The 54,839-nt window shown below is 62.3% G+C and carries 67 protein-coding genes (2 of these 67 running past the window's edge); 51 read left to right on the top strand and 16 right to left on the bottom strand.

Features of this window, described 5'->3' with window-relative positions:
- From ETR14_RS27625 to ETR14_RS27610, 4 genes are all read left to right on the top strand, one after another.
- Positions 1-735, top strand: the final stretch of a protein-coding gene (locus ETR14_RS27625; RefSeq protein ID WP_129393323.1) for an ATP-binding protein. It extends 1,098 nt beyond the left edge of the window; only the last 735 of its 1,833 coding nucleotides appear in the window; its start codon lies off the left edge, out of view; the stop codon is at positions 733-735.
- Positions 736-925: 190 nt separating this feature from the next.
- The gene (locus ETR14_RS27620; RefSeq protein WP_129393320.1) at positions 926-1,924 is read left to right on the top strand and encodes a sigma factor-like helix-turn-helix DNA-binding protein; all 999 of its coding nucleotides are present in this window, start codon (positions 926-928) and stop codon (positions 1,922-1,924) included.
- Positions 1,925-2,374: 450 nt separating this feature from the next.
- Complete coding sequence (locus ETR14_RS27615) at positions 2,375-3,397, top strand: hypothetical protein (protein ID WP_129393317.1); 1,023 nt, start codon at positions 2,375-2,377, stop codon at positions 3,395-3,397.
- Entirely contained in the window at positions 3,394-4,422 is a 1,029-nt protein-coding gene (locus tag ETR14_RS27610) for a hypothetical protein (RefSeq protein WP_129393315.1), read from the top strand. The genes ETR14_RS27615 and ETR14_RS27610 overlap by 4 nt, the downstream gene beginning before the upstream one ends.
- Positions 4,423-4,575: 153 nt before the next feature.
- On the opposite strand, the gene ETR14_RS27605 is transcribed toward ETR14_RS27610, so the two are convergent.
- Positions 4,576-5,337, bottom strand: coding sequence for a hypothetical protein (locus ETR14_RS27605; protein ID WP_129393312.1), 762 nt, complete (start codon positions 5,335-5,337; stop codon positions 4,576-4,578).
- A gap of 322 nt (positions 5,338-5,659) precedes the next feature.
- Between ETR14_RS27605 and ETR14_RS27600 the strand changes: the two genes are divergently transcribed.
- The gene (locus tag ETR14_RS27600; protein WP_129393309.1) at positions 5,660-6,163 is read left to right on the top strand and encodes a hypothetical protein; all 504 of its coding nucleotides are present in this window, start codon (positions 5,660-5,662) and stop codon (positions 6,161-6,163) included.
- 65 nt (positions 6,164-6,228) lie between these two features.
- Here ETR14_RS27600 and ETR14_RS27595 read toward each other — a convergent pair whose 3' ends face one another.
- Positions 6,229-7,113 (bottom strand): hypothetical protein, encoded by an 885-nt coding sequence (locus tag ETR14_RS27595; protein WP_165356683.1) that lies wholly within the window; start codon positions 7,111-7,113, stop codon positions 6,229-6,231.
- A 460-nt stretch (positions 7,114-7,573) separates the two neighbouring features.
- Here ETR14_RS27595 and ETR14_RS27590 point away from each other — a divergent pair, with 460 nt between their 5' ends.
- The 5 genes from ETR14_RS27590 (at position 7,574) to ETR14_RS27570 (ending at position 11,852) form a co-directional block, all read left to right on the top strand.
- Complete coding sequence (locus ETR14_RS27590; RefSeq protein WP_243455972.1) at positions 7,574-8,263, top strand: RNA ligase family protein; 690 nt, start codon at positions 7,574-7,576, stop codon at positions 8,261-8,263.
- Complete coding sequence (locus tag ETR14_RS27585; RefSeq protein WP_129393303.1) at positions 8,251-9,183, top strand: AAA family ATPase; 933 nt, start codon at positions 8,251-8,253, stop codon at positions 9,181-9,183. Before ETR14_RS27590 ends, ETR14_RS27585 begins: the two co-directional genes overlap by 13 nt.
- A 39-nt stretch (positions 9,184-9,222) precedes the next feature.
- Positions 9,223-9,981 carry a uracil-DNA glycosylase gene (gene ung, locus ETR14_RS27580; protein WP_129393300.1) on the top strand — a complete coding sequence of 253 codons (759 nt, stop codon included), beginning with the start codon at positions 9,223-9,225 and terminating at the stop codon, positions 9,979-9,981.
- Positions 9,982-10,214: 233 nt separating this feature from the next.
- The gene (locus ETR14_RS27575; RefSeq protein WP_129393297.1) at positions 10,215-10,790 is read left to right on the top strand and encodes a hypothetical protein; all 576 of its coding nucleotides are present in this window, start codon (positions 10,215-10,217) and stop codon (positions 10,788-10,790) included.
- Between the two features lie 408 nt (positions 10,791-11,198).
- Positions 11,199-11,852, top strand: a complete 654-nt coding sequence (locus ETR14_RS27570; RefSeq protein ID WP_129393294.1) for a DUF6036 family nucleotidyltransferase — start codon at positions 11,199-11,201, stop codon at positions 11,850-11,852.
- Positions 11,853-12,627: 775 nt separating this feature from the next.
- Here the strand turns inward: ETR14_RS27570 and ETR14_RS27565 are convergent.
- Both ETR14_RS27565 and ETR14_RS27560 read right to left on the bottom strand, forming a co-directional pair.
- Positions 12,628-12,867 (bottom strand): hypothetical protein, encoded by a 240-nt coding sequence (locus tag ETR14_RS27565; protein ID WP_129393291.1) that lies wholly within the window; start codon positions 12,865-12,867, stop codon positions 12,628-12,630.
- 773 nt (positions 12,868-13,640) lie between these two features.
- A complete protein-coding gene (locus tag ETR14_RS27560; RefSeq protein ID WP_129393288.1) occupies positions 13,641-14,606 on the bottom strand; it encodes a hypothetical protein in 966 nt (321 codons plus the stop codon).
- Between the two features lie 116 nt (positions 14,607-14,722).
- On the opposite strand from ETR14_RS27560, the gene dinB reads away from it, so the two are divergent.
- Positions 14,723-15,808 (top strand): DNA polymerase IV, encoded by a 1,086-nt coding sequence (gene dinB / locus ETR14_RS27555; RefSeq protein WP_129393286.1) that lies wholly within the window; start codon positions 14,723-14,725, stop codon positions 15,806-15,808.
- A 30-nt stretch (positions 15,809-15,838) separates the two neighbouring features.
- Here dinB and ETR14_RS27550 read toward each other — a convergent pair whose 3' ends face one another.
- Positions 15,839-16,126, bottom strand: a complete 288-nt coding sequence (locus ETR14_RS27550) for a hypothetical protein (RefSeq protein ID WP_129393283.1) — start codon at positions 16,124-16,126, stop codon at positions 15,839-15,841.
- A 92-nt stretch (positions 16,127-16,218) separates the two neighbouring features.
- On the bottom strand, positions 16,219-16,551 hold the full coding sequence (locus tag ETR14_RS28685) for a hypothetical protein (protein ID WP_165356682.1): 333 nt from the start codon (positions 16,549-16,551) through the stop codon (positions 16,219-16,221).
- A 548-nt stretch (positions 16,552-17,099) separates the two neighbouring features.
- On the opposite strand from ETR14_RS28685, the gene ETR14_RS27545 reads away from it, so the two are divergent.
- The 5 genes from ETR14_RS27545 (at position 17,100) to ETR14_RS27525 (ending at position 22,757) form a co-directional block, all read left to right on the top strand.
- Entirely contained in the window at positions 17,100-17,471 is a 372-nt protein-coding gene (locus tag ETR14_RS27545; RefSeq protein ID WP_165356681.1) for an SOS response-associated peptidase family protein, read from the top strand.
- Positions 17,472-17,825: 354 nt separating this feature from the next.
- On the top strand, positions 17,826-19,412 hold the full coding sequence (locus ETR14_RS27540; RefSeq protein ID WP_129393277.1) for a hypothetical protein: 1,587 nt from the start codon (positions 17,826-17,828) through the stop codon (positions 19,410-19,412).
- A 719-nt stretch (positions 19,413-20,131) separates the two neighbouring features.
- On the top strand, positions 20,132-20,596 hold the full coding sequence (locus ETR14_RS27535; RefSeq protein ID WP_165356680.1) for a hypothetical protein: 465 nt from the start codon (positions 20,132-20,134) through the stop codon (positions 20,594-20,596).
- A 318-nt stretch (positions 20,597-20,914) separates the two neighbouring features.
- Entirely contained in the window at positions 20,915-21,355 is a 441-nt protein-coding gene (locus ETR14_RS27530; RefSeq protein ID WP_129393271.1) for a hypothetical protein, read from the top strand.
- Between the two features lie 55 nt (positions 21,356-21,410).
- Positions 21,411-22,757, top strand: coding sequence for a hypothetical protein (locus ETR14_RS27525; protein ID WP_129393269.1), 1,347 nt, complete (start codon positions 21,411-21,413; stop codon positions 22,755-22,757).
- Positions 22,758-23,530: 773 nt separating this feature from the next.
- Here ETR14_RS27525 and ETR14_RS27520 read toward each other — a convergent pair.
- Positions 23,531-24,988, bottom strand: a complete 1,458-nt coding sequence (locus ETR14_RS27520; RefSeq protein WP_165356679.1) for an ATP-binding protein — start codon at positions 24,986-24,988, stop codon at positions 23,531-23,533.
- A gap of 67 nt (positions 24,989-25,055) precedes the next feature.
- Positions 25,056-26,543 (bottom strand): ATP-binding protein, encoded by a 1,488-nt coding sequence (locus ETR14_RS27515; RefSeq protein ID WP_129393263.1) that lies wholly within the window; start codon positions 26,541-26,543, stop codon positions 25,056-25,058.
- A gap of 795 nt (positions 26,544-27,338) precedes the next feature.
- On the opposite strand from ETR14_RS27515, the gene ETR14_RS27510 reads away from it, so the two are divergent.
- From ETR14_RS27510 to ETR14_RS27465, 10 genes are all read left to right on the top strand, one after another.
- Positions 27,339-28,238, top strand: a complete 900-nt coding sequence (locus ETR14_RS27510; RefSeq protein WP_129393260.1) for a hypothetical protein — start codon at positions 27,339-27,341, stop codon at positions 28,236-28,238.
- A gap of 69 nt (positions 28,239-28,307) precedes the next feature.
- Complete coding sequence (locus tag ETR14_RS27505; RefSeq protein WP_129393257.1) at positions 28,308-28,784, top strand: hypothetical protein; 477 nt, start codon at positions 28,308-28,310, stop codon at positions 28,782-28,784.
- A 605-nt stretch (positions 28,785-29,389) separates the two neighbouring features.
- Positions 29,390-29,677 carry a hypothetical protein gene (locus tag ETR14_RS27500; protein ID WP_129393254.1) on the top strand — a complete coding sequence of 96 codons (288 nt, stop codon included), beginning with the start codon at positions 29,390-29,392 and terminating at the stop codon, positions 29,675-29,677.
- A 32-nt stretch (positions 29,678-29,709) separates the two neighbouring features.
- Complete coding sequence (locus tag ETR14_RS27495; protein ID WP_129393252.1) at positions 29,710-30,552, top strand: hypothetical protein; 843 nt, start codon at positions 29,710-29,712, stop codon at positions 30,550-30,552.
- 106 nt (positions 30,553-30,658) lie between these two features.
- Positions 30,659-30,937, top strand: a complete 279-nt coding sequence (locus ETR14_RS27490) for a hypothetical protein (protein ID WP_129393249.1) — start codon at positions 30,659-30,661, stop codon at positions 30,935-30,937.
- A 27-nt stretch (positions 30,938-30,964) separates the two neighbouring features.
- Positions 30,965-31,372 (top strand): hypothetical protein, encoded by a 408-nt coding sequence (locus ETR14_RS27485; RefSeq protein ID WP_129393246.1) that lies wholly within the window; start codon positions 30,965-30,967, stop codon positions 31,370-31,372.
- A gap of 7 nt (positions 31,373-31,379) precedes the next feature.
- Positions 31,380-31,676, top strand: a complete 297-nt coding sequence (locus ETR14_RS27480) for a hypothetical protein (protein ID WP_129393243.1) — start codon at positions 31,380-31,382, stop codon at positions 31,674-31,676.
- Positions 31,677-31,773: 97 nt separating this feature from the next.
- The gene (locus tag ETR14_RS27475; protein WP_129393240.1) at positions 31,774-32,262 is read left to right on the top strand and encodes a hypothetical protein; all 489 of its coding nucleotides are present in this window, start codon (positions 31,774-31,776) and stop codon (positions 32,260-32,262) included.
- 77 nt (positions 32,263-32,339) lie between these two features.
- The gene (locus ETR14_RS27470) at positions 32,340-32,915 is read left to right on the top strand and encodes a hypothetical protein (RefSeq protein WP_129393237.1); all 576 of its coding nucleotides are present in this window, start codon (positions 32,340-32,342) and stop codon (positions 32,913-32,915) included.
- 133 nt (positions 32,916-33,048) lie between these two features.
- Positions 33,049-33,783, top strand: coding sequence for an NUDIX domain-containing protein (locus ETR14_RS27465; RefSeq protein WP_129393234.1), 735 nt, complete (start codon positions 33,049-33,051; stop codon positions 33,781-33,783).
- 80 nt (positions 33,784-33,863) lie between these two features.
- Here the strand turns inward: ETR14_RS27465 and ETR14_RS27460 are convergent, their stop codons facing one another.
- Both ETR14_RS27460 and ETR14_RS27455 read right to left on the bottom strand, forming a co-directional pair.
- Positions 33,864-34,169, bottom strand: coding sequence for a response regulator transcription factor (locus tag ETR14_RS27460; protein WP_243455982.1), 306 nt, complete (start codon positions 34,167-34,169; stop codon positions 33,864-33,866).
- Between the two features lie 324 nt (positions 34,170-34,493).
- Positions 34,494-34,820, bottom strand: coding sequence for an EF-hand domain-containing protein (locus ETR14_RS27455; protein ID WP_129393228.1), 327 nt, complete (start codon positions 34,818-34,820; stop codon positions 34,494-34,496).
- A 38-nt stretch (positions 34,821-34,858) separates the two neighbouring features.
- Here ETR14_RS27455 and ETR14_RS27450 point away from each other — a divergent pair, with 38 nt between their 5' ends.
- From ETR14_RS27450 to ETR14_RS27435, 4 genes are all read left to right on the top strand, one after another.
- Positions 34,859-36,409: a DNA cytosine methyltransferase gene (locus ETR14_RS27450; RefSeq protein WP_129393225.1), complete on the top strand. Its 1,551-nt coding sequence runs from the start codon at positions 34,859-34,861 to the stop codon at positions 36,407-36,409.
- An 89-nt stretch (positions 36,410-36,498) separates the two neighbouring features.
- On the top strand, positions 36,499-36,909 hold the full coding sequence (locus ETR14_RS27445; RefSeq protein WP_129393222.1) for a Rap1a/Tai family immunity protein: 411 nt from the start codon (positions 36,499-36,501) through the stop codon (positions 36,907-36,909).
- 47 nt (positions 36,910-36,956) lie between these two features.
- Positions 36,957-37,532, top strand: a complete 576-nt coding sequence (locus ETR14_RS27440) for an NADAR family protein (protein WP_165356677.1) — start codon at positions 36,957-36,959, stop codon at positions 37,530-37,532.
- Positions 37,533-37,589: 57 nt separating this feature from the next.
- Positions 37,590-37,844, top strand: a complete 255-nt coding sequence (locus ETR14_RS27435) for a hypothetical protein (protein ID WP_129393216.1) — start codon at positions 37,590-37,592, stop codon at positions 37,842-37,844.
- Between the two features lie 155 nt (positions 37,845-37,999).
- Here ETR14_RS27435 and ETR14_RS27430 read toward each other — a convergent pair whose 3' ends face one another.
- The 3 genes from ETR14_RS27430 to ETR14_RS27420 form a co-directional block, all read right to left on the bottom strand.
- Complete coding sequence (locus ETR14_RS27430) at positions 38,000-38,182, bottom strand: hypothetical protein (RefSeq protein ID WP_129393213.1); 183 nt, start codon at positions 38,180-38,182, stop codon at positions 38,000-38,002.
- A gap of 68 nt (positions 38,183-38,250) precedes the next feature.
- Positions 38,251-39,114 carry a hypothetical protein gene (locus ETR14_RS27425; protein WP_129393211.1) on the bottom strand — a complete coding sequence of 288 codons (864 nt, stop codon included), beginning with the start codon at positions 39,112-39,114 and terminating at the stop codon, positions 38,251-38,253.
- 256 nt (positions 39,115-39,370) lie between these two features.
- Positions 39,371-40,075: a response regulator transcription factor gene (locus ETR14_RS27420; protein ID WP_129393208.1), complete on the bottom strand. Its 705-nt coding sequence runs from the start codon at positions 40,073-40,075 to the stop codon at positions 39,371-39,373.
- A 251-nt stretch (positions 40,076-40,326) separates the two neighbouring features.
- Here ETR14_RS27420 and recA point away from each other — a divergent pair, with 251 nt between their 5' ends.
- The 3 genes from recA to ETR14_RS28985 all read left to right on the top strand — a co-directional run bounded on the left by recA (position 40,327) and on the right by ETR14_RS28985 (position 42,851).
- Positions 40,327-41,385 carry a recombinase RecA gene (gene recA / locus ETR14_RS27415; RefSeq protein WP_129393205.1) on the top strand — a complete coding sequence of 353 codons (1,059 nt, stop codon included), beginning with the start codon at positions 40,327-40,329 and terminating at the stop codon, positions 41,383-41,385.
- 269 nt (positions 41,386-41,654) lie between these two features.
- The gene (locus ETR14_RS27410) at positions 41,655-42,248 is read left to right on the top strand and encodes a hypothetical protein (protein WP_129393203.1); all 594 of its coding nucleotides are present in this window, start codon (positions 41,655-41,657) and stop codon (positions 42,246-42,248) included.
- A gap of 111 nt (positions 42,249-42,359) precedes the next feature.
- Positions 42,360-42,851: a hypothetical protein gene (locus tag ETR14_RS28985; protein WP_206186131.1), complete on the top strand. Its 492-nt coding sequence runs from the start codon at positions 42,360-42,362 to the stop codon at positions 42,849-42,851.
- A gap of 9 nt (positions 42,852-42,860) precedes the next feature.
- Here ETR14_RS28985 and ETR14_RS27400 read toward each other — a convergent pair whose 3' ends face one another.
- Entirely contained in the window at positions 42,861-43,046 is a 186-nt protein-coding gene (locus tag ETR14_RS27400; RefSeq protein ID WP_129393200.1) for a DUF3606 domain-containing protein, read from the bottom strand.
- A 193-nt stretch (positions 43,047-43,239) separates the two neighbouring features.
- Here ETR14_RS27400 and ETR14_RS28680 point away from each other — a divergent pair, with 193 nt between their 5' ends.
- From ETR14_RS28680 to ETR14_RS27355, 12 genes are all read left to right on the top strand, one after another.
- Positions 43,240-43,413, top strand: coding sequence for a hypothetical protein (locus tag ETR14_RS28680; RefSeq protein ID WP_165356676.1), 174 nt, complete (start codon positions 43,240-43,242; stop codon positions 43,411-43,413).
- A gap of 183 nt (positions 43,414-43,596) precedes the next feature.
- Positions 43,597-45,111 (top strand): DNA cytosine methyltransferase, encoded by a 1,515-nt coding sequence (locus tag ETR14_RS27395; RefSeq protein ID WP_129393197.1) that lies wholly within the window; start codon positions 43,597-43,599, stop codon positions 45,109-45,111.
- Positions 45,112-45,143: 32 nt separating this feature from the next.
- Positions 45,144-45,656, top strand: a complete 513-nt coding sequence (locus ETR14_RS27390) for a hypothetical protein (protein WP_129393194.1) — start codon at positions 45,144-45,146, stop codon at positions 45,654-45,656.
- A gap of 73 nt (positions 45,657-45,729) precedes the next feature.
- On the top strand, positions 45,730-46,095 hold the full coding sequence (locus tag ETR14_RS27385; protein WP_129393191.1) for a hypothetical protein: 366 nt from the start codon (positions 45,730-45,732) through the stop codon (positions 46,093-46,095).
- A 3-nt stretch (positions 46,096-46,098) separates the two neighbouring features.
- Positions 46,099-46,449, top strand: a complete 351-nt coding sequence (locus ETR14_RS27380) for a hypothetical protein (protein ID WP_129393188.1) — start codon at positions 46,099-46,101, stop codon at positions 46,447-46,449.
- A 61-nt stretch (positions 46,450-46,510) separates the two neighbouring features.
- Entirely contained in the window at positions 46,511-46,741 is a 231-nt protein-coding gene (locus ETR14_RS27375; protein ID WP_129393185.1) for a hypothetical protein, read from the top strand.
- A 19-nt stretch (positions 46,742-46,760) separates the two neighbouring features.
- Positions 46,761-46,937 carry a hypothetical protein gene (locus tag ETR14_RS28675; RefSeq protein ID WP_165356675.1) on the top strand — a complete coding sequence of 59 codons (177 nt, stop codon included), beginning with the start codon at positions 46,761-46,763 and terminating at the stop codon, positions 46,935-46,937.
- Positions 46,938-47,360: 423 nt separating this feature from the next.
- Entirely contained in the window at positions 47,361-47,696 is a 336-nt protein-coding gene (locus ETR14_RS27370; RefSeq protein WP_165356674.1) for a hypothetical protein, read from the top strand.
- Between the two features lie 160 nt (positions 47,697-47,856).
- Complete coding sequence (locus ETR14_RS29600) at positions 47,857-47,985, top strand: hypothetical protein (RefSeq protein ID WP_256370221.1); 129 nt, start codon at positions 47,857-47,859, stop codon at positions 47,983-47,985.
- Between the two features lie 22 nt (positions 47,986-48,007).
- Positions 48,008-49,138 carry a protein-disulfide reductase DsbD domain-containing protein gene (locus ETR14_RS27365; protein WP_129393179.1) on the top strand — a complete coding sequence of 377 codons (1,131 nt, stop codon included), beginning with the start codon at positions 48,008-48,010 and terminating at the stop codon, positions 49,136-49,138.
- Positions 49,139-49,165: 27 nt separating this feature from the next.
- Positions 49,166-49,441 (top strand): hypothetical protein, encoded by a 276-nt coding sequence (locus ETR14_RS27360; protein WP_129393176.1) that lies wholly within the window; start codon positions 49,166-49,168, stop codon positions 49,439-49,441.
- Between the two features lie 55 nt (positions 49,442-49,496).
- Positions 49,497-49,919 carry a hypothetical protein gene (locus ETR14_RS27355; protein WP_129393173.1) on the top strand — a complete coding sequence of 141 codons (423 nt, stop codon included), beginning with the start codon at positions 49,497-49,499 and terminating at the stop codon, positions 49,917-49,919.
- Here ETR14_RS27355 and ETR14_RS27350 read toward each other — a convergent pair.
- Positions 49,916-51,415, bottom strand: coding sequence for a hypothetical protein (locus tag ETR14_RS27350; RefSeq protein ID WP_129393170.1), 1,500 nt, complete (start codon positions 51,413-51,415; stop codon positions 49,916-49,918). The genes ETR14_RS27355 and ETR14_RS27350 overlap by 4 nt on opposite strands.
- Before the next feature lie 51 nt (positions 51,416-51,466).
- Here ETR14_RS27350 and ETR14_RS27345 point away from each other — a divergent pair, with 51 nt between their 5' ends.
- Positions 51,467-52,000 carry a DUF4031 domain-containing protein gene (locus tag ETR14_RS27345; protein WP_243455970.1) on the top strand — a complete coding sequence of 178 codons (534 nt, stop codon included), beginning with the start codon at positions 51,467-51,469 and terminating at the stop codon, positions 51,998-52,000.
- A gap of 8 nt (positions 52,001-52,008) precedes the next feature.
- On the opposite strand, the gene ETR14_RS27340 is transcribed toward ETR14_RS27345, so the two are convergent.
- Complete coding sequence (locus tag ETR14_RS27340) at positions 52,009-52,395, bottom strand: hypothetical protein (protein WP_129393167.1); 387 nt, start codon at positions 52,393-52,395, stop codon at positions 52,009-52,011.
- Positions 52,396-52,542: 147 nt separating this feature from the next.
- Between ETR14_RS27340 and ETR14_RS27335 the strand changes: the two genes are divergently transcribed.
- The 5 genes in view from ETR14_RS27335 to ETR14_RS27315 are tightly spaced (at most 49 nt apart) and all read left to right on the top strand, a layout consistent with a single transcriptional unit that may run on beyond the window.
- The gene (locus tag ETR14_RS27335) at positions 52,543-52,911 is read left to right on the top strand and encodes a hypothetical protein (protein ID WP_129393164.1); all 369 of its coding nucleotides are present in this window, start codon (positions 52,543-52,545) and stop codon (positions 52,909-52,911) included.
- A complete protein-coding gene (locus ETR14_RS27330) occupies positions 52,908-53,375 on the top strand; it encodes a hypothetical protein (protein WP_129393162.1) in 468 nt (155 codons plus the stop codon). The genes ETR14_RS27335 and ETR14_RS27330 overlap by 4 nt, the downstream gene beginning before the upstream one ends.
- Positions 53,376-53,424: 49 nt before the next feature.
- Positions 53,425-54,312: a hypothetical protein gene (locus ETR14_RS27325; protein ID WP_129393159.1), complete on the top strand. Its 888-nt coding sequence runs from the start codon at positions 53,425-53,427 to the stop codon at positions 54,310-54,312.
- Positions 54,312-54,779 (top strand): hypothetical protein, encoded by a 468-nt coding sequence (locus ETR14_RS27320; protein WP_129393156.1) that lies wholly within the window; start codon positions 54,312-54,314, stop codon positions 54,777-54,779. Before ETR14_RS27325 ends, ETR14_RS27320 begins: the two co-directional genes overlap by 1 nt.
- Positions 54,776-54,839, top strand: partial view of a hypothetical protein gene (locus ETR14_RS27315; RefSeq protein WP_129393153.1) — the 5' portion only. 173 nt of this gene lie beyond the right edge of the window; only the first 64 of its 237 coding nucleotides appear in the window; it begins with the start codon at positions 54,776-54,778; its stop codon lies beyond the right edge, outside the window. Before ETR14_RS27320 ends, ETR14_RS27315 begins: the two co-directional genes overlap by 4 nt.

Below are 54,839 nucleotides of genomic sequence, written 5' to 3'. Positions count from 1 at the left end.
GCTAAGACAGAGCCCCAGAGTGCGCAGCAGCTTGGGGACGCGATCCGCTCCCCGGAACACCGGCGCTACGACGTGGAGGAAGTCGCCAGCGTGCTTGAACAGCTTACCCGCGCCGGCGTCATCGTGTCATCTGCCCCGCACGATCAAACCCTCTACAGCCTCGTCCACGACTATGCGGTTGACCTGATCACCGCCGCCACGGCCGCGCAGTCCACCGAGGCGGAGCGCGCAACCCACCTCCTTCGTCTACATCTCAGCGAGTTCGCAGCGGACAGGAGATCATTCATTCCGCTTGGGCGATTGAACCTGATCTTGGCGAAGGCAGACCCGGAACTCGTCGCGAGCTCTGCCGCCAGCGTCCTAATTCGCCGGTCGCAGAACCGCCTCCGCCTCGCGAGTGCGGCCATGGTCGCTGCTGTCGTCGTCGGCTTATCAGGGGTCGCGCTTTCGTATTCCAAGCAACAGGAGCTCGCTCGGCTTAAGGAACTAGGAGACATCAGGAGGGCATCTGTCTGGCAAACCAAGGCCGATGAGTGGCGATTAAAATACAACGACTCCGTAAAGGCGGTCTCGTGGGCGTCCGGGACCCAAATGAGGCATGATAAGATCGTCCAAAACATTGAGCAGGCTGAGCGAGACGGCAAAATTTCGGCAAGTCTGCGAGATTATCTGATCCGGAACGATCCCGACGTTAAGCCCGGCACCGAGATTCCTCAGGAAATCCTCGACCAGTAGCAACGCCGCCTGTGGCCACCGTCACCTTCAGCGTGGTCCCTAGCCGCTCGCGCGCCGGCCGGCCGTCCAACCAACCTCCTTAAGTATCCTCCCGGATCTTCGGTTTGAGGATCTTTCACCCTGATGCGGGCAGTGGGCTCAGGAACAATCTGCAGGCGCTGCGGCGTCGCATCTTGGGGAGAGGCCACGCGTGTCCGAAGCAGTTTCGAAAGTTTCCATTCGTCTCGAAGCCCTCGTTGCCGAAGTGATTGCCAACCGACCGGAGGCAGGAGCTAAACAAACCGCACGCCAACGCCACAACACCGATCGCTCCTTCGCTGCTCTGATCAAAGTTCTCGAGCCCCGGACGCGCCACTTCACGCGTCAATACGGTCTCGTTGCGCATCGGGAAGACGCCGAGCAAGCCTCCGCGATCGCGGTCCACCGCGCCATCACGGCCTACGATCCCACGAAAGCCCAGTTCACGACATTCGTAAACTGGCAGATCCGCGGTGAGATGCAGAGCCTCCGCTTCCGTCTGATGGCTGACCAACGGTCGTCCGCCAAGAAGGTGGAAGCCACGACAGTTTCGATGGAGGACCTTCCGCGCGGCCCAGACGGCCAAGCAGCCGAGATCACTCTCGAGGATCCGGACGCGCTCGATAGCACCGAAGCACGCGCCTCTGCCTACCTGGCGAAGCGCGCCACCGACGCTCTTGTCGACCTTTATATGGACAAGCTCCGCGCCAAGGGCGTCGAGCAGCTCAAGAAGCGGCCGCGCGCGAAGCAAGCGATCGCCAACCAGCCGTCCGATGTCGCTTCTCACAATCCGATCCGCAGGCCGGCGTTTCGACAGCTGGACGCCGGCGCGCTGCAAGAACTCGACCAAAAGCTTGCCCGCGACCGGGCGATCATCGAGCGCCGTGTCTTCGACGCGGACTCGCTGAGCGAACTGAACGAGATCACAGGCATCACGAGAGAGCGCGTTCGGCAGATCACAAAACGTGCCGGCAAGGGGATCCTCCAGATCGCTGCGCAGGATCCGCGTTTCGAGATCATGGCTGCCCAGACGGCTATCGGTTCAGCAGAAAAGCCGCCAACCCGGGCGTCCAAGAGAAGCGACACGCCAGTTTATGAAAGGGACGCCGCGGCTCCTTACTGGCAACAGGCTCCCGCTCGCACAGCTGGGCGTCAGCACCAGGCTGCCTGAAGCCAAGCTCGAATTCAGAGACCCGGTCTCGACAGACCGGGCCTCTCCCGTCTCGCCAGTCGCCCGGGCTATTCACGCGGCCAATTCATGGCCCCCGTCCGCCACCAGGCACTCAACGAGCTCACACTGCCGCCAAGCCTCATCTGACAACCGACGCAGCTCCTCGGTCGGCTTCACCAGCAGGTTGCCGTTCTCACCCGGCCACCAAAGCTCCGGGAGCACGAGCCTCCGGCCTCATGGTCGCCCTGCTCTGATGTGGGGTACATTCGCCACCCTGAAAGGGGCTGCCAAAGCCCCGTCCTGAGCGTATCATCTTCCGCCTGAGCCGTGTTTCAAGCGAGGTGTAACATGGATCCCATGACCGCGATCAAGCTGGCGGAACTCTGTTTGGCCACTTCCCGAACGATTGGAGCGGGCGCATCTGGATCGACCACTAGCTTTCAAATGCGCATGATCCTGGGCATATCCCAGCAATTGGCTCAAATACATGAACAGCTTACTCAGATCCAGAATGGCATTCAGCTTCTCATCGGGCTCGCCAGAGCCCTGCCCGAGGCCACGGTCGTCGCGAGCTGCGCCGCCTCCATACGCGCATGCATGAGAATCTATCAAGAGCTACTGAGTGCTTACGAGCGAGACAGGCTCGTTATCGGAATACTACCAGCACGGCAGCGGTATGTGCCGCGAATGATGAGCGAAGTGAGCGACCCACTTCATCGCGCTATACTTGAGTTGACGGAGGGACCATTAGAGCCTCTTCTTACGCCCGTGCTATGTCCCGCTTTTTACGTATCCTCGAATGCCGCGGCCTTCTGCGGGATCCATGCTTCCGAGCAGGAAGAAAGGCTGGGATCGTACTATGATTGGCTAATGAACGACATTCCCGCTTTGATAAGCATCGGGGCTGAGATCGCGGACAAAGTGCTATGGCCCTCGCCGGATAACCGCTTTTCTCAGCCGCTTCATGCCGAAGAGTTTGGGACTGTTTGGACGAGCGAGGAGCGGGTGCACTTGAAGAGCGACCCTCATGGCTCCAGCCAAAGCAGAAGATCATGGTACATTAGCAAATACAACTCTAGCTGGGACTATGTACACTTCGGAGAGGGGCCGACTGCCGATGTGTACCACGAGCTGGTTGCCCAATTTCCGAGGTTCGGAGAAAGGAAATCCGTAGTCAACTTTCGCTCCGTTATCGAAGCGCACGAAAGGTTCGACGTCATGGAGCCCGGATTGGTGCACCCACGCAGTGACACTGCGGAGAAGCTCGGCCTTACGTCCGAGCGTCTCCGAACCCTACCGAGCGACGAGGGTTTGAAAGCCATAGCTGCCAGATATGAGGATCTCTCGGTTGAAATAAAGACCGGGGCGGCGCAATATCTGGCCATCAGCGCGATGCGCCTGTCCTGCATGAAAACTATACACTTCGTAGCCAAGCAGCTTAGTTGGATACAGCAGGGGAGCGGTTCCCAATGAGCAATCTAGGCTTCTTAAAAGACGAACCCGTTTTCGAAGAGCCCGTGAAGGTCAACGAACGGATTTCAGCGTTCGCGGCGGCGTCAAAGTTTGTAGGGGTGTGCGGCTTGGCCTTCCGCGATGCTGTTTCGGAAAAAGCGTTTGCCGAGGAGTTCAACAATCTTTTATCTCGAATAGACGCGGATATTGCCGACAAGCCCTTGGGCGCTCTTATCCGCACGAATCTTTATGTCGATAATAGTGGAACGCCGAGCGTGCCCCAGGGCTCGTTCCTATCTTTCCTAGGCTATGGCTCCGAGCCGTTAGATGCCCTGAGTGAACACCTGCGGAGGCCACAATTGGACATCTTGATGCCCTCAGGGATGAACAACGTCAGTGAGTATTTTTGGTTGCGCTCCTCCGGCGGGCAGCTGAAAATGACCCGTGAGGCAGACGTTCGCGGCCTTGTGGCTGCGGCAAAGGAGGAGGCTCACCTGCGGAATAGGCTAGCGATCAGCGCCGCGGACGTGGGCGGCATAGAGCAAGTCGAGAGACTGGCGTACTGGGCTAAGGTGGCGACAGACCGTGCCGAGCAGATCACGGACGACGCCGAGCGCCGAAGATTGCGCAAGCTTTCGAAGGACTTTGAGGTCGCCCAGAGGGAGTTCAACCAGGCATACCGATCGTATATCGAAGCCGCTCGGGATGCGGAGCGTGCGCAGCGTTCGGCAGCAATCATCGGTGCAATCTCGCTTGCACTAGATGCGATTGAGCTCGGCGTTCAAGCTGGTCATTTGACGTCAGCAGGCAACGTGACCGCTCAGACGCTAGCAACCCAGGACAGCAATCGCGAGGTTTTGAAGATCATCAACATCAGGATTACGGAAGCTGCGGCCCTTGCAAATCGGCAGCGCAGTACCCTCGATACAACAGGGCAGAGCTTGAAACAACTGAACGATAAGTTATCCGCGGGTTGGAGAGGACTTGGCGCCGGAGATGGAACACCCCTTCAGCTACCCCCTTGGCCGGAGGTGATCATACCGTGACGGGCCGCTACCCACGTAATCGTATCTAACATTCACCATTGAACCATCCCAGGAGCGAGCACGACTGACGTCGGGCAGCAGAAGTGTCCAACCTGCCGCGATGCGCCGCGACTTGTTTCCATCGATCCTCATCGCCACCCCCCAACTGGTCCCTCAAAACAACGCGCTCTTAAAGCCCAACGCAAACCGCTGTCGGCCGTCGGAAATGACAACGGTCGAGATCACAGCGCCATTTCTGAGAAGCCACAGGCCAGCTTTCCCCGTGCTCCGCTCCCAGTAGCCTGCCGGCGTGTCGAACGGCACGAAACGGTCCCCATCGTTCCGCCTGGCACAAAGCAGCTTCCACTCTCCGCATGCCGACGCTGGCATGTCGCTCGGCGAGCGCAGGCCGAAGGGGAGGGGCGCCTTCTTCTGGACGATGTCCCACCAATCGAGATCACATCCGCACCACGAGAGGAGAGGCGCTTCCGCTCGCTCCAAGATCTCCTTCATCTCTCGCAGCGACCACGCCAGAGCTTTCGGCAGATGCTCATCAAAGAGATCGCTGCCGGCCGCGAGATAGCGGATGTCCGCAGCCTTCGCCGACCGGCCAGCTACACGGCGTAGGTCAACGTCTGATCCAGAGAGTTTCTGGAGCTGGTCCAAGGTACTGCCGCGGGCGTGATTCTTCCAGAGGAATCCCTCAACGGCGAGCAACGCCGCAGCTTCAGGCGAACTCCAAAGCTCTTTTTGGCTCCACAACGCCGGCTCTTTCTGCTCCTCCAGGCGCTTGTCGACCTCACGCCGAGCCTCGATCATGCTCACGAGCAGCGCGTCAGCCGATACGTGCACGTCGACCACCTCCTCAGGTGCGGCCGCGAGCTCGGCAGCAGCAGAGAAACGGCCGAGCTTCGGCGTCCAGTTCAACCAGGTCATGGGATCTCCTTGAGACACTCAGCATAGCATCCGCAAACTCCCTCGAAAACGGAAAAGCTTGGCCCGTCGCGAATGACAGACCGCCTCTCTGACTCTGAGACTTCGCAGGATTTCTGACTCTATTCCAACTGGTTGCATCGATAGCGCGACAAATCAAGAACGCTTTGCCAGAGAATGCAACCGCCTCCGGCCGGCCGGCAATCTGTCAGGAACCCACAAGTGTCCTGATTTTTCGCAGAAACCTGCGGGTTAGACCTTGCTTTTCAAGCCCTTTTCCTGTCAACGACAGATCGGAACAGAACCAGATCAGGAGGTGCGGAAAATGGCGAAATCGGCGATGAACGTAGGCCAGATCTTGGATCGCTTGGCCGAAGTTTCCTCCCGTCCCCGCGCAGCGTTCATGATCCTCACTCTTCTAGCTGAGCAGGCAAGCCCGTCGGGAAAAGCTGGGCCCTTCGTCGAGGATGAGGAGGAGCGGCTGCCGCTGCGCGAATTCATCGGCAAGCGCCTGGCCCGTATTTCCGGGCGCGACACCCGTCGCCGGGCACTCGAGCTGCGCGTGCGCGCCGAGCTCAAGGACCGACTCCCCGACGATCTCCTCGAAGCTCAGGAGATCGTCGATCGCCACGTCACGGAGCGCGTGCGCGCCTCGGGTGCGGACAATTTCAGCCGCGTCGCAAGCGAGTTGGAGAAGGCGGGTATCCTCACCCGTCACTACGAGGGCTATCGCACGAACCACGCCAACAAAGGTGGCCAGCGGCACCTCGCTTGCGTCATTGATCCTGAGATCTCCGCTGCGCTACGCCGGCGCGACCGGCTCATCTAAGTGCGGGCCAGGGTGCGAGTTCCACTTCCACGTGAGTCTCGTGCCGGTCGCGATGATCCGGCGCCTCAGCGGTCAACCCAGCGGTGCTCGCCCTTTCGAAGGTTGGCATCGTTCCACCGGGTTTGGCAAAGGTCAGGATACTCATTGATCTGCTCCTCAGCGTCGCGCTGTGCGTCGGCCCTCGACAGGCCACTTGATCCAATGACCCGCGTGGTGCCCCACCGATCCTCATTTCCTGGTTTCCAGCAGTCCAATTCAGCTACCGCTAGGTACGTCGCCGGCTGGTCCGACGAGCGCGGCTGCTGCGAGGCATTTCTCTTGCGCTCCGCCTGATCACGGCGACATTCACGCCTGGCTTTCTCGCCGTATTTACGGCCCTTGCGGTCACATGGACCCTCGATGAAAAGACGAACGCTGTTCTTGACGTTTCTCGCACCTCTCTTGAACCAGCGCTCCCCCTCCGCCTCCCACCTCTCGCCGGTACGTTCCAGTTCAGCTCCAACTCGATCAAACGTGTTTCTCGATTTCCTCTTCCCTTTCGGCGGAGGAGGAAACATGACCTTCTTGGGTGGGCAGTACGCTGGCAACAATTCGAGGTCGATCGGCGCATTGACATACCTTTTTTGCTCGGCCTTGACGGCCGGCGGGACTGGCTTCTTGGCCGCCTTCGCCGCGGCTCTCGCTGCAATCGTGGACCGCTGAGCAGCGGCCCTCGCTGCTTTGTTCGCTTCGCTCACTGCGGCCTTTGCTGCGGCGTTCGTGGCTCGATTGTCCTCCTTGATCTGCCGATACAATGCGCGACACAGGTACATCACTTTGGCGTCGTACCCTCGAATCATCTTGGGAGAAGTGGGCGCCTGTGTTCCTCCCACGGGAGCAACTACCGTGGCTGGAACTGCTATGCTTAGCAGCGCAGCAGATGAAATGGCGACTATCACGCGGCCTAACATGACAACCTCCGACACACATTGAAGTCCGGACGCCGGTACTCATTGACCAAAGAACGCACTCCGAATGACTATATAGTAAAAACATCGCGCGGCACAGGCGTCAAAGATCCGGGACAACCGCTAAACTTCGCCCACGCGAGAGCAGGCCAGTGTTTCACGGTTCCGGGGCGCGTTGGGTGATGCGGGAAGAAACAAAAGAGGAAAGCCCCAAGGCAATCTGTCGCCCATGCCAACACAGCGGTCCAGCGCCTCAGGCAGGCTCCCGGCCGATCTCAGTACATGCCGACAGGCGAGCACAGGCTACAATACGCCTTGGCCTTGCCGATCCCGGGCATCCCAGCCGCGCTCGCGGGTGAGATTGCGCCCATCCATAGACGCGCGGTACACACGCGCCGATTTTTCGCATACGATTTGACCCGCGCTCGTCCGAGCTCAAATCAACAACACAAAGGGCCGGAGCGTGGCGCCGATCGATCTCAAGTACCCTCGTTCATACCACCTGCCGCAATCGCCAGGCCTTCAGAGCGACGATCGGCGGCTCCCGACCCTCGCGCCATTCGCCGGCCGCCGTGTCATCGTCACCGAAAAGATGGACGGGGAAGGGACCACCCTAACCCGCCTCAAGACATACCCTCGTTCCCCCGACGGGCGGTACCATCCCTCGCGCGACTGGATGAAGGCCTATCACGCACGGAAGGCGATCGACATTCCGGAGCTATGGCGGATCTCTGGCGAATACATGTTCGCGTTACACTCCCTCCCGTACACCCGTGAACTGGGCAACGCTCTCCCCAGCTACTTCCTGGGTTTCGGCGTTTGGGACCAAACCAACACGCTGCTCGGCTGGGACGAGACAATCGAGGCCTTCTCGCTCCTCGACATCACACCAGTCCCGGCCCTCTACGACGGACCGTATCACGACGGCCTCGTCGACCAGATCGCGAACACGATCGATCCGACCCGACAAGAAGGTTTCGTGCTGCGCGTCGCGGACCCGATCCCATACCCAGCCGGGCCCGGCGACTCCGGCCGGTTCTTCGGATCCCTGGCCAAGTGGGTTCGCCCCCGGCACGTCACGACCGATCGTCACTGGATGTCGGGTCCGATAGTGGCCAACGAGCTGATGGAAGGCGTTTCATGCGTGCCGTAATCTTCGACCTGGATGGGACCATCTTCGACCCCGGTCACCGACTTCATCATCTTGATGGCGAGAAGGACTGGGAGGCCTTCTTCCGAGCTATGGGCGACGATCCCCCCATCGAACCTATCGCGCGGCTAGCGCGCATGCTTTATCACAACGCACAGGATCGCCGAGACATCGACGCGGTCCTGATCGTCACAGCGCGGCCGGAGCGCGAGGACTGGAGCCGGATGACGCTGGACAGTCTCCAGCTCCACGACATCCCGTACACCGCCATATACATGCGCGGGGAGGGTGACATGCGACCCGACCACCAGGTGAAGGCCGACATCCTCCAACGCATCCTGGACGACGGTTACGAGCCGCTGCTCGTCGTCGATGACAGGCCCAGTGTCGTTCGCATGTGGCGCGAACACGGCATTGTGACCCTGCAGTGCGCACCGGACGATCCGGGCGCCAGCGCTTACGCCGGCGAAACGCTCCTCCACCTTCTCGTTGGGCCATGCGGGGCGGGCAAGTCCAGCTACGCGGCGAGCCATTACCAGCCACACGAGGTCATCTCGACAGACGAGCTGCGCATGCAGCTCTATGGAGATCTCGGCCATGCACCCGAAGCACTGGCGCGTGTCTGGAAGCTCGCCCACGGGCTCATCCGCGCTCGCCTCGATGCGGGCGTCTTCACCGTCCTCGACGCGACAAATCTGAAGGCCGAGGACCGCCGGCGCGTGCTTGAGAACCTGCCTCGCGGTGTCTTTGCGCGCTACGTGGTCATCGATCGCGACCTGGCTGAAAAGGAGCGGGACCGCGGCTGGCGATCTGAGGAGCTCGTCCTCAAACAGCATCGGCTGTTTCGGAAGGAGGAGAAGGCTATTCTCGCCGGTGACGAGCATCCGTTCGTAACTGTCGCCGACAAGCGTCGCCGGCGCTAAGCCGCAGACCTGTAACGAGCGTCGTTCGGAGCTACCACAATGACTGCACCGCACCAGATCCCACCGTTCCTGCGCGAACAAGTCACGCGACTGGACTCCTCGTGGCGCGATGCCCTCGCCGTGGCTCTCGAGGCAGCCACGCTGGCGGACCTGGGCGCTTACATCGCCGATCGGCAGAAGGCCGGTTTCCGGGTCTACCCGCCCCGCGGCGACTATCTCCGAGCGCTCGAGCTGACCCCTCTTCAGGACGTCCGCGTCGTCATCCTCGGTCAGGATCCCTATCCTCAACCAGGAAGAGCCCACGGTTTGAGCTTCAGCTTCGCCACCCCTGGTCCGCCGATGCACTCCCTGCGGAACATCTTCGTCGAACTCGGACGCGACCTGGCCGTGCCGTTCCCCTCACACGCGAACCTCGAGAGTTGGGCTCGCCAAGGCGTGCTCCTGCTCAACACTATCCTGACCGTGGAAGACGGAGACCCGAAGTCCCACGCCGGCCGAGGTTGGGAGCCCTTCACCGACGCAGTTATCCATGCCGTCGCCAACCACGGGAACCGCGTCGTCTTCATGCTCTGGGGAAATGATGCCCGCGAGAAAGAAGCCGTCATACGCGCTGCAGCTCCTGACGGCCGGCACTGCATCCTTGCGACGAGCCATCCCTCCGGCACCGGAGCCTGGCGCGGCTTTCGGGGATGTGGCCACTTCGGCCAGGCGAACGCCTACCTGCGACAGCACGGGCGCACGCCAATCGAGTGGGCTCTCCCGGAAGCTCGCACTCCCGACCTGTTCGCTAGTCTGTAGCGCGGACGCGCCAGACGTCTTGCACCGCACCGGAGAGAACGCCGGCCGCTTGGAACAGCAGCCTACGCTTCGAGGGGCTGCTCACCGACGGCAGATTCGTATCGATCTCCGCCTTGACTTGAGACAGCCCCTCGCAGCACGCGCTTGTAGTGCGTCAGGCGCTTTTCCGTCATCCCGTTGCGCGCGCCTGGAAGCCATCATATGTCGGTTCACCGGGGGATGAGGGGGGAAGCATGAAGCTGAAGCTGATTATGGCAGCCGTGTTCGGAACGGCGGCGAGCTCCGCTATTGCGGCGGACGCGCCGACGACTGTGGACACCGTACGCGGTCAACTCTCGATAAGCTGTCGGCCTGCTGGTGGCGAATTCGATGGCCGCTACGAGTACCGCCTTGCCGGCAAACTGGTGCCAGGCCTCAGCAGCGATTGCTACCCCGGCGCCGCGACAACCTATATTGTCGTCGACCAGACGTTTCGAACAAGTCGCGCCACGACGCTCCTCATTCTGGAGGGTCAAGCAGCCGCGTCCCAGACCGTCAGAGTCCTCGACATCCCGAGAGTAGGGGACGCTTCCGTCCTCGATATGCTCGGCGGCGACGGTCATGCTCTAGTCCAGAAGTCCGAGACGAACTACCGTCTGACCGCTCCTGGAGGCGGATTTGTCACTGAGAACGGTGGCAAGAGCACCTGGACCTGCTCGATCGAGATCGACTTCGCAGCAGCTAAGGCCGACGGACACCTCGTGGTCCCGTACGATCCCAAAGTCCCCGACTCCGTCTGCGGGGCGCGGCTCCAGCGCATACGCTTATGAAGGGTGCCAGAATGGCTTTTCCTGGAGAATTCGCTACATTGATCGCTTGAGACTGTTGTTGGGAAAGGAGGCGGCTGTGAGCATCGAGGTTCAGACATCTTCAGCGACGCACCGCACTCTCGACAGTCACGAAATCTCTGAGCGCGCTCGCATTCTCTCCCACCGGATCTACGCTCGAGCACTCCGCACGCGGCCGGCGCTCCTCGATCGCGCCCGAACTCACATCGATCAGTGCATCGCGACGGAGCCCACTGTTGGGCATCGTCTGTGGCAAATCCTGCTGCGGCGCGGTCTGGACGAGATCATCGAGCGCATGACCGAGGACGACGACGCTGGCCGTCTACTGCGGTCGAACAGCCCGTTCTCCACTCTCATCGGCGTCACCAACCCGAGGACCAGGACCAAGCTATGGCGGCAAGCCCAACAAGGCCGATCGGTCGGGACGACCTCGTCCGGGCGATCCGCAGCGTAGCCAAGCTGTTCGAGACAGACACGGTCTACGTCATCGGCAGCCAAGCGTTGCTCGTCGCCCGCCCAGACGTAGACCGGAGGCTCCGATTCAGTCAGGAAATCGATTGCTACCCGGCCAATGCCGCCAAATGGCCTGACGAGCACGAAGGGCAGGAAGCTTCGGAGGCCATTGCCAGTCTTTTTGGAGAAGGCTCAAACTTCCACCAATCCTTCGGCTTCTTCATCGATGGCGTTGATGAGACGACGGCCATTCTCCCGGCTGATTGGCGGGATCGAAGCGTTCACCTCAAAGTCGCAGGCGAGGACGGCCGCCGGATAACCGCGATCGCTCCGCACCCAGCGGACATCGTAGCCGCCAAGCTAGTTCGCGGCTCCGAGAAGGACGTCATTTTCGCTTCCCTCTGCTTCGGCGCCGGTCTCACGACGAACGCCGCCGTCAAAGCGTCTCTCGCGAAGGCGGTTCCCCCGGAGCGGCTGGCAGCCTGTTTGAAGAAGGTGGACAAGGCCTCGCAATCCAAGAACGACCCAGACCGCGCAGCCGGCGGTCTCACCGACGATGAGCTGGCGGCCATGCTGGACCGCCGCCGTTAGGCCGTCTGCTGGGCCACACGGACAACCGCAGCCGCAGCCGCAGCAGTCAACTGTCAGTGGTCGTCCCTGAGCTCTCAGCGAATGCCGCCTCCAAGGCTGCTGCCAACGGAGAGGTTTTCGCTCGCTGCTTACGAGCCAGCCGATTGTAGAGAGCGCGGCCCTTCTCCTCCTGCCAGATCTTTCCCAGCTCCCGGACCGCTTTTTCGTTCGCCTTGATCTGGGCTGCAACCTTCTGCTTGCTCGCCTTATCGGCTTTCTTCCGTTGCTCCCGAAGCGCAGTGCCTGAGGATCCGACACCTCCCCGTCGACCCTTCGTCTTCGTGATCGACCCGAACCCCAACAGGGTTCCGCCCCCGGTGTACTGCCCTTTGCCCATTCTCGTCTCTGCTGTATCTGGAGGCGCTCGCCATCCTACGGCGAACAGCGTCCGGGCCACCCTTCCGATAGCCCGGTTCCGGAGCAATCGAGACCGTGTCAGTCCCGATCGCGAACGTTGTCATTCGTCTTTGAACTTGTGCGCCCAGAGATAGACTGCGCCCATCAGGCCGCACGACGCAACGACGGCCACGTCGTTGCTCCAGCTCTCGGAAAAGAGCTTAAACAAAGTCAGAGACCATGCAGCCGACAACGCTCCATACCCAGCGTTCTTCCACGCCCCCGGGCTCCTGAGAACCGAAGGCTTATCCCTCACGTCCAACACACGCCCCCTGCATATCAACGAAAACACCCGCAGCGCTCGCACTCGTGACTACCGCTCGCGGCGCTCTCGTCGCGGTCAAATCCAGGTCTCCACAACGTGTGGCTCATCCTCCGGGGCCCGATCGAGGCGCACAAGACCCGGCTGGATCCGCTCAAGCTTTCCCCTCACTTCGTCGAGCGTGCTCCCGGTCCAAGCCTCCGGGTGGACCGTGATCGTGCGGTCCCTGTTGGCAGTCTGTGCACGGAGCACGTATTCCACCCCCGGCACGTCCGCCGGACGATGATAGATGACCCAGACCGTAAGCAGCTCTTCCACGCAGACACTCCATCGTGCGACCCGCCCCCCACGCGTGGGATCGAGCGGTCGAAGTATCAACAGCTCCCCGCGTTCGCCAACCTATTCCGCAAAGCATCCAGATCACCTGGACGCTTCTGAGCTTCGCAAGACTGCGCGCCAGACCTGCCGGGCGCAGACATTGAGCTGGTCGACGCCCACGGTGCCCTGCAGGGTTGCGGGGACGCGGAACGCCGAGTGCGGAGGAGCGTTTTCTTTGGGCTAGTAGCGCTGCTGTCCTCTCGGGGGCGTGAGGGCGTTGCAGCACTCGCGACGCCCTGCTGCACGGCGGTGGGGCAGGGCGTCTACACATTGGCCAGCTTCATGGCCTCTCCTCGTTTCGGCGATCACGAAGGCCTAAACTGGGCGTGCTTTCTTCGGCCCGCGTGCGTCGCCAGGGATCGTGAGGTAGCTGCGCTACGGAGGCCGTCATCGAAGTGCTGGATCCAAACAACGACACTCTGAAGAGCTGGGCTGCTTCACGGGCCGACATGAGGATAGTCTGCCCGTGCGGCAGGACGATCAACATCCCTGCCAATCAGATCCTAGCCCGCTTCCGCGAAGATGCACCTCTCGACGCAGCCCGCTCGCGCCTGCGTTGTCTCACCTGCGGTCAGCGGGGGCAAGCGACCATGACCCCGGTGCCGCGCCTAACTCGGCAGTGAGGCCGCCGGCGGTGTCTGCCGATGCCGGCTCTACCCCGCGGCCATCCGCAGTCGGACCGTTTTGTCGCTGCCGACGACATCCGGCGTACCTCAGACAAGCACGTGGAACCTCGTTCGCATCACGGTCTCGAAGACATCGTCATTCATCTCGTTAGAGAACTCGATCCAGCTCTTCAGACCCTCATGCACGTCGTCCGTTGAGATGTGGCTGAGAGGCTCCATATCAGCGTCGAAATCCCTCAGAAGCGAGGGCCCGGCTCCCTTACTACTCGCCTCTCGCGCTGCGCGGCTCACACGATCAGACGTTTGGTTGATCCCGAGAGACGTCCGCGCCGTCTCCCAGGCTCTGGTCGACGAGCAGATAATGCCCGATCGATGAGCAAGCAGAGCAAGATTGTCGAGGCGCCAAGCGAGCATCGCACGATACGCTTGTATCGAGTATCTCTCACCGCTGGCTATGTTGGGCTCCTTGAGCTGGCCCTTGATGAAGTACCACATCGCCGAGTCGAACGGAGACGAAGCAGACATATAGGTGATCACGTATCTTGGCTCGATGAGTGCAGACCCTGCGAGCTCATTGAGATCGTTCATTGCGCTCTCAAGCAGAAGTAGCTCTGCGCGATCCCGCTCAAAGAGCGCATCAACCAGCGCTACCGCCATGTACACTTCGTCGAAGCTGCTCCCACTGGCTCGTGTCGCTACAGCATCCGCAGCGAACTCGAGAGCTTCCTCCCGCGCCATTTCGGTCGCCTCGATCGATTGGATCGCCCGCGCCCATTCAAGCGGCTCCGTGACCTGGCCGGCCATCGCCAAACCGTAACGTTGCCAATGGGCGGCCCAACCCTCGTTCGTCGACGTTACGTAGCGGCCCAGCGTTGCGACGCGGTCCGCAAGCCTACCGGTTGCACCGGCCCGGCTCATCAAGTCCGCTCCAGCGAGACAGCCCAATACAGCGGCGCGCGCCATGCGGGTCTCCGGCCGAGGGAGTCGTGCGAGAACGCTGAAGATTGATTCCAGGTCAAACGGCTCTTCGCCGTCGTCATCGTCATCTTTCAACGGGCACCCCCTCGCTGCCGACACGACTACGATACGATCACCATTACCGCTTTTGATCAAGTGTCCGCCACATGTTCGCGCTTTGTGCTAGCCCTCAATCACGCTAATCTGCCCGTATGTCAGCCGCCGGATGTCGCAAAATTATCCACGTCGACATGGACGCCTTTTTCGCGTCTGTGGAGCAGCGCGATGATCCATGCCTGCGGGGCAAGCCGCTGGTCGTCGCGGGCGCTTCCCCCCGGAGCGTTGTCGCCGCCGCAAGCTACGAGGCAAGGGAATTCGGGATCAGATCCGCCCTGCCCACCATGGCGGCCAAACAGCGCTGTGCTGAGTTGCTGATCGTTCCTCCTCGCTTCGACGTCTATCGCGAAGTCTCGCGCCAAATCCGATCAATCTGTGCGCGGCACACCCCTTTGATCGAGCCGCTGTCCCTCGACGAGGCCTATCTCGACGTAACCGAGAACATCCAAGGCTTGCCGACCGCGACAGATGTCGCGAACGACATTCGCGCGGCCATCTTCAACGAGACTGGGCTTACCGCTTCCGCTGGCGTATCCTACAACAAGTTCCTCGCGAAGCTGGGGTCAGGCTATAAGAAGCCGAACGGCATGACCATCATAAGGCCGGGGAGGGGAGAGGCTCTTGTCGCCGACCTCGAGGTGTCTCGTTTCCACGGCATCGGCCCCGCCACGGCAGCCCGAATGACCGAGCTTGGCATTCGGTTCGGCCGAGACCTTCGGTCGTTCCCCTTCGATCAGCTGCAGCGGCACTTCGGCAAATCCGCCGCCTATTATCACGCGATCGCGCACGGCGAGGACAACCGGCCGGTGCGTCCCGACCGAACTCGTAAGTCGTACGGAGCAGAAAACACCTTCGAGCAGGACATTGGCGATCGAGGGAAGCTCCTGGCCGAGCTGTCCGACATCGCTGACCATCTCTGGGAGGACCGCGCCCGCATCGGCCGCGACGGCCGGACCGTGACGCTCAAGGCCAAATACCGCGACTTCGAACTGGTGACCCGATCGAGGACCCTCAGCCAGCCGATGTCCGATCGGCTCTTGCTCGGCACCATCGTCGAGGAGCTGCTCGACTCGCTGCTCCCGTTGAGCCGCCCGCTGCGTCTTGTTGGTATTTCTATCTCCAATCTCGTCGACAAGGAAGCTGAGCGCGCCCAGCAAAGCCAAATGGCCCTTGCCCTCTGACCCGGCTGCGCCCGGCCGCTGCGCCCGGCATCAAAGCCTAGGGTCGTCCCGATAGAGATTCACCCAGTGAGCCATAGCCTTGCTGTGTCGCTTCGCCTTGTCTCGCGCCTCGAACCAAGCCACCGCGGCACCAGCCGCTGCAGTCCCGCACCAAGCCACCTCAAGCGGAGCCACCCACCGCAGGGCAATGAATACCGCGATCGTTGAAACGCATATGATGCCAGTCTGTATGCCAGCCCAGATCGGCTCGGGAAGCGGCGGCGGTACTTCCGCGTCGGCCTTCGCCTTGGCCGCGTTCCAGACTTTGTCGCTCACCATGTAGCCCCCAGAGCCTTCCTGCCTTTTGCTCGCCGGCGCCCACCGCCTGGTCGACGTCCTACTCCTCGGCCTGTGAGGCCGAACTCCGCGCGTCACCTCGCCACATACTCCAACTCTACGCGACCCTCTGGCCTTCGTCTCCCGCTTAGAGGATGGCGATGCCATCCCTCTGGCTCCCCTTTGAAACCACGCGACTTCCACTCAGCGAGCGCTGCGCGCGCTGCTGCCTCATCTTGATAGCACCAGCGATCGTTATACCCCATCGTGTCGCCGACTAGCCCAAGATGCATGCTCCAGTGGAAGAGCAGGGGACGGATACCGATCCATTGATCATCGGACGCGAGCTCGAGGCGAACATATCCTTCCCCGATCAGCCATTCGAGGAACAGCTCGCCTTCGGTCCAAGTCGTTGCCAGTTCGCCCACGCACGCTCCTTTGCTGAGCCACATTGCCCAGCATCTCCGGCCTCGTCCAGCAGCCCTGCGATGAACCTTGAAGGTCAGAAACGTGCTCTTCCTCCGCGGCGGCCGATTGGTTCACCGCTCTTGACCTCAGCGACGTCCAAAGCTTTGAGACGGCCAGCATGCAAGACTCACCTCCCGAAATCGAGGAATTCGAAGACGGATCCGTCGTCATGACACAGGGTGAGGCCCGAATCTTCTTCCCACCGGACGAATGGGAACGCTTTCGCCGCCGGCTAGAACGCATCGTGGAGGGCAAAGCCACGGGTCCTCAATTCATCCGCGTGCGCAATCCAGGGGAGGAGCCCTAATGTGCAATCGTTATAGGATGAGCGTCAAAGACGCGGAGCTAGCCACACACTACGGCGTCATCGTCCCGCCCGACTTCGACTGGCCCCAGCCCGAGCTCTTCCCGAAGAGGGAAGGGGTCGTGGTACGACGCAGCGGATCTGGGCTCCTCGAACTCGATAGGATGGTCTGGGGCTTCCCGCCGCCGCCCCAAGGCCGCTCCCGTGACCAACGTCCGAAACCTCGCCAGCCCGTTCTGGCGTTCGGCCTTGTCAAAGCCTGACCGCCGATGCCTCGTGCCAGTCACCTCGTTCTGCGAATGGGAAGGGGAGAAGGGGGCGAAACGAGATCGCTGGTTCAACGTCGCAGCATCGCAGATCTTCTCCTTCGCCGGTATCTGGAGGCCCCTCGATGACGGAAGCCGAGCCTACGCGTTCTTGACATGCGAGCCCAACATTCTCGTCAGCCCAATACACCCGAAAGCAATGCCGGTCATGCTCCAGCCTGAGGATTACGAGACCTGGCTCGACGGTGACGTTGCCGGCGCATGCGCACTCGCTCAACCCTTTCCTTCACAGCTGATGCAGCTCGCCTGATAGTGTGACGTCTTCCTGGGCGACGATCCGGCGCCGGCTCGGAGGACTATGCATGGGCCGAGCGCTTGGACGCCTCGCCGCAGGACCGACTCTATCCGGCTCGGACCGTGCGTCGGCCGCCCAAGCGGCACCCACCTCATCTGGCACGCTCACTCGACTGGACAGTTCGGAGAAGGTCCTCCTCGCGCACGCCGCCTCCATCCACACAGGCGATCCATAGGCCTTCTTCGGGATAGCTTTCGAAGACTTGCTTGCGCGATTATCCGCGACGGCTATCCTCCGATAACAACGGTGAGAGGGTCATGACGCTGGTCGATCCTGCAGCAGCCCCCCTCGAAGCAATAAGGCGAGAGGATGACCGAGCAACTCAACTTCGAGCCCGATGCTGCGCTTGCCTTGGCTCAAAGCCTCGTAGCGCGGCTCGGATCCATCGACTTCGCTGAAGCGGAGCCTATCAAGGATGGCTACCCGCTCGATCGCCATTTTGCGTTAGCAGACCGATCGGTCCTCTCGATCGACCACGACGGCGGGCACCATCGTTATGCCGTACATGGTCCTTGCGGCAACCCGCTCGGCCTCGCCATCCACGAACACTTTTTTTCAGAACGCGCATGGCATCGCGGACCAGAATCCTGGGTCAAAGCCCTCCTCGATTGCCTTGACACCCTCGGCTGGAACGATCTTCGCCGCGATCACCTTCGCTTCACCCCTCCCGGGTTCTACGCCCACTTTGGCCCCCCCGACGATGCCGATGACCGCTGGCAGGACGCGATCGCCATCCTGGCAGGGTTGCATGCCCGCTATCACCAGTCAGGGATCGATATCGCCCTGCGACCGGACGGAAACAGGTCCCCTCTCAGCATCTCAACGCGACCAGGTGCCTCGCCGCGGATCCGTGGCATTAGCCCAGATCTCGCAGCGTTTGTGGCCGCTCTGACGATGCGGCCGATGCTGACGTGGAACGAATCTGGCTCGCCTCAAGCGATCGGCGCCCGCCGGCGCTTCGGTGTGCCTCTGATGGGATTCGCTCAAATCACGAAGTCGTCGATACGCTGGAAACCGACCGACCCCGCCACTCCCGATGCAATCGACGCCGGCCGCTCGGCAGCCGCGCGTCATGGCCTCGATTTCGACCGCCTTCTCGTGACGTTGGAACCTCCGGTGATCCTTCGGCCGAAGCCGGACGTGCCGGTCACCTCGCGGATCGAATGGGAACTCGACCTTGGAGGTGCGCGCGCCTACGCATCACTCGACGCAGACATTCAGGCCGCCCTGAAACCAATTCTGCGCATCACTGACGAGCTCGTAATGGATGCTCCGCTTTTCTCAAAGACCAAGAGCGGCTGGAGCGCGCCGGAGGGGAGGGTCATCACTGGTCGCCAGGCGGAGATCCTGCTCCGAGCAAACCTCCTCACCGCCTACGACGAGTGGTTAAGCGGAAGCGTCTTTCTCCACCGGCTCGTCATGGGCCTCGCTCTCGCCGGATACGAGACCTGGGACGGCGTCGAAACCCTCGCCGCACTCGAGCACGTGCCGCAGGGCGTTCGCTTCGATCCCGAGATGTGGGGCGGCCACCGAATTGGTATCGCTGTCCTGAGCCGAGAGCGGGCGAGATTTATTCGCTCGGATCGACATTCTCCAAAGCGCTCTAGGGACTATGGGGAAGCGCGGCGAGCAACGGGCGACTACGCCTCCGCAATCGCAGCGATCGCCTATGACGACCGGCTCTGGCCGGATCACAGCCGGGATGGTGTCGCCGAGCTCGAAGGTCGCCCAAGCCTACCTGTCGATCCTTCTACAGACATGCGAGACCTGCCGGGGCCGCTCGGGCTCCTCTATCGAGCGCCCAAAGCCGATCGGCTCCTGATGCACCGATACCTTCGCGCCCTCTGGATAGAAGACAATGCTCCGCAAGATCCTTACGATTGGGCTCGCCCATAGAAGCAGCACTTCCGTCCACCGCGCCAAGGACGTCGGGCGCCTTGCCGCAGGTGCCCAGCAGAAAGTGGGCGAGCGCCACGGCTACGAAGGTGCCGCATGGTCTCCAATTGTGCTAAGCTGCGGCCATGCAGAGATCCGTCCAGCGGGCACGAGCAACCATAGCCTGGTCAACATACCTAGGCGCGTGGGTCGCTGAGATGCAGCGGCGCCGCCTCAATCCGGCTCGCCTGACGACCCTCGTTCCTGTCTCCACTCTCCTAGCCGGATACCCGGGCACTCCCCCCGCCGTCTGGTGGGCTCGGTCACGGGTCCGCGAGAACTTAGTCGCTCTCAACAGAGCGGTCGAAGGGCAGTGGCTCACTGACGCCCATCTCGATCCGGAGATCCCACGAAGCACGGGCGAGCAGGCCACGGTCTCGCGCCTCACGCGAACCGATGGCGACGCAGCGCAAAATTGCGCCCTCCTTACTCTCGCGTCTCTCCACCCTCGCTTCCGAACAACGAAGAGATCAAGCCGATCTGACCTCCTAAGCTACCCTGACCACGAAAGCCTTACCCGAGCCTGTCACCAACTCGTCGGTCGCTCGCCCTGGCTGGCTTGGCATAATGAGGTTCTTCCAATCGGGGTTCGCGATCCGAAGATCCATCTTCAGAGCGCCGAGGCGGCCGCACAATTCTTCGCGGCGGAGCACGCAGCGACGTTTCGCGCCTACTCAGCCGTGGTGTTCGATCTCGTCGACGCTCTCCCGGCCCCGATCCGCAGGGCAATGAAGACGACAGAGGCTCGGGAACTCGCGGCCGAGACAGCGGCGCGCGCCGCCGCCGCCGCGGACGCGGAACGCGCTAGGCAACAGCATCATGAATGGCTGGCACTGCGGGCCAGAGAACGGGAGACAGAGCAGGCCGCCCACGCCGCCCGCTTAGCACTGGTTAACGATCACCGGCTAAAAGCTGGCTATTCGCCGATCAAGGACTTCTCCGCGTGGCACAGCGTCTCGGACGACGAGCTCCGGCGCCTGCTCTGGAGCATGCCCACCGTCCATGTGGCCCGCCAATTCGACGTCAGCGATGTCGCTGTCCACAAGGCAGCTCGCTCGCGGCACATCGCCAACCCACCACGAGGCTTCTGGGCCAAGGTTGCTGCCGGAAAGCTCCCTCACCCGCGAGGCGAGCCCCAACCGTAGCCGTGCCTGAGCTGCTCTTCCCACTTGCCTACCGCAACGGTGTACAGCCTCTCTCGTCCTGCACCGCAGTGACGAACGAACGGCAGACCACCTTCTTCCCGCGCCGCGGCGTTCACCGGCATGACCGGGAGACATGCCCCGCCACCGCGCAGCTCTTGGATGACCTGCGCCGGCTGAAAGGGTTGTGCGCGACGCAATGAGGCAATAGGCCAAGCATGGTGACGCGGATGGACACCGGCTGGAATGCGACCACCGTTGGGTCTTTTGCCAACCACAAACACCGCCCGCTTTCCGCTCACGTGAGCCTAAGGATTGCCGATGATGAGAACGCGCCGAATTCTCCTCAGCATCGCCGCGACCAGTGCACCGTTCTCGTCGATGGCGCACCTCGGGGGCGACCAATCGGACCAGGCGATCATCGATCAAGCGGCACGGCGAGAGTTCGGCCTCGCACACGAACGATGGCGCTGTACGAGTACAGCCTCGGGCGAGCCCGACACCGAAACTGTCCAGTTCGGCGTCTTCAGAACGCACATCCGCGATGAGGTGGGCCACGAGCACGTGATCGCGCAGGACGACGACAACGTGCTGGTGGCCTCCTACTCGTTTCGCTTGCCAATTGGTGCTGGAAAGTGGGACCAGGCGGTTTCGACGCTCATCATCGACAGGAAGTCCGGGCGATTTCGAAGCGGCGGCATGACACTTAGCGGAGCCCCGCTTCGCGAAACGACGGGGATCTGTGTGCGGAACCCGAACTAGGCGCCTCAGGGGAGGAGCCCTGATGCGCCATCGCCGACGGTGACGCCGCCGCCGCATGAGCCATTCGGCCTTGGCGGTCCGCACCAGGGCACAAAATCCTAATCGCTTTAGCCCGACCTCGACAAAGTCACCGCCTCGGGGCAAGATCGACGGGCCATCACGCGAGCCTCACATGTACGCACCGACCCCTGAGGATGCCCTCGCTCGCAACCACCTCGAAGTGCGCGCATTCGCGAACGGACAAATCGCCAACATCTACTTCCACCACGGTGGGGAGCCGAAGTGGCGTGCGCTTCTCCGGTTCCATGAGGCGGCCCGATACGATCCGGACGCAAGCTTCACCCTCGGCAACATCCTGGGCACCGGCATCCGCGCTGCGCGTCCGGACCGTAGGCGCCTTGTAAGCCGGCTCTACAGTCGTGCCGTGAAGCTTGGGCTCGCGCGTCTAGATGCCGAAGAGGCTGCTTCCCCGTTTCCTAAACGGGAAACCTACGTCCGAGACATTGTCTCACGAGCGTTGGTGAACGATGGGCTACTCTACCAATACCAGCTCAAGATGCCGGATATCGCGTACGCTCACTACCTACGGGCATCCAGGATTTTCCCGAATGCAGTCGCGTTCATGAACCTTGGCCTCATGAACTTCTGGGGCATGATCCCGACTGCCAACATGGCAGACGTGCCCGCTTTCTACCGTGCGGCAATGGAGGCAGGGCGAAGCTGCTTTCACGAGAAGCCCCACTGTCCTTGTATAATGGCGCACGTCAATGCCATTGAGCGCATCCCTGCCACCGAGCTCGCTGGCAAGGTCGACGAGCTGCGCGTTCGCGCCCGGCAGGGGCTCCTCGGCGCTGAGCTTCCTCCGACCTCGGGTCTCCACCCACTCACCGCCGGAGCGGTCGAGGAGCTCCTCGCAAATGCACTCTCCGGTTTGCGATTCGAGCAGGTGACAATGCGCGTCGCGATCCTCGCGTCGGTACTCGCGACTGCAGCAGCCCACTTCACTACGGCAGCCAATGATGCTTACGCCCACCTCCAATCAGTCGCCGATAGCATCCGCACCAGCCACAAGCGCAACCCGCTGATGAGCGATACGCTCCGGGAAAGCGCATCGCGAGCGGAATGCATGACCCTGTTCGATCCCGCGCCGCGGGAGAGGCTCGCGCTCACCCTCGTGGCGATCCACACCGAGCTCGCTGCGGTCGCCGAGGAGTTGCCCAGGGGGCAGGGGGACGCTTTCCACCTTCATGTCATGAAGACAGCCTTCTACGAGGCCGATCCAGGGTGGCGCTACGGCCTAGCCTCTACTGCGGCAGGGGCATTCATCTCCGGTCTCTCGATGGACGGCATCCGTATCGCCATCCCAACCGAGATCGGGCAGGCCTCCGACCACGCCACGTGACGAGGCGGCGCGGTGCATGCACCGCCTCAACCGGACGCCGGCAGTCACGAAAGCAACGCTAAGCTGGTTCCAGACAGGCTGACCGCGGCTGACGAGCAATCTCCGCCGCCGGACTGCCCGAGGGTGGGTAGGATCTAGCCAGCCAGATCGATATATCCCGCCGCAGCGCCTCTCTGGCGGCGCTCACAGACGGCCGCGTGGCTGATGCCTCTGAACCGGGCTCAGTCCACTTCGAATCAATGCTGCAGTTCATCACGTCGTCCCCAAATCGACGCCCCATCGATACGGCCGGGACGGTTTCTATTCCACGGCACAGGACCGGAAATCTCGTCATCACCTATGCGGCCGAGGTCCGGATTTGTCCGCCGGTCTCGCCCTTTGGAGATCTCTCTTCAATGCCTGGTCGCCATCTTAGCCTCGATGGCGGCGATAGCGCGGGCTACGTCCTCTAGCGATCGTCGGACCAAAGCGTCTCGCTTCAGGGCCTCCAATTCGCACATTGGCAACAGTTGGAGAGCGGCGATCTCCATCAACCAGGTATCGGCTCGCGGCTCCATAAGCACGCTCAACGAAGACGCGCTGCGAAGGTGTCATGCAGCGGCCAAGAGATCATCGCGCCTGTGGAAGAAGCGAGGCGGCATTCTAGGCAACAGTGGGCCTTGCCACCGGCGCTGCGTCACTCGCGGACGCCCGTTAAGTCATTTACAACAAACAAAAAAGTGTGATAATAAGGATTATGTTTAGCAGGCGTAACGATCTGCAGGGGCTCGGTTCTAGTCGACTTTCTTGAGCTGCACGATGAAGCGCGTTCCGCCGTCCTTCCGATCTTCGACCCAGATCTTGCCGCCATGCTTTTCGACAATGGTCCGGCTGATCGACAAGCCTATTCCGAGCCCACGTTCTTTCAATGATGCAACCGGTTCGAAGAGCCGGTTACGCTCGGCGGCCGGTATCCCAGGTCCCCGATCGGAGATCTCGACCCGGACTGCCGCGCCGGCGTCGGACGCTCGCAGACCTAGGTCCTTCATATCCGACGCGTGCATCGCCTCGACGGCGTTGCGCAGCAAGTTGATAAACACGTGCTGCAGCTGGACGGCATCTCCAACCACCAACAAACCCCTTGGCACTTGCAGAGTTATCGCCAACGAGGCCTTGTCGACCCCCAGTAGCACCATCGCCAACGCGTCGTCACAGACGGTTCTGAGATCGACGACACCGCTCGGCGCCGTCCGGTTATCGATCGATCTGCGAAGACTCCGAATGATCTCTCCGGCGCGATCGATGCTAAGCTTGGCGTGTTGGACGCCCTCGGCAAGAAGCTCCCGGTCGAGTTCCTTGGCCGCCATAGCCCGCTCGAGCCCGCCTATGAAATTCCGGGCCGCCGTCAACGGCTGGTTCAGCTCATGAGCCAGGGTCGACGCCATGGTCCCCATCGCGCTGATGCGAGACATCTGGACGAGCTCGGCCTGAAGCCTCCGCAGCTCTTCCGCCGCCTGGTGCGCCGCACTCAGGTCGATCAACGCTCCTAAGAGGCGTGTTGGACGCCCAGCTTCCTCTGCGGTGGGATATGCCCTCGTCCTGACCCTCGCGTAGCGACCGGCCGCAGCGAGCACACGGTATTCTTTGACCCAGACGCCGCCTCCGACGCTAAGGGCTTCCTGCGCGCCCGACCAGACTCGGGCGCGATCGTCGGGGTGAATGCGATCAAGCCACCACCGGATCGGCACTCCGTCTGGGATGTCCTCCCCGAAGAACGTCTGTCCGGCAGGACTCCAAACCAGCCGGTCCGCATCTACGTCCCATTCCCAAAGGACCTCTTCCGCGGCCTGGGTGAGCAGCCGATGTTTCGACCGCAGATCATCGAGTTCGGTCTGAGCTATCGATTGGGCAGTCACCTCGCGGGTGATGAAGGCTATTCCCTCGCCCCACGGCTCTACCCGGGTGATTGCCCACCGCCGCTCCTCCGCCAAGTTTGCAAACCGGAGGCGAACGCTTCGAGGCTCCCGCGCTTTCATCACCTGCTTGGCGGCAGCGCCCAGTTCCAGGGCGTCAAGATCAGGCCATACCTCCCAGACAGAGCGGCCCACCAAGACATCTGCAGTGCGGCCGTCCATGGCAGCCGCAGCCTTGCTCGCCCATCCGATCTTGAAATCCGGAGCAATCACCACAACCGCGAGACGCAGATGTTCAACCAGCTCCACCAACCGGTCGTTCTCGAAAGCTACGATCATTTGTTCTTTCATTGCCGGCGAAGCCTCAGGCTGGCGGTCCTCCGCCGTCCCCCAACGGCTCAGCCGATCAACGCACGGCGGGGGCTTGTCGCCGCTTATTCGCCAACTTTGGTATATCGATGATGAAGCGGGTCCCCCGAACAACCCCAGACTCAGCCCAGATCTGCCCGCCGTGCGCCTCGATTATCGTGCGGCTGATCGGAAGCCCGATGCCCATCCCCGTATCCTTTGTCGAGGTGAACGGCTCGAAGAGCCGCGCCTTCTTCTCGGGTGCGATGCCCGGCCCGTTGTCTACCACCTCAATACGGGCAATTTTCTCCCTGCTCGTAGCCCTGACCAGAATCGAACCATCTTCCTGTCCATTCATAGCTTCGGCCGCGTTCCTGACCAGATTGACCAGGACCTGCTGCAGCTGAACTGGGTCTCCCTCGATCTTGAGGTCGGCATCCACCTCCTGCACTGCGTGAATTGACCGCTGCCCGAGCAAGCCGAACTCAACTGCCTCCTTGACCGCGGTGGCAACCGAGAACGTCTCGACGGACACCCTTCCCTTCATCACCATTCGCCGCAGCCGCCGGATGATCTCGCCAGCACGCTCTGCAGATTCCATCGCGAGACCAACCCCCTCCCTGACGCTCGGCACATTCGCGGGGTCCCCCTTGTCGAGCATCTGCCTCGACATGCCGAGATAGTTCATGATCGCTGTCAGCGGCTGATTCATCTCGTGCGCCAGGGTGGAGGCCATCGTGCCCATCGCAGACAGTCTTGCGACATGCACAAGCTCGGACTGAAGACGGGCCACCTCCTCTTCCGCTTCACGGCGACCGGTCACGTCCGTCAGGGCTCCAACCCCGGAGGACGCGACACCGTCTGCCTCCCGAAGGAAGAAGCATTTCTCGCTGATCTGCGCCCATTGACCATCGCCCCGCCTGAGACGGTAGTCGCACGTCCAAACAGCACCGGGCCCGCTCAGTGCCTCCCTAAGGCTCGTGGCTACCCGATTTCGATCCTCCGGGTGGATCCGCTCCACAAACCAATCGAGCGTCGTCGCCCTCTCCTCAAGCGGCAACCCAAGAAACGACAGCGCTCGATCTGCCCAGACGAGCCTATCCGCCGCGATGTCCCACTGGTAGATCATGTCCTCCACCGCAAGCGTCGCCAACCGGTATCGGTCGGACGCTTGTTCAAGAGCCCGCTCAGCTCGCACCCGCTTGCTCACGTCTTTCGACACGAGCAGCAGGCCATCGCTCCACGGTACAACGGCGGTTTCCACATCCAGCGCCCTGCCAGCGGACCCTTTCCAAGTCGCCTGCACCGTTTGCCCCACACGCGAGCGCATCACCTCGCGAACAGCATCGCCAATCTTCCCCCGGCTGATATCCGGCCAAACAGCGATAAGCTTCTGCCCGAGGATCTCCGATGCAGATCGGCCGTCCCACTTCAGAGCCAACTCGTTCAGGCGCCGGACAGAGAAATCCGCCCCAATTTCCATCGCGGAGTGCCCGAGCCCAAGCAGCAGACGATCCAATTCCTCTTGCGTCACTGAACTCATCATGCGCTCCCACTGACGCGCCCCACGCGCAAGGTCAACCCGCTGAAATAACGGCAGATTTCATGATACGGAGAACAAAGCCCACTCGCCTCGCAAGCTCCGGTGACCGCGTACTATTCCCAGGTGGACAGGCGATCAACCGTTAATTTCTCCGGTCGGCCGGGCGGGCCGCTGGATTTTCACCTATGATAGGCTAACCCTTTCGCTCCCCTAGCTCCTTAATTGCGCGAGCTTTGCGAGCCTCATCTCGTTCTTCCTGAACCCAAGCCGGCTGGATAAGGAAAGGTTCCATCCCGCTCGATGCTGGCTGCGCCACCGGCGCTGCTTCCATCGTCTTTTCGCTCATTGACGCCTCTCTATATCGTTGCAAAGCAGAAGCGCGTTAGATTGTTCCAGCGACAGCCGACGATGTAAACAACAATCTACGTAGTTTCCACAGGCCGCCACACCCGGGCGCTAAAGATCCAGCAAACTTCCTAGACTCACAGCCGCCTGCGCGTCTATCCTCGGGCCAACCCCGCCGGAGCTCAAGATGTATCGCGCCCTCACCCGCCTGCCCGTGCAGATGATCTCGAAAGCTAAGGAGCTCAATGGGAAACGGCGCCGTCGCCGCGCGCCATGCAACGGCTGCGCACGCACGCTGTTGAACCAGCGGTGGCCAAGCCTCTTCGAGCTTATTCGTGGAGGCTGGACGTGCTCCAGCTGCGGGCAGCGCCACGAGCAACGGCGCGGTCGAGTCTCCGAGCTGCCGTCGGGGCTCCTACCAGCCGAGTGAAGGGAAGGTCCTCGAGGCTTCCCTTGCGGATCGTCCCGCAGGAGGAAAAGATGCAGCCATCAACGTCGTCCGCCGAAGTGCCTCTTTGGCTCGCCGATATCATGGCAGCCGCGCCCGATCCGCGATCCGCGTGTGACCAGTTGCTGTTCCACGGCACCTTGGAGACATTCGCTGGGCCGCTGAAAGCCAGTGGTTGGGAGGCTTTGCGGTGGACCTGCGACGATCCATGCGTCGCACAGAGCTACTGCCCAGACGTCGGCTGCACCACGGCCTGGTGGGCTCCCATGGATTATCGCCTCGACGAGAAGCTGCTTCCCGACGGTCCGATCAACCAGATCATCTTCCGCGAGCTTGGCTTCGACGAGCTCGCCCTCGACGCGAAGCGTGACCAGACGGGGCGCCTGTTATCCTGGCGCGTGCTCCCCGGCCACCCGACTTGGCGCGATGCGTCCGCGTTCATGCAAGCCTTGGGCTACAGCACGGCACCCGAAGCCTGCAACTGGGTCAAGACCGCGGACCGGGGCAATTTCATCGAAATCCAGCCGGCGCACCACAAAGAGCCAGGACGGCTCTTCATCCTCGAACGGCCGCGCGATCTTCGAGTGTTCGATTTGGCGAGCACTGCAGAAGGCGGCCTCTCCGGCCGTCAGTGGATGCAAACACCGATCTTCCGGTCACTTGCGGCCAGCCGCCGCTGGGACGCCATTGAGATCGCAGACGTGAACGACTCGCCCGAGCTCGGGCAGTTCGAACATCGCTCGATCGGCCTTTTTGCCCCTGCCCTCCTCCGGCTGCGGTACCATACCATTCCGATCGTCAACTTCGATCCCTGGGATTGCTGGCGGCGGCTCGATCGCAGCACGACCCCAGAGTTCGACGCTCTCTGGGCCTCGTGCCAAGTCGAGACCGCCCTCGCCGCGTGAGAAACCCGCTCTTGCCCCGATCCATCCGTTCGGCGAGAACACCGTCACCCATCATTCGAAAGCACAGGAATGACCAGCCAGCACTTGCCTCGGGACGCTGCGAATGATCGCGAAGCCGAGGCGGTTCACAGCTTTCCGCATGGCAGGATCGCCGCCTCTCTCTCGGACTTCGTCTCCGGCAACCAAGCGTTACCGGGAAACACTCAGCGCGCCGTGGGAGCCAAGATCGACCGCTGCCTCAAAGCGCTCGCCGCTATGGCGCCTGGCACCGAGTTGACGCTCGTCGAAGACTTCTCGTTCGAAGGCGACGATGGGCACCCTCTCGACCTCACCCTTGCTATGGTGCTCTCGCGTACCTTCGTTCGCTTCAACATCGCTCACCGAGAGGACGGCTCCCTGGCAGTGGACGAGTTCGACATCTTCATCGAGCGGACGGGCGACCTCCGGATCCTCCGGGATTCGATCAAGAGCCATGTTGATTTGAAGAAGCGCCACCTCGATGCCGCGGCCACCGAGGATCTGCTCGGCACCAAATCGGCCGGTTGAAGCCTCCGGCCGGCGCAGCCGAATGCGTGCCGCTCGCCAGAGGGACTGACGTCTACGCCGGCCGCGCACCCCGCGGAAGCGCTCGGATGATCTTACATGGCTCGGCAAAGCCCGGCTTGTGGCTAGTGGACCCTCGCCGGTCTCGTCACTGACTGGACATCGGCGGCGTTGTTCCTCATTCGTTCTGGATGGGAAACCGGCGAATCGAGACGACCATGTGCTTTGCCCGGGCGCGGGCGAACTGCCGAGTTATCTGCCTTGCCTGCCATCATGAACTCCTCGTCACTCCCGAGCAAGTTCAGGACGCCTTCCCACTCTCACTCACCATCAAGGCGGCGGAGCGGCGCCTCCGTTGCACAGCCTGTGGCGCTAAGAAGGCGAAGCTGAGCCCGGTCCCGTTCAGTCCGGGCCAGACCCGCTGAGCGGACGTTGGCAAGGATCAGCCGGTACAGCACTCCTATGTGCGGTGAACCCCCACATCGAGGGCTGAAGGGCACTCCCTGGAGCGCAATGCTTCAGGGAGGAAAAGATGACCAGACCCAAGCTCCACCAGCGCGTCTTACGCGCAGCGACGACGCCGAGCACCGGCTGCGCGGAGGCCGCCAATGCGTAAGATCCTCCTCGTAGGACGCATCCTCCGGGTCGTCCACCATGCCACGGCCCGAGATCCCGGAAGCATGATCAACTTCTTCGTGGGCGCCCCGTACGGGCACCAGGTCAACATCGAGGTACCCTGGTCAGAAAGCGAGCATCCAAACAGCCCGGGTGAAGCCTTCATCGACGCGCTCGCAGGCGCCGCCGATCTCGTGATCAATGCCACGGTGGACGACGAAGGACAGCTCACCGCCGATCGCCGCGACATCTACGTGCGCGCCTCTCACCGTCTGGGCTGACGCCCGCATTCGCGTCAAGGAGCCATTCGACCATGCCGATTTCGATCTCCCGCACCGCGGACGGCCATCCGGCCATCCGCGTTCGCTACCTCACCTTTGCGCTGCTGCCGCGCCGAAACGGCGAGGGCTTCACGATCTACACCAAGTACCCTGCTATCGACCCCGAAGCGTCCACGGCTGCTACTTTCGACAGCTTCGACCGCCACGTTGCATCGCTGGCGGAGTTCGAGCTCCGGGTACAGACCTTCTCCGATCATCTGGACGAGGTCGAGCAGCTGGATCGGAAGACCCTTACTCGGCAGATTTCCACCCCGTGGGGCTCCTCCGATAGCCGAAAGCGCTACGACCAGGGAATCGAGCTGGTCGGCACACCCAGCCACGGTGGCTTCATCGTTGACGCTCAACGCAACGCTCAGATCCACGCTGCGTGGCGCAACGCCTCCGGGCACTACGAGGAAGACTGCTGCTGGGCGATCGTAGCCTATACCTTCCCGCACCTCTTCACCCGTTACGAACGCTCATCGGCGGAGAGCACTCTCAAGGGCTGGTATCCGGACGCGTGGGAGATCGTCACCGGCCAAACGATCAAACCCGGCGAGAGTCATGAACGCGATCGTGCTCTCTTCCTTCAAAAGCACTCAGACGACCTCATCGTCGTGTCCGCGATCAACTCCCGTGCGCATCCCGGACAGGTTGAGTGCCTGGCCACCCGCGGTGGCGATCGCAGCTTCATCCACACGCCACAGGCGCTCAGCTTCCTCGTGCCTTCAAACGAATACACCTCCAGCGGCTTCGGCTTCGTTATCGACGAGAAGCGCCACCCGCGTATCGATCGCGTCGGTAACGTTCTTGTCGTTGGCGCGATGGTCCAATGAGGCGAGTCCACCCATGAATCTCGACCTTGCCAACGATGGATTCGATGGGCCCCGTCGAAATCGCGTGCGAGACGCAATCTACGGCTGGCAACAGCCGGAAGGATCCGTGTTCTGGCGGCTGGCGGACGGCGAGGAGGTGCCCGCCGTCGACGTCCTGAAGCGCGCACGCGAGGTTCTCGCTCACGCCCGGAGCTCGCCCCTCCTCGCGAAGTACGTCGGGGGCCTCCAGGAAGCCGTCGATTACGCCAAACATCACATCGAGGTCGAAAAGTTCGAGGCGCTGGTCCAGCGCGCAGCTTCCCAAGCTCGCAAAGCGAAAATATCTCGGCCGGCCGCGTACCGCATGCTTGTCGCCGCGTTGGACGCGACCGAGCTCGACGACTGAGTTTATCCCAACTTCTGGAAAGCCAGTATGAACCTCCGCTATGAGACCGATTTGGTGGGCGAACGTCGGGACGGGTGGCGCATGGCGCTTACGGCCGTGTGCCACCACTTTGCGGAAGACACGCCCCTTGGCCTCCTCCACGACGACTCTTTCAGTTATCACGAGAAAGGGCGCCGAGACGTGCCGGCCAAGACTGTGCTCCCGCAGCTCGTTCAGATCCTGAAACGGTCAGATGAGGCGATCGAGGAGAACCGCGCTCCTCTCGAAGCGCTTCGCCGCTACGTCAGAAAGCAGATCGAGATCGAGAAGTTCGACGCCCTCGCGGACAAGGCGGTCGCGCAGGCGCTGAAGGCAAGGATCTCGTACAAGCAGGCGCAGACCCGCTTTGTAAAAGCCCTTGATCGTCGGACAGACGACTTCCCTATTCAACTTTAAGGGCCCTATGTCCGGCAACTCCCCGCCGCTACGCACCATCGACCTGGCGGATGAGCTAGAGCTCGAGTTCCTCAAGGAAGCGATCCTTGACCGATACGTAGACTGTCAGGTCCACCTCCGCACCGGCTACCGCTATCATCCAAATGGGAACATGCGGGCCCTGCTCACGACGAAAGCGATGAGCGAGATCGAGCCTTCGGAGAGTCTCTACTTCAAGCTGACCAGCGAGAGGCTCGTCAAGGCTGCCGAGCAGCGGATCGGTGAGGCCATTGCTTTTCTGGAGCGCCGGTTCGGAGCTGCGTGATAGGTTCAAGGTGGAAGAGTCGAGCCGCGTCGGACGTTCTGAGGAAAATTCCTGCGCGCCGCTTGACCAACTCCTGCTTCCCTGAGAAAGTTTTCCTATGCTTCAGCACCTTGAACAGGCCGTGGCGGGTCTCCGCAAAAATGCGACCACTCTCAAGGTGCGCCTCGAGCTAGTCGCTCTCACTGCCGAGGCCACAGGCGATCGCCTGCTGGCGGAGCAGCTCGCGTCCGATGCTGAGGACATCAACACCGTCCTTCCGCAGATCGCCAAACTCCCGCTCCTTGTACCGACCAGGGAAGCGCCGCCTCAGGCGTCGGCTAACCCGTCTCGCGAGGAGCGAGGCGTCTTCTTCCTCTACATGGAAGCCTTGAAGATGCTGGAGCGTGCCCAGGATTGGGAACGCCGAGCGCTGCAGAGCGAGCCGCCGGCTCCCACCACTCCCAGCGCCGTCCGCGCTTCTGTCGCGCGCGCGCAGATCGATATCGTCCTCGACCTCGTTCTTCGCGTCCGGACGCTGTACGTCATGAGCATCACCGATGCCGAACGTCTCGTCCTCGCGACAGGCGGCAACTACCACCTGCAATGACACACGCTGGCACCGACAATGTGGTTTTCCCGCGATACTGGAAGCCCCGTCCCTCCTGCAAACTCGCCAGCGTAGCGGTGAGCGAGGCCGCTGCGGCACTGGATATCGTCGAAGGCATTATACTTTCCGGTGCGTCCGCAGCCGACCTCGGCCGCTTGGCGGCGTCTTGCGCGACAGCCTCTCGCAAGATCGTCAGCGTACTCGACACGGGAACTCTTACGCCTCGTGCCGTCGCGCCTGCCGCGAACAAAGAGACCGTGCAGATCGCGCAAACGCAAGCTCAACGCCTCTGCCGTATCCGCCGCCGGGTAAGAGCCAGCCTCGTCGATGCACGGGACGCTCCGTTGCACAATCGCCTCGTTCAGCAACTCGCCACTGCCCCGGCCGGCTTCACCGCTGCGGAGCTCGCGGCCAAGCTGACTGCTGAGAACCGATGCATCGGAGACGCTTTGGGGGACTGGCTCATCGCCTTCGGAGCAGAGGAAGCCTGGGCTTGGCCTACCTTCGTCACGCCCGAAGAGGTGGAGCATCACCTCCGTCAGCTCGCGCGGCCACGCGCGTCCCCAATCCACAAGCGCCGCCGCTGGATGCAGCCTGCTCTCTGGCAACTGGCTCCCGGCAAAACTCCCACGAAAGATCCTGTTCTCTCCTGATTGGAAAGAGTAGAATGGCTTGGCACCGCACGGTGCAATCGAGCCAGAATGAAAGGATCTCGGCTACGCCGATCGCCGCGCCTGCGGCCACTGGATGACTGCCGTGCCGCCCACCTAAGAACGGAGCCTCCCCTTGAACAAAATCGAACACATCGTCGCGCTGCCAGCTTCCGCGGTCGCAGCCGCCATCGGCCTCGGCTTCGACATTCGCGCCTTTGAGCCGGCAGCCGCAGCCGCCCTCTTCGCGTCCGGAGCGGTCGTCGGCCCTCGCGCGCTCCTCGAGGAGAGCCCTGACTACATCCAGCTGATCCCATATCTCGTAGGCGTCGATGGCGACCAGGTGCTCTCGTACGTTCGATCCAAGAAGGGCGGTGAAGCTCGCCTTCACAAGAAGATTTCCGTGGGCGTTGGCGGCCACGTAGACGTCGAGGACGCGGTTGCGCGGCCCGGGCATACGATCGATCTTTCCGAGCTCACCGGCGATCAGATCCGGCCCGCCGGCGCAATCGACATCGAACGGACGCTTGCCATCGCTGCGCTTCGTGAGCTCTGCGAGGAGCTCAAGATCCAGCTCCCGGCCGACTTCCTCGATCGCCACCCCGATCTGCTCAAGTACACGCACATCGTCCACTCCCAGAAGTCGCCCGTCGACGCAGTCCACCTGGGATTCGTTGTGAAGTTCGACCTTGCGGTCCTCGCTCAGAAGGAGTTCGAATGCGAGGACGCCTTGGCCAATGTCCGCATGCAAACGCCGGAGCAAATGCTGGAAGCGGATGCCATCGAGGGCGACGATCGCCTTCCGCTTGAGAACTGGGCTCTCTTCGTGCTCAATCAGATCGTTGCCGACCGCAAGCCCTTGGCAGCCTAGCGGCGGCGCGCTGGCGCACCCCAAACAAGAAAGCCCCCGCGAGCCATCGCGGGGGCTTTTTCATTCCTGCGGCCTACGATCTACGCCGCCACGGCGAACCGCGTCCGCGTCACCTCGAGACCACTCGCTTCATCAGAGGAAGTCCCAACCAAGAACCGGCCGGATCCATCCCGCTTGATGGTGCCGTCCGCAAGAGCGCACGCCACGAGCGCTGCCTTGTTTCTCGCTCGAAGCTTCATTTTCATATGGTCGACGTGCTTCTGCGCCGTCTTCGGGGAAATGCATAGCGCCTGCCCAATCTCCTTCATGTTGAGACCAGTGGCGACGTGACAAAGAACTTCCAGCTCCCGGTCCGTCAACAACGGGGTTGCGCAATGGGCTTCCACCAAGACATTTACTCCCTCAAGCAACAAGCGCACGGGTTACTGGCGCGCCGTCACATCTCCCCCGATCAGACTCTCGGCTGAAAACCCTTCGGTTACTACCTAGTTTTTCCCTGCTAATCGAACCACGGTCAAGCCCTCGGCCGGATTTTTCCTGTGAGCAAGTTGTGGGGAGAGGTCCATCGCCCCGCACCAAGAACCGTATCGATTCCGTCTCAAAGGGACCGGCGGGCCGCTCTGCGGCGGCCGTGGGTGCGCAAATCGTTGGCGCGGGGAGCTTGTCTCCCGAAGGTTGAAGCTTACGCGTCGAGCGGGGCGCGCGAAGGGCTAGAATGGCGCCTGCTGGTTCATCGCCACGGACATGAACTCGGCGCGGGTGATCACGCCATCACGGTTTCGATCAGCCATCTGCCAGCTCGCGCCATCAACGACGCCGGCTCGTCCACCGAGTTGGCGACCGAAGGCGCTCGCCTCTGCCGGCGAAATCATCCCGTCGCGATTGGCGTCGATCTTCGCAAATGCGGAACCCGCTGCCTGAGCTATCGCGTTCTTGAGCCGCGCGGTGAGCTGCGCAGGGAAGTCTGCTTGTGCTGCCGCAGGGGCGGCCGTGATAAAGACGGCCGCTGCCGCAGCCGTAAACTGAACCCCGATCATGTCGGTCCTTTCGTGATGGAGCTCTAAGGATATTCTCCTTGAGGCGATCCGCCAATCCGCCTGCGCAAAAGATCCTGGGCCTGGCCTGGGTCCTGCCCGTCAGCCGCGTTGTTGATCGGCGGAGGTCCTATGAAGGACGAATGAAAAGCCGGATGCTGCAAAGGATGCTCATGACCACGGAAACCCTTGTTCGCGTGAACGTGCCCGAGATCGCAACCAAGCAGCTGCGCTTTCGCCACGTCGGCTCCCGACGCATCCTGACCATCTCGTCGAACCTCCTCGAGCTGTTCGGTTTCAGGAAGGGCGATACTGTCGTCGAGCGCAGCCTCGGAGCTGGCAAGGGCATGGTGATCGAGCGCGCCCACAACCTCTTCGACCAGCCGCGCGTGAAGAAGGTCTACGCTCGGTCCTATCCCCGCCGGAAGAACAACCCGCTCGAGCACCAGGTCGAGGTCTCATCGCAGCGCCTGCTCGACGCCTCCTTCCCAAAGGACTGCACCCGGGTCCACGTCCGGTTCGAGGCCGGCCTTATTGTGGTGACGCCGCTCCGCACGATCTCAGAGCGCGCCCTTGCGAACGCTGCTGCGGCTAGCCCCAGCGCCACGTTCGCGGCCCTCACCTCCGGCGTCGACCTCGCCTCGCTGCGCAGCGAAGGTTTCAGCATCTCGGCGATACTGGAGTGGCGCCCGCAAGAGAGCCGTGACACGACCGATCTAACCGAGACGGGCGCTTTGGCCGCCTTGGCCAACTCTGGTCCGGTGCGCGCCTTGTTCAACGAGGACGTGACGTCTGCCGTGTTAGACGAGATTGAGGCCGCCATGGCGCGAAGCCCGATCATGCTCTTCCATGCCTCACCTCAATGCGACGATCACTCCACGCTCAAGCCCCAGCAAGCCAAGCAAAAGCATCACGAGGACGGCACATCGACGGAGGACATGATCATCGATCTCCTCAACATCGTGGAGCGACTCGCGCCGCCGGTGATCCTGTTCGAGAACGTGCCGGGCATGCTCACGTCGGCCGCCTATCATGTCGCCTCGCTCAGGCTCCGCCGGTGGGGATACAAGCAGTTCGAACACGTCGGGGACGCTCGCGACTATGGCGGGCTCACGTCGCGCCGTCGCGCCTACGTCGTCTTCTCCCAGCTTGCGGCTCCTTTTGCCTTTGAGGAGCCCTTCACGGACCGCAAAAAGGACGCCTGGGCGGTGGTTGCCAATGACCTGGCCGATTGCCGCGACGTCTCGGGCTCGAAGTCCCTTCAGGATGGCAAAGCCTCCGGCCGGCTGCGCCGCCTCACGCCCGCTTCCACCTCGATCCCCACCCCGGTGAAATCGCAGCCCCGCATGGCGAAAGACTCCATCGTCATTGAACCGGAGGAAGATGTCTTCCTCTGGCCAACGGAGGGGCAGCTAAAGCGCTTCCTCGGGATCGAGGATGTCGACCTTTCGGCCGTCAGCTCTACGATCGCTTCTGAGATCATAGGTCAGTCGATCGACCGGCCCCACCACGCTTCGGTGCTGCGCTCGGTCAGCGCGCACATCGCTCATTTCCGAAGCGGCCTGGCTCGGCCGCTGCGGGTCGCCGCGTAATCGCTGCGCGCACAGCTCGGGAATGATGCCAAACTCTCTCTAAAATGCAGGTGGAGCTGCGCTCCCCGTGAAAGCCTCCAGGAAGTGACATGCGTTTCCTCATCCTCGCCGCCGTTTCGATCTTCGCGTGTGCGGCGCCTGCGGCCGCTCAGCAGCCGGGCTCTGCTCCGGCCGCCCAACCGGCTGGCCGCGCCGGCGGCCCGACTGCCATCGAGCTCATCAAGCTCTGCTTCGAAGGCACCGCCAACGGGAGCGTCTCGAATCCGGTATGCCAAGGCTACCTGGCGGGCGCGATCGGCGCGATCCGCATCAGCCGTACCGTCTCGCAAGACTTCCCAATCTGCCTTCCTGAGGAGGGCATGAGCAATCTGCAGGTGGTGAACGACGTCTCGGCATATCTCGAGCAGCATGAGGACCAGCTTCAGCGATCGGCTCGGAGCGTTCTGTTTCTCGTCCTGACCGAGCTTTACCCGTGCGACCAGGGCGCCGGCGCTCAGTAGGGCTGGAGAGAGCGATTTCCCCGGCTGAACCCATCGGGAGGATGAAAATGCGCACGACGCCGACCCACATCTACTTCTGGCACGGTCCGCTTTCAAACTGGAGCAAGCCGTCCCACTTCATCGGAGCCGACGCGTTTCGAGAGCTGATGACGCTCCTCGCGCCGCTCGGCATCGCCCATCCGCGCCCCGATGATCCGATCAGCCATCTCCTTTGCTGCCACCGATACAACTGCGGAGAGCAGTGGATGATGGCCGTGAAGGCATGGTTCTTCGGCGACGTACCGCGGCTGCGGGCCATCCTCGAGGCTTGGGAGCCCAAGGACCAAAAAGCCATCGGTAGAGACGTAACGCCGTTCTCCGCCGAAGAATGGAACACGATCTGCGTTCCGGCGGTGACCGCTGGCACCCTCGCTCGCGCTGAGGCAAATCCCGCCCTCTGCAAGCTCTTACTGGACAGCGGCGATCGCCAGTTCGTGGAAGGCTCGCCCGTCGACCGCATCTGGGGCGTCGGCCTACGCTACGACGACCCGCGCATCGATGACCAGCGGAACTGGCGAGGCCGCAATCTGCTCGGCACCTCCCACGCCCTCACCCGAACCATCCTTCGAAGCCGCGGCCGCTGATCGAGCCCGACTGCTCGCCGAAAGACCGAAGATCACCTGCAAGACTGGACGTGCCCTATGCTGTCGCACCCGCAAGAACCCGTCTCCAGCGTCGCCTATTCTGCGTTCGCATCAGACGACGACGGAAACGCTAGCTACACAGACGACCTGGCTGCGGCGGCCGGCTGGACGGCTTATGCCCGCACCGAGCCGAATTCTGGGGGCCGGTTCGAGATCGTCGAGGAAGGCGACGTCGACACGGAAGAGGAAGCCCTCGCCCTGGCCGAGCGTCTCTCCGCGAAGTACGGCGATGTGCCGATCGAGCGAATCTGAATGCGGCCCCGTTCAATCGTCAAATCCGCAGGTGGATTTGACGCCTCGTTGAAAAAGCGCCCCGGCGCGAGGCCGGGGCGTCTAGGATCGTCCAGTCCGCGCCAAAAGGGGGAAGCGCGAGTTACGAGATCAACCAAGCGCAACCTGGTTCGTTCCTATCCGGCTTGCGGCTCATGCTCTTTGCCGTTCGCTTCGTCGCACTTGACGAGCTCGACGCGATCCAGGTCCTCGGCCATCATGCCCCGGACGTCCTCAGCTCGCTCTCGGTCATCCGACAGAAAGATGTGGATATCGCCGTCTGCGTCTTGCCCCCGCACGCGGTACTTCCGCACATCCATTCTCGCCTCCTGATCGTCTGAGAACCTGTCTGCCTCAGAACGTAAGCAGAAACCAGAGGCTGCCACCGTCAGTCCGCGGGCTCCGACAGGTCGCCCGCGCGGAAAAACTGCAGCTTGCCATCTGCAACCGTGATCGCATCAGCCGCATTCGACCAGCCAAGGATCGGATCCCAGCCGCCCCGCATGCGCCCTCCCGGCGCGTCGAACGTGATGTCTTCGCCGATGACGTAGGCGTACCGGTCGATACCGGTCGCCTTGAGGTTCGGCTTACCTTTCGGATAAGATTTGTACTTCGTATCGTTGTAAACGGGATCCATAAGCTTGATGAACGCCCGCTCCGCGTCTTTCACAATTTGTTTGGCGGGGACGGGCATATCGCTCAGGGCGTCCTCGGTAACATCCTCCTCCACGTCGAACGTAGTTATGAAGAGCGGCTCGACGGCGAACAGGAACAGGTAAACCTCATCCGTCACCCGCGAAGTCGCGAAGCGCTGCATCTCGTTTGTGAGGATGTCGAGGCGCTTCTTGTGGTCGCTGGCGATGACACGGTCGAAGCTATCGCGTTCGTCTGCGATGCCGACATAAAGAAGCTCGTAGGTCGCGAAGTCACGATACCGTTCGAAGCCTGCGATGCCTGTTCGACCGCGCCATCGGTCGAACAGAAGCTTCTCGGTGCTGAACCAATCTAGGGGCTCGTCGGTCTGATCAGCATCTCGATCAACCATCTTGACTATCTTCTGCCCGGTCTGGAGCACGATCGCTTCTGCGTCGCTATCGGCCACGCCAGGAAGCTCCCGCATCCGGATCTCACCGCTGTCGGCTAGCCCAGTTGTGAGGCGAATGTCGACGTTGACAACTCCGGTATTCGGGTCGGCGCGGACCTCGTCGAAGAGCATCTCCGCGCGCCCGGCGATCATGTAGAAGTCGCTCATTCGCATCCGCTTCTCCACTTCGGGGTCCTTCCGAAGCCACGCGGATTCTTGGTTCGATATAGGCGGATAAACCAGCCGCAGGGCAGAGATTTTGGTGCGAGATGTCACTTCGGCTGGTCCTCCGGCTGATACGAGTGGAAGGCCGCGAGCCGGCCATCGCAAGCCTCATATCATCACCGGCTGCGGCCCGCATTATCCGCGTGCTGCCCGAGACGGCGACACCGCACAACGCGCGCGCCAGATTCACGACGAGGTCTCACGCGGCCAGTTGGACAGCCTCTTCTTCCGAATCCCTCAGTCGATACCCACGTCCCCAGATGGTCTCGATATAGTCGACACCGCCGGCCGCCATCGTGAGCTTTTTCCTCAGCTTGCAAACGAACACGTCGATGATCTTGACCTCGGGCTCCTCGTCAATCCCCCCGTAGAGATGATTCAGGAACATCTCTTTCGTGACGGCCGCTCCGTTGCGTAGGGCGAGTAGTTCCATGATCTGGTACTCCTTGCCAGTGAGGAAGATCGCCGCGCCATCGATCGATACCAGCTTGCGTTCGATGTCGACGCTGAGCTTCCCAACGCGGATAGCCGACTGGCAATGACCCTTTGAGCGGCGCGCTACGGCACTGATCCTGGCGACGAGCTCTTCGCGATGGAACGGCTTCGCCACAAAATCGTCAGCGCCAGCCGACAAGGCCCGCACCTTCGTGGCGACGTCCGCCTCACCTGAAACAACAATGACCGGTGTCATCACCTTCTCGAGACGCATTTTCTGAAGGACCTTGAGCCCGTGCATATCGGCCAAGTTCAAGTCCAGAAGGACGGCGTCGTAATCGTAGAGCCGGGCGAGGTCGATCCCCTCCTCGCCGAGATCCGTGCAATAGACATTGAAGCCCGCGGCGGTCAGCATCGCGTCGACGCTCTTTGCCACGACGGCCTCATCCTCGATCAGAAGAACGCGCATAGAAAGATCCTCGTTTGCTCTCCTTTCTTATAGCGCCTTCGAGGTGCCGGAGGCACTAAGGTTAACAATGTCCGTATTTTCCCGCAGATTCCGAGCTGTCACGTCGATGGGACTGCCGGACGGCCCCGGTGACGGCAGGATCTTTCCGGGATTTTTCCCGTAGGGTGGTTTCTCTCTTGCGAGAGGTCGATTCCCCTCCTACGTTCTTGTTGTGTTCCCGGACCACCCCGGCAATTTGGAGACCCTCACCTATGTCCACCTCGCTCAAGCTCGTTGGCCCCACCTCCGACCGCACCAAAGCCCTGGAAGCAGCGCTCGCCCAGATTGACCGCGCCTTCGGAAAGGGATCGGCCATGCGGCTCGGCGACAAGGAAATCACCGCGATTGAAGCGATTTCCACCGGCAGCCTCGGGCTCGACATCGCTCTTGGCATCGGCGGTCTGCCCAAGGGGCGCATCATCGAGATCTATGGGCCTGAGAGTTCTGGCAAGACCACTCTCACCCTTCATGCGATCGCGCAGGCCCAGAAGAACGGTGGGGTCGCCGCGTTCGTCGATGCCGAGCACGCGCTCGATCCGGTCTACGCCAAGCGGCTCGGAGTCGACGTGGACAACCTGATCGTGTCGCAGCCGGACACGGGCGAGCAGGCGCTCGAGATCACCGACACGCTCGTACGATCCGGCGCCGTTGACATTCTCGTCGTGGACTCAGTCGCCGCGCTCGTCCCGCGCGCCGAGATCGAGGGCGAGATGGGCGACAGCCATGTCGGCCTCCAGGCTCGCCTGATGAGCCAGTCGCTCCGCAAGCTCACCGCCTCGATCTCGAAATCGAACTGCCTAGTTATCTTCATCAACCAGCTGCGCATGAAGATCGGTGTCACCTACGGCAATCCAGAGACCACGACGGGCGGCAACGCCCTCAAGTTTTTTGCGTCGGTCAGGCTCGATATCCGCCGCACCGGCCAGATCAAGGACAAAGAAGAGGCGGTTGGCAACGCCACACGCGTCAAGGTCGTGAAGAACAAGGTGGCGCCGCCGTTCAAGCAGGTGGAATTCGACATCATGTATGGCGAGGGCATCTCGAAGCTGGGCGAGATCATCGACCTCGGCGTCAAGGCCGGCGTTGTCGAGAAGTCGGGCGCATGGTTCAGCTACGACTCCATTCGGCTTGGGCAGGGTCGCGAGAACTCGAAGAACTTCCTCCGCGACAACCCTGATGTTGCTGAGCGCATCGAGCGGCAGATCGTCGGCAAGACCACCGACCTCGCCGACGCGCTCCTGGTAGGGCCGAGTGAGGATGAAGACGCCTAAGCCCAACGGATCGAACATTCGACGCAATGGAAGGCCCGCCAGAAATGGCGGGCCTTCTCTCCATTTCACCGGCCGCACGGTTACGGCTCATGCGCAGGTTCGATCGATTATCGGTCTGGGCCAGCGCCGGCGGCCCGCAGCCCAAGGGGTTCTCAGAATTGGAGCGATACGACCCGACCGCCGACTGCACGGCGGCAACAAGCAAGGGTTGGCTGATGCCGGAAGCCTAAGCGGGACGGGAAAGCCTTCCCAGCACCAAGGAGGAAGGCATGTTCGAAGGCCGTCACTGTCGCTACCTCTCTACGACCGAGGATAAGCAGCTCCATCGTCAAATGGGCACGCGGCACCTCGACGAGTTCATCCCCGCCTACGTCAATGACGCTGCCAGCCCAGAGCAGCTGGATGCTCTCGCTTTCCAGCTCCTTTGCGTCGCCCGCCGGTGCAAAACAGCCGGCATCAAGGATACATCACGGCGGTGGAAGCAAGCCTGGCGCGACGTGTCAGCCGAGGCAGCCTCCGCGCGCGCGCGGCTGGCAAACCACCCGACCCAAGCATCTGCGCCGCATCTCTTCAACAAGCGCACCGTCGGCAAGCCGGGCCATCTCGACAGCGATCTTCGACTGCCGATCTTTGCTCGGCTGGAGCTCGGGCGCGACAGCATCCCAGTCGGCATCTATGAGCCAGACCTACGCGATGGCGTCACGTACGCGATCGGCGGCAGCCGCAGCGGCAAAACATGGCTGACGCCGGCGGACGGCGCCATCCGCACAAGTGCCGTCCCGACCGGCATGCTGCGAGGCCTGCAGCAACTAGGCAGGCTCATCCCCGTCGACGCGCCAGATGAATGCCGTCTCGCAGCATAGCTGCGCCCGAGACCCGCCCTCACCAGCCAATCACATCCGGAAAGCCAACCCATGGACCAAACTCCTCCCGCTTCTTTCGACTATACCCCCTGGCGCCACGGTGGCTGGTACGTGGGCAACGTCCGGTACCCGACCGGAGCCATCGGCTGCGTCTCGCGCAACTACGAAGATCGGCAGTGGCGGATCGCGTGCGACCCGCGCCCGTTCGAAGAACGACCAACGTTCGCCAATCGTGACGAGGCTGCGATCGCTGAGTGGTATCTCGCCAACGGGCTGAAGCAGCCTGTCGAGTTGCCGGTCATCTTCAGGATGTCGGAGGGCCAGGTATCCGCGGTCTTCCCCACGCTGCCGTTCGACCGAGCTGGCGACCTGGTCACCGTCTACGATCAAGCCGAGCAACACAACGGCGCCAGCTTCGGCTGGTACAAGGCCACGAAGCCCGCCACTCCCGCTGCGTACGAGCCGCTTCTCACCGAACTCAGGCGGATCTACGAACAGCCGCGCAGCGAAGCTGACACGCCGTACCGATTGATCATCGCGCGGCGCATGACGGCCCAGCACCGGGCGGCGTTTCAGGCGGAAGCCTCGCGCAAAGGCCGGTAAACGGCCGTCTCAACCCTTGAGCTTCTCCGCCGCTCGGTCGAGGGTCTCCCGATCGTTGCCGTGCTTCTCAATGAGCTCACGCGCCTGCTCTGTGGTGATCCCATGCTTGTTCGCGAAGTAGCTCACCTCGTAGGGTTCGCTTCCCGACACCCGACTGCGGTCCGGTTCGCCTACATTGCTCTTATCGTCCGCCACGAAGGTCTCCTATGCTCGTCCTCGCAGAACAACGGAACCGCTTAGCCTGTGTTCCCAAGGGGCTTTCAGCATGACTCGGCTTCCAGTTTTCCCCCGGCTGAAGTGGATCGATTTCGATGCTCGGCGTGATCCGAAGACGGACGATTGGTGCATCCGATGCCAACGAGACCTTGGCAGATTGCCGCGCCGGCGCGTGCGCGTGATAGCAATCGATGGCGGCCCCTACTCCCTTCACCCAGACGATGAAGCCGCCTTCGACACGGCCGCCGCTCAATTGCCTCCCAAGTGGGAGGATCTCGGCCGCCTACTCATCGGCACCGACTGCGCGCGTGCCCACGGCGTAGAGTGGACCACCCCCATCGATTGACCGAGGTTCCACGAGCAGAGACCTGGGGCTCAGATGAGGTGGGCGGCGATCATCCTTTAGCCGCCACTTCGCGCTCTGGTCTCTCTCCTGGGTCTTTCCTTATCCCGCCCTGCGGTCACCCCTTAGGGCGGGAAAACTCCCTCGCGTCTATGAGGGTAGAGGGCTTCGCTGGCGCGGCCAGGTGTGAGCCTGTTGGACTTCAGGCGAAGTCCTCAGGAGGAAGAAAAAGTGCAAGCTCTTTCAGTCGCTCGCGTCGGCGCCGACAAGCGCGGCACGCGCCGCATTTGGCTCGAAGGCCGCAAGCTCGCCCGCGCCGGCTTTGTGCCGGCGGCTCGGTACCAGCTCTCTGTCGATCACGACTCCCGCACCGTCGAGCTGCGTCTCGCCGCTAACGGCGAGCGGCTGGTGAGCCGCAAGGCCCGCGGCGAAGAAGAGCTGCCCGTCATCGACCTCGCCAACGGCCAAGTCCTGCAGTCCTTCGAGGGACTCGAGACCGTCAAAGTCCGGTTCGAGAATGGCGCTGTCATCATCACCCCGACCGCCACGGACCTGCGCCGGCTGGAGCGCGCCGCGCGCCTTCGCTCGCGCCTCGACGGGCAGCAGCCGCTCCATGTCGGCTCTGTATCGACCGGCTTAGGCGTCCTCGCTCGCGCGATGCACGAGGGCTTGCAAGCAGCGGGCCTCGACTCGGAGCTGCTGTTCTCCGTCGAGATCGAGAGCACCTACGTCGAGCAATGCGCAAAGGCGAACCCGGTTTGGGGGTCAAAGACGATCGCGGTCGAGGCTCCCATGCAGGAGATCGCCTTCGACGCGGCAGCGCTTCTGGCCTTGCCGAAAGTAGAGGTCCTTGAAGCTGGCTTGCCATGCGTCGGCGCTTCTTTGGCCGGGCGCGCGAAGAAGTCCCTGGCTAAGGCCGAAGATGATCCGAAGGCCGGCCATCTGGTGGCTGGATTCCTCGCGATCGCAGCAGCAGTCAATCCGGCTGTGATCCTCATCGAGAACGTGCCAGCCTACATGAACACGGCCTCGTTCTCGATCCTCAGCAATCAGCTGACGGAATGGGGCTATGACGTGCAATCCACCATTTTACGAGGTGCCGACTACGGCTGCCTGGAACACCGGGACCGCATGGCTCTCGTCGCTGTCACCCACGGGGTGGAGTTTGACATCCAGAGCCTCGTCGCCGATCGAGGCGAGCCTCAGCTGCTCGGCTCCGTCCTCGAGGACGTTCCCGACGATAGCCCGCTCTGGTCACCCATGGCCTACCTTCGAGACAAGGAAGATCGGGACATCGCGGCAGGTAAGGGCTTCCGGATGCAGGTCTATGGACCGGACGCGCCTTCCGTCGCAGTTCTGGGCCGCGGCTACGCAAAGGTGCGATCAACCGAGCCGAAATTGCAGCACCCGACCGATCCGGCCCTCCTCCGACAGCTGACGCCAGCGGAGCACGCACGGGTCAAGGGGATCTCCGAAAAGATGATCGAGGGACTGGGCATCACGGCCGCGCACGAGATGCTCGGACAGTCCATTCTCCCTAAACCCTTCCGCGCCCTCGCACGTCACCTGGGTGACGCGCTGCAAGCCTGGCAGGCTGGCGTGGGTGTGCCCAAAGCCGCGCCGCGTGCGATCGCGATCGATCAGCCGGCGCCCCGGATCAAGCCCGTCCGCGAATTGGCTCCGCTGCCTCTCTTCGCCTGATTTCGAATGCTAAGCGCCGGAGGCGAACAACCATGACCACCACGATACATAGCAATGGCAGCCGCCACCTCGGTGAGCAGGCTGCTACCATAGCCGAGCTACTCGACGTCCTTGGCCAGCACGCTTTGGACCGCACTTTCGAGGCCTACGGCAACTTCATCGAGGCAAGCCCGGCCGGTACTCTCTTCTTTGGGAATTTCCACTCGTTCTCCCACGTGTTCCGGATCACCACGGACGACCCCGACGTGTTCGAGCCACTCACCGCGGCCATTCGCGAAAACATGAGCCGCGACGATTATCAGCGGCAGCTTCCGCCATACCGCCCCGAGTTGCTGACCATCGAGCGCAAGCGCTTCTCGGAAACGCAGGGGGAGGTGCTGCTCACCTACAACGGCGAACGGCTGGACCAGTACGGAGACGCGATCGTGCTCACCGATGGAGTCTGGAACGGCCATCCGGACAGCTATTGGCACGATGCAGCGCGACGAGTGCTCGCCCGTCGGCATGAGGCGAGCTGGGGCGCCTGCATCGACCCGGCCGCCTGATCTCGGGACGCCTTCGCACGCAGAGTGCAGCTCGGGATCATCTCTCTCTCAACAACTCTCCTTGGAGGAAAACATGTCCGACCGCGTCCTGAACGCTGATACCACCGACGGTGATATTGCCGACGGCCCTCTGGCACTCGCCGACGCCGTAGACATCGTCCGCGGCGGCATCGATCTGCTCGACGACGAGGTCAACATGATCCTCGACAACGATGCCTCCTCTGGCGTCCTGCGTGTAATCACGGACCGGGGCGATTTCGCGGTCGAGATCTCCCTCGCCAAGTCCTCGAAGCCGGCTGCTCTCAATGCGGACAATGGCGGCGTCTGGGGGCATCATCCGCAGTTTCCCGTCACCGACTGGCGTCACGAAGTTGCTAACGACGATACACGTCTGGGCTATTGGGAATGGGTCGCCTCGCAGATCGATGCGGCGGCATAGGAGATGCAGGCCCAAACCAACGCTCTCGTGGCGATCGGCTTCACGACCGGCGAAGACGTCGACCAGGCCCTGCATTGGGCCAGCCGCGTCTCGGAGAGCCTGGCGGGACGAAGCCGCTATCACGGAGCGCGCAACCGCCTCCAGGCGGTCATTTGGACACACTTCCGCGTCTTGGGCGAACGCCAGCACGCCATCAGCACCGCCGGAGTCCTCCAGCTCCACATTTGGGCGAAAGACAATATCGGAAGTCTGACCGCCAAGCAGCTCGTCGACGGTCGCCAGTTCGCCCGAGCGATCGGCATTCTGCACGATCGCGTGATCATTGAGCCCTCGCGGCGCAGGGTCGCGGCCTGATGATCAGCTCCAGCCGCTCATGACCATTCCATTTCCGCTTGCTGCCTAACCGGAGAATAGCATGCTCACCATCAGCAACCTCGTGGCCGCCACTCTCGACAAGACCAAGGCCTCACCCGAGCTCGCGGCGAAGATGGCCCTCATCAGGGAGGCTCGCCGGACCGGAACTCCTGGACTTGCGGAGCTAGCTCTCGAGGCCGTTCGCATGAAGGCGATCGAACTGGAGGAGAGCTCGAACGCAGGGCTTCTGCTGTTCTCCGCCGCTCACCTCGTCAATGCGGACCTGAACTGAGATGGCAGACGTTCCCGAGATGAGAATCACGGAGTATCGCTCCTTCGTCGACGCCCTTATGCGCCCGGCCCTCACCGGCTATTCCCTAGCCGTCGCACAACCGACCCTCGCCCCGGAGCACGACGATGACGGTCCCTGCGCCGGATGCGGCGAACCCGACTGCGACTTCGACTGCGATGGTCCCTATGATGAGTGACACCCACGCAGCTCGACGGCCTTCGACCTTTCGAGTCCTGGTCACGCCACTCACAGGTGCCCCGGCCTTCCTCATGCAGCGCCGGGGTACTGCTGATATCCACCGCCCGTACGATGGCGCTGTCCTCGAGCTTCCCGATGAATTTGAAGCTTACGAGACCACCGACGCCGCAGCGGCCGCCCACTACGCGCACCTGGCGGAGAACAATGTCTGCAGTGCCAAGGTCATGCCATGGGCGGGCGCGGCGAAGAACACGCCCCTATAGCTGCTCGCTCAGCGGGGCGATGCTGCCCACACGGCAATCGCGTTCAAAGCTGACGCAGGATTGATGATGAGTGTTCGATCCCATGGGCTCGATGAAAGGGCCTGGAAGGATCGCCTCAACCGCCACTCCGGCAATTCTCCTTGGAGCAGATTACCATTATGTCGACCGCCTCGAAGCCCAGCCGCCTGTATCCGGTGACCATCACCCCGTCGGCAATCACGGCCGGCACCACTAACCCGAAGGTCAAGGGCAGCGAGCCCAAGAGCTACAGCCGCATTGCCGCTTCGGTCGCAACAGCGCGTCGCACGCGCGCGCAGACCGTGATGATGTTCGGCGCGGTCAACGACAAGATCGCTCCGCTCCTGTCGATCGGCCAGCCGCTGCGCGTGCTCGTCGCCTACGACCAGGCGCCGGCACAGGGCCAGAACGCCCGCGGCGGCCAATGCATGCGGATCGTCGGCCTGCCGCGCACGCGCATCGCCCAGGCCGCCTAACGGCTCCGGGTGCGCAGCATAGCGCACCGACCGCGCTAAACTCTAGAAGGCCCGCCGGCGACGGCGGGCCTTTTATCCTGTGGATGTTTTCGGTTGCACGCCTTCCATCGGTGCGTCATCGTCCAAACATCCTATAAAGATCCAGAACATGGAGCTTGCGATGCTGCGCATCCAGATTTCGCCGTCTATGGTTATGGCCATCCTACTCGCCGTCTCACTCGGCACAACCGGCCTCGCGATCGAGGTCGCGGACCGCAACGGGGCCATTGCCGCCCTTGCTGGCATCTGACCTGACCTCAGGAACGCTGCACATGAACTCACACGCTTCAACCAACCTGACGGCGGGTCTCCTGGTGCTCGGCATGGCGCTTGTTGCAGCGCCGCGCTCTGCGAACGGGCAGGCGCTCCACGTGGACGCGTCGATTGAGGCTGAGGTCGAGCGCCCGGCCGCTGGAGATACGGTCCGCGTAGCCCTCCGCCTGGCCCCACAGCAGGGATGGCACACCTATTGGGAGAACCCCGGCGACGCTGGCATGCCAACGCGAATTGTGTGGACGCTCCCCAAAGGGGTGCGCGCGACCGATCTTCGGCATCCAGCCCCGACCGCAATCAACACCGCTGGATTCGTCAGCTATGTGCACGAAGGGACGGTTGCCCTTCTCACCAGCCTCAAGCTCGATCGCAATTGGCGGCCTGGCCAGGCGCTTCCGCTCATCGCTGACGTCTCGTGGGCAGCTTGCTCCGAGAACCAGTGCATCCCGGAACGGACCTCGATCAAGCTTGATCTCGTCATCTCGGACGGCACGGCTCGACCAACATCCACGACCGTCTTTCAGCAAGCTGCCGCGGAGCTGCCGCGTCAGCTGCCGCGTCCCGCCACCCTCCGCTTGGTGGACGGCGGCTTCGAGATGATCCTCCCAGCAGTCCCGATCGACGCATCCCGAGCGCACTTCTTCCCGGCCGAGAACGCCTTTCCCGGCTCAACAAAGCAGAGCGTCCGCAAGGCGCCGGAAGGCATTGTGGTGCGGATCTCCCATTCGGGGCCCCTGCCGCCGGTCCTCGCCGGCGTTGTGGCCGACTCGGCAGGACGCGCTTTCCGGATAGAGGCGCGTGCGGCTCCTCTCACCGCTGCCGTCGACAAGCCCGATGGCCACCTCGGGGCATCGGCAGCTGCAGCCGCTACGGCGCCTCTTTCGAACGCCAAGATTGTGAAGCCGCGCACCGCACAGCCCGCCGAACGTCTCGCGCCCGCGCCGGCCGCGATCTCCGTAGCGGCTGCACCAAATGTTGGCCATGCCACCTACCTCCTCGCCGGCCTGGCCCTGCTCCTATGCCTCCTGCTGGCGTTCGGGCGAGCCAGAAGCGTCCGAATCCCGAAACCGCCTCTCGCGCTGCGGCGAGAAGATGGCGGCGCTCTGGCCAAGCTCCAGCCTCCGCTCTAATTCGAATAGATCCATCGGAAAGCAGCCATGACCACCGAGTGCGCCTGCGGCGCCGCTGCGCCCACATTCCCGTCGAGCAATCTCGAGGCCTGCCACGCGATTCTGGTCTCGCTTGAAGCTCTCTTCCGCAAGCATCAATCCCGCGCGGGATCTCAGGCTCGGCTCTCTATTACCATGAACAATGGAAAGGAGCACACCGGCACCGAGATAAGCCTCGTGGAGGGCGTCTGGTTCATCAAGAGCGGAGGGGATTACACCTTGGTCAATCCGCTCTCGATCTCGACGGCGCGCCTAATCGGCTGAGCGTCCTGGTTGTCTGAATCCACCGAGATCGATCATCTCGGAAGGAAACCTCTCAATGTCGCGCGCTGCTGTCACGGAAGATGCCCCTGAGGAACTCGCCGGCGCGGAAGTGAGGGCGTACTGTGACTTGCATAAGAGGGTCTCGAGCGTTCAGTCGCTCCGCGGTGACCAGAAGGGCCGCGTTGTGGCTAAGCCCAGGCGCCTCGTGCTGGAGGGCGTGAGATTCGAAGTGAGTGCGGCTGGCCTCCGTCGCTGCCGAGCCGAAGGGGTGCGGAACGTGCATGCCTATGCGCGCGGTACCGTCCACGGCTCCGACGTCGAGGCAATCACGATGAACCCGGCTGCCGTGCGCGTCAGATACAATCCCCACGCGTTCTCGACATTCGTCCGCGGCGACACCGAAGAACCCATCTCCGGCGCGGCCTACCTCGCGATCGAGGGCAAGACAGCTTGGGGCCTGGGCCTCATAGCGGCTTAGCGCCCCCGTCCCCTCCGGCCCTGCTGCCAAGCGCCCAGATCGAGCTCGCGCTGCGGGCCCTTGGACAGGCTGCGAACCTGCTCGGCGCCACGGTGGACGCCCGCCTTCCGATCCAGCCACCCCCCGTCGCGATCCTGCTTCACCTTGATAGTGGCTTCGAGCCGAGCGAACTGCTGTCCGATGGCACCGGTCAGGTCGCGGCCGGATCGGTGAAGCGCCGTCCGAACCATTGATCCAATCCCACGGTCGTCGGTCAAATCCTGAAACTGTCCCTTGCTGACAGCCAGCGTGTCCGCCCGCTCGTAAGGTAGCCTCGTGAACACCGGATAATTGCCTCGGCCGAGCATCAGCTCGAGAGACTTCTCCGAAGCGCTTGGACCCTTCTGGATACCAAGCGGCGAGCGCGGCGCCAGCTTCTCTGCCGCCGCCTTCTGCATGCTCGTATCGACCACCAGTCGTTTTGCCAAATCAAGGTCAGACCAGGTTGGTCGATGAGAGTCGGCAGCAGCCCGCGCCACCGCGCCTTCCAGCCGCACCAGGGCCGCCCGATCGATCGACAGGCCGTGTTCCTTCTGGAACTCCAACGCAATGCGTGCCGCCCGCTCGGTTCGGTTGGTGACGACGCCATCAGCCACCTTCGAAACGGTGACCTCAGCAAAGCGGAGGGTCTCAGCAGACAGCCGGAACGGGTTGCGACCCGGGCGGGCGTCATAGAGGTTCTGGCTTGTCTCGCTGTGCTTATCTGCCAGCTTCGCCATAGCAACGCGATCCACCACGCCGCCCATGTCCTTCGCACTCAAGCCGCCCGGCGCCGGCAAAGCACTGAACCTCTCTAGGTCGAGTGCCTCTGCGTTCGCCTGAAGCCGGGAGACGTCTGCGCTGGCCCCGAAATCCTGAGCGCGTATTGCCGCCGCGCCACGATAGAGCTCCGCTCCGATCTGGTGCAGCTCGCGCTCGAATTCGTCATCGCGCGCGTTGACGCCCCGGAGCAACATGATTTCGACATTCTCCCGCTGCCCGCGCGAGATCTGCTCGAACTCTCCCTCTGAGATCGCAAAGAGGTCGGCATCTGCGAAGTTCATGAAGTCGGTCGGCGAGCTCTCCGCCTTCACCCAGGGTATCCGGGTCACGTCGGGATGGGTCCAGCTATAGGTGTCCTGTCGATCGAGCAGATCGAGCTGCATGGCGATCTCTGCTTCGCGTTGGAGCGACGCATCCACCAGGAGCAGGCGGGCATGGTCGACCGACCCGAGGTCCACTGCCTCGACTTTCGGCGCTCCTTGACGCGCCAGGATGCGGGCTACGGCGAACTCCATCCGTTGCTCCTCGCCCGCGTCGATTTCGAAGCCGTCCCGGCGAGTCCATTCGATCGCGATACGCAAACCGGCCTCAAGCCTGCTTGATGGCGGGTCTCCCAACCGGTAGCCGACCAGAATGTCCTGGGCAGCCCTGCGCTGCCCCTCGTCAGGCTCTGCGATCTGGAAGCGGGTCGACATCAAAAGATCCTCGGCAGAACCTGCACTGCGCAGGAAGTTCCGTGTTCCTAAGTGTACGACCGCCATCGCCCTGCTGACAACGTACCCTGTGGAAAAATCCTCGACGCTGACGATCATCCTTCCATCGCGATTGCATCATCGACCCGCAACTGCGACAATGCCGTCCACGAGGAATTTATGCGCGTCTATGTCGATGCAGCCGTTCACCCCTGGCGCGGGCGGCTCTGGTGCCATCTTTTTTCGCCTGACATCGAGGCGCTGCATGCGTTCGCCCAGCGTATCGGTATGCGCCGGGAATGGTTCCAAGATCCTCGGTCATCGCTGAAGATCTCTTGGCCGCACTATGACATCTCGGCTGATCGCCGAGTAGCCGCTCTTGCTCTTGGCGCCGTCGAACTTGGCCGCCACCAAACGGTCGCGATGTCCCGGATCGTCATGAACCGCTTTCACGGGCTGGAAGGGACCGAGCGCGAGCTTGATCCCTTGGCTGTGCACAGGCGCATAGGCTCCGCGAAGCTTCCACTACTTGAAAAGTGGCTCGCGGCCGAACTCCTCAGGTTCGCCGAGCCGCAATCCACAGCCTGAAGCGATGCCTACAAGCACTGCGACCCGTCGGCACGCACTGCATACGCAAGGGCCGACGAGGCGCTGGCAGGCCCCTCCTCTTCAGGCTCGCACGCAAGCCCGGCATAATCTTCAAGGTATCGACTTTCAGGGATGTAATCACCCACGCCGATGGTGACGGGCACACCGACAAAGCCCCAATCGCCGTGACCACGCCGGCCGCGATGGCGATCGCCACGGTGCCTCGGCGTCATGCCGTAATCGCCGGTCTTGCGCGCCGCCGTGCGGGCGTCGCGAACCGGGATCTCATAGGCAACCGCCCCGATCTGGCTTCCGGACCAGATCGGCTTCTGACGAGGCGCGGCCTCTACGGCTCCGCTGCTCAGGATGAGTGCTCCGATGATGACTCCGCGCATTTCCGTCCTCCTCTAGTTCACCGGAATGAACACGTTCGGGGCACTGCGGTTCAAGCTTCCTTTGAACGCCCTGCCCCGATCCGGGACCTGCAAGTGGGGCAAGGTACCGCGGGGAGTCCTCGCGATTGGAACATCGAGAGGTAAGAAATGGCCGAATGCAACGACATCGATCGTCTGAAGCTGGTGCTGCAGGAAGTGCGAGAGCAGGGCTACGTCGCGAATCTCCCGAACGGCGACATCGGTCTGCCAGCCGCCGCCTGGGGCATGGTCCTGGAAGTGACGATACCCAGCGCCGACACGCAAGAGTCGATGACCACCGTCCATGCGCTGGCCGACATAGCCCGCCGATGTGGCTCCCGCCTCAAGGACCAGGCATACGCCGCCGTGTTCGCCGCGCTCCGCGATCTGGACGCCCACACATTCGGGCCAGACGGCCTCTGGGTCCAGAAAACAAAGGGCATGGCTGTCGCAGACGCTCTTGAGGAAGCGCTCAAGCTGCTGCCGAGGCAAGCATGACCCCTGGCGCTCTGGTCGATCCAGCGTTCCATTGGACCGACATGGGAGACTTCGACCAATTCGAGATGACCAACGACATCGGCTTTCACTTCGGTACGCGAGCAACAGCGCTTCGTCGGGCGGAGCAGGTACGCGGCGGCGAGCCTGCGTCCCAGGATGAACGCCTCATAGTTGCCCAGCTCAGGCTCGAAGCTCCTCTTTCCCTGCCAGATCTTCTCTGCTGGGAGCCGAAGGCGATCATCAATGCCCTCGAGGATGTCGGCGTCATCAGCCAGCTCGATGCAGAGGAAGCGTTCCAGGAAGCTCTAATAGACAGGCATTGGGTGCAGGAGGTGCTGGCGAAGAAAGGCTTCGACAGCATCGTTTATGAGAATCACACCGAAGGGGGCGGCAAGAGCTGGATCGCCCTCGACCCAGAGCAGATCACGATCCGCGCTCGAGAACGTGTGGCGGCCGCCAGCTGAGCGCCGCGCTCGCACCCAGATCCACCCTTCCTTCCCAAGGAGCTGCCTGATGTTCGCCTATTCCCCGTCCCGCCGACCGATCATCGGCTCGCTCGAGCGCCAACACGGCGAAGCGCGTGCCGTGCAAGGATCCTTCTTTCTCGACAAAGGCGCGATCGACTTCGAACTTCAAGGCAGGGTCGAGTGGTACTACGATCGGCAAACCGCCACGACGGCCGGCGAGATGATCTTCATCGACGATCAGGACGGCCAGTGGCTGGCCAGCCAGATCATCCTACGAGACAGAGAATTGACCGACGCTGACGAGCTCGTCGGCGTGTCATTGCCGACACCGCGACCCGCGCTTGCTACGTATCAGATCGCGTTGCCAGCCAACGGTCTTCGGTCGTTGGAAAGCTTCTCGGCCGACGAGCGACAATCCCTTCGCCCCATTGCCGAGACCTTGGCCATGCTCGACGGCAACGCCTTCTTCGGCGCGGCTATTGGGGACGACGGCGACGACACCTGGTTCCACCGATATCTACCGGAAGCCGCCGCGCTTGTGGCTTCCAGCCCAGCGGCACGGCTCGCATCCTTCATGCGAGGCTCCGAGCCACTTCCGCTCGACGGCCCCCTAAGCGGCTTGATCAAGCCCGTCGAACACCACGGCGGCGAGCGCGTTCACGACTTCACGAGCGGGGGCCCGCGGTCCCTCTACCGCGTCGCAAACATTGAATGGGACCTCAGCGACGAAGACACGGTACACGTCGACACGAACTGCATCCTTACCCCTCACCTGCCGACCTCGATCCTGGTGGCGGTTGATCGGCCCAAGAACGACGCCGAGCCAGAGTTTGCAGACCTCCTCTCGGACGCGTTCGGATATCTGATCCGGTCCCTCTCGATCCAACCTGTCGACGAGGCTGCAACCACAGCAGCACACGAGGTGGCGATCTGATGGCGCTCTTCCAATTTTCCATGCGCGCGTTCGCTTGCGTCGTCGAGCGGACCTCGGACGCACAAGGCAGTTTCGCGCGCATTTCCGAGTTCTTGCAGAACTATGAGGTGAGCGAGCACGAGCTCGCCGGGTTCAACCCGGCCTCAGGAACAAGCATCAGGTCAATCTTCGCCCGGTTTGTCGCCGATGAGAGCAACATCGCACGCTCCACACGAGAAAAGACCACCACCTACGCGGCGGTCGACTTCGACATCGAGCTTGAAGCCGTTGATGAGGGCGAGGCCTATCGCGGCGGCACAGACGCTCTCGACCTCTATGATTTCCACCCGGGATTCCTCGAGGGCTATAATTCAACGCACGGCACGTTCTTCGATGGGTTCACTATCGACGGTCGAGGGGCGTGGTCGGCAACCTCCCTCGGCGATCCTCTCCCCGAACCGGCAATCGCACCTTTGGAGACACTATGACCGACCACCTTCCCTTGATCTACGACCTGGATGATCTCGAGCCAGGTGACCGCCGGGACG

The organism is Sphingosinicella sp. BN140058, assembly GCF_004135585.1.
Classification (GTDB): domain Bacteria; phylum Pseudomonadota; class Alphaproteobacteria; order Sphingomonadales; family Sphingomonadaceae; genus Allosphingosinicella.
The sequence above is the reverse complement of the archived record's forward strand: the minus strand, read 5'-3'. Positions and strand labels throughout refer to the sequence as shown.

Excerpts from the sequence above, each read along its gene's own strand:
- ETR14_RS27615 (WP_129393317.1), top strand. The coding sequence starts at position 2,375 with ATGATCCTGGGCATATCCCAGCAATTGGCTCAAATACATGAACAGCTT.
- ETR14_RS27610 (WP_129393315.1), top strand. The coding sequence starts at position 3,394 with ATGAGCAATCTAGGCTTCTTAAAAGACGAACCCGTTTTCGAAGAGCCC.
- ETR14_RS27605 (WP_129393312.1), bottom strand. The coding sequence starts at position 5,337 with ATGACCTGGTTGAACTGGACGCCGAAGCTCGGCCGTTTCTCTGCTGCT.
- ETR14_RS27600 (WP_129393309.1), top strand. The coding sequence starts at position 5,660 with ATGGCGAAATCGGCGATGAACGTAGGCCAGATCTTGGATCGCTTGGCC.
- ETR14_RS27595 (WP_165356683.1), bottom strand. The coding sequence starts at position 7,113 with ATGTTAGGCCGCGTGATAGTCGCCATTTCATCTGCTGCGCTGCTAAGC.
- ETR14_RS27585 (WP_129393303.1), top strand. The coding sequence starts at position 8,251 with ATGCGTGCCGTAATCTTCGACCTGGATGGGACCATCTTCGACCCCGGT.
- ung (WP_129393300.1), top strand. The coding sequence starts at position 9,223 with ATGACTGCACCGCACCAGATCCCACCGTTCCTGCGCGAACAAGTCACG.
- ETR14_RS27575 (WP_129393297.1), top strand. The coding sequence starts at position 10,215 with ATGAAGCTGAAGCTGATTATGGCAGCCGTGTTCGGAACGGCGGCGAGC.
- ETR14_RS27570 (WP_129393294.1), top strand. The coding sequence starts at position 11,199 with ATGGCGGCAAGCCCAACAAGGCCGATCGGTCGGGACGACCTCGTCCGG.
- dinB (WP_129393286.1), top strand. The coding sequence starts at position 14,723 with ATGTCAGCCGCCGGATGTCGCAAAATTATCCACGTCGACATGGACGCC.
- ETR14_RS27550 (WP_129393283.1), bottom strand. The coding sequence starts at position 16,126 with ATGGTGAGCGACAAAGTCTGGAACGCGGCCAAGGCGAAGGCCGACGCG.
- ETR14_RS27540 (WP_129393277.1), top strand. The coding sequence starts at position 17,826 with ATGACCGAGCAACTCAACTTCGAGCCCGATGCTGCGCTTGCCTTGGCT.
- ETR14_RS27530 (WP_129393271.1), top strand. The coding sequence starts at position 20,915 with ATGATGAGAACGCGCCGAATTCTCCTCAGCATCGCCGCGACCAGTGCA.
- ETR14_RS27525 (WP_129393269.1), top strand. The coding sequence starts at position 21,411 with ATGAGCCATTCGGCCTTGGCGGTCCGCACCAGGGCACAAAATCCTAAT.
- ETR14_RS27520 (WP_165356679.1), bottom strand. The coding sequence starts at position 24,988 with ATGATCGTAGCTTTCGAGAACGACCGGTTGGTGGAGCTGGTTGAACAT.
- ETR14_RS27515 (WP_129393263.1), bottom strand. The coding sequence starts at position 26,543 with ATGATGAGTTCAGTGACGCAAGAGGAATTGGATCGTCTGCTGCTTGGG.
- ETR14_RS27505 (WP_129393257.1), top strand. The coding sequence starts at position 28,308 with ATGACCAGCCAGCACTTGCCTCGGGACGCTGCGAATGATCGCGAAGCC.
- ETR14_RS27500 (WP_129393254.1), top strand. The coding sequence starts at position 29,390 with ATGCGTAAGATCCTCCTCGTAGGACGCATCCTCCGGGTCGTCCACCAT.
- ETR14_RS27495 (WP_129393252.1), top strand. The coding sequence starts at position 29,710 with ATGCCGATTTCGATCTCCCGCACCGCGGACGGCCATCCGGCCATCCGC.
- ETR14_RS27485 (WP_129393246.1), top strand. The coding sequence starts at position 30,965 with ATGAACCTCCGCTATGAGACCGATTTGGTGGGCGAACGTCGGGACGGG.
- ETR14_RS27480 (WP_129393243.1), top strand. The coding sequence starts at position 31,380 with ATGTCCGGCAACTCCCCGCCGCTACGCACCATCGACCTGGCGGATGAG.
- ETR14_RS27475 (WP_129393240.1), top strand. The coding sequence starts at position 31,774 with ATGCTTCAGCACCTTGAACAGGCCGTGGCGGGTCTCCGCAAAAATGCG.
- ETR14_RS27455 (WP_129393228.1), bottom strand. The coding sequence starts at position 34,820 with ATGATCGGGGTTCAGTTTACGGCTGCGGCAGCGGCCGTCTTTATCACG.
- ETR14_RS27445 (WP_129393222.1), top strand. The coding sequence starts at position 36,499 with ATGCGTTTCCTCATCCTCGCCGCCGTTTCGATCTTCGCGTGTGCGGCG.
- ETR14_RS27440 (WP_165356677.1), top strand. The coding sequence starts at position 36,957 with ATGCGCACGACGCCGACCCACATCTACTTCTGGCACGGTCCGCTTTCA.
- ETR14_RS27435 (WP_129393216.1), top strand. The coding sequence starts at position 37,590 with ATGCTGTCGCACCCGCAAGAACCCGTCTCCAGCGTCGCCTATTCTGCG.
- ETR14_RS27430 (WP_129393213.1), bottom strand. The coding sequence starts at position 38,182 with ATGGATGTGCGGAAGTACCGCGTGCGGGGGCAAGACGCAGACGGCGAT.
- ETR14_RS27425 (WP_129393211.1), bottom strand. The coding sequence starts at position 39,114 with ATGAGCGACTTCTACATGATCGCCGGGCGCGCGGAGATGCTCTTCGAC.
- ETR14_RS27420 (WP_129393208.1), bottom strand. The coding sequence starts at position 40,075 with ATGCGCGTTCTTCTGATCGAGGATGAGGCCGTCGTGGCAAAGAGCGTC.
- recA (WP_129393205.1), top strand. The coding sequence starts at position 40,327 with ATGTCCACCTCGCTCAAGCTCGTTGGCCCCACCTCCGACCGCACCAAA.
- ETR14_RS27410 (WP_129393203.1), top strand. The coding sequence starts at position 41,655 with ATGTTCGAAGGCCGTCACTGTCGCTACCTCTCTACGACCGAGGATAAG.
- ETR14_RS27390 (WP_129393194.1), top strand. The coding sequence starts at position 45,144 with ATGACCACCACGATACATAGCAATGGCAGCCGCCACCTCGGTGAGCAG.
- ETR14_RS27385 (WP_129393191.1), top strand. The coding sequence starts at position 45,730 with ATGTCCGACCGCGTCCTGAACGCTGATACCACCGACGGTGATATTGCC.
- ETR14_RS27380 (WP_129393188.1), top strand. The coding sequence starts at position 46,099 with ATGCAGGCCCAAACCAACGCTCTCGTGGCGATCGGCTTCACGACCGGC.
- ETR14_RS27375 (WP_129393185.1), top strand. The coding sequence starts at position 46,511 with ATGCTCACCATCAGCAACCTCGTGGCCGCCACTCTCGACAAGACCAAG.
- ETR14_RS28675 (WP_165356675.1), top strand. The coding sequence starts at position 46,761 with ATGAGAATCACGGAGTATCGCTCCTTCGTCGACGCCCTTATGCGCCCG.
- ETR14_RS27370 (WP_165356674.1), top strand. The coding sequence starts at position 47,361 with ATGTCGACCGCCTCGAAGCCCAGCCGCCTGTATCCGGTGACCATCACC.
- ETR14_RS29600 (WP_256370221.1), top strand. The coding sequence starts at position 47,857 with ATGCTGCGCATCCAGATTTCGCCGTCTATGGTTATGGCCATCCTACTC.
- ETR14_RS27365 (WP_129393179.1), top strand. The coding sequence starts at position 48,008 with ATGAACTCACACGCTTCAACCAACCTGACGGCGGGTCTCCTGGTGCTC.
- ETR14_RS27360 (WP_129393176.1), top strand. The coding sequence starts at position 49,166 with ATGACCACCGAGTGCGCCTGCGGCGCCGCTGCGCCCACATTCCCGTCG.
- ETR14_RS27355 (WP_129393173.1), top strand. The coding sequence starts at position 49,497 with ATGTCGCGCGCTGCTGTCACGGAAGATGCCCCTGAGGAACTCGCCGGC.
- ETR14_RS27350 (WP_129393170.1), bottom strand. The coding sequence starts at position 51,415 with ATGTCGACCCGCTTCCAGATCGCAGAGCCTGACGAGGGGCAGCGCAGG.
- ETR14_RS27340 (WP_129393167.1), bottom strand. The coding sequence starts at position 52,395 with ATGCGCGGAGTCATCATCGGAGCACTCATCCTGAGCAGCGGAGCCGTA.
- ETR14_RS27335 (WP_129393164.1), top strand. The coding sequence starts at position 52,543 with ATGGCCGAATGCAACGACATCGATCGTCTGAAGCTGGTGCTGCAGGAA.
- ETR14_RS27330 (WP_129393162.1), top strand. The coding sequence starts at position 52,908 with ATGACCCCTGGCGCTCTGGTCGATCCAGCGTTCCATTGGACCGACATG.
- ETR14_RS27325 (WP_129393159.1), top strand. The coding sequence starts at position 53,425 with ATGTTCGCCTATTCCCCGTCCCGCCGACCGATCATCGGCTCGCTCGAG.
- ETR14_RS27320 (WP_129393156.1), top strand. The coding sequence starts at position 54,312 with ATGGCGCTCTTCCAATTTTCCATGCGCGCGTTCGCTTGCGTCGTCGAG.